Annotated in this window: 55 protein-coding genes and 3 pseudogenes (1 of these 58 running past the window's edge); 23 read left to right on the forward strand and 35 right to left on the reverse strand. The window is 68.6% G+C overall.

Going from position 1 to position 56,642, the window contains the following annotated elements:
• Positions 1–84 precede the first annotated feature (84 nt).
• Entirely contained in the window at positions 85–1,281 is a 1,197-nt protein-coding gene (locus ACWDR4_RS37015) for a site-specific integrase (RefSeq protein WP_450415003.1), read from the reverse strand.
• A 451-nt stretch (positions 1,282–1,732) separates the two neighbouring features.
• Between ACWDR4_RS37015 and ACWDR4_RS37020 the strand changes: the two genes are divergently transcribed.
• From ACWDR4_RS37020 to ACWDR4_RS37030, 3 genes are all read left to right on the forward strand, one after another.
• Positions 1,733–2,737, forward strand: a complete 1,005-nt coding sequence (locus tag ACWDR4_RS37020) for a hypothetical protein (RefSeq protein WP_450415005.1) — start codon at positions 1,733–1,735, stop codon at positions 2,735–2,737.
• A 492-nt stretch (positions 2,738–3,229) separates the two neighbouring features.
• Entirely contained in the window at positions 3,230–4,063 is an 834-nt protein-coding gene (locus ACWDR4_RS37025; RefSeq protein ID WP_450415110.1) for a replication-relaxation family protein, read from the forward strand.
• 553 nt (positions 4,064–4,616) lie between these two features.
• Positions 4,617–5,648: a hypothetical protein gene (locus tag ACWDR4_RS37030; RefSeq protein ID WP_450415007.1), complete on the forward strand. Its 1,032-nt coding sequence runs from the start codon at positions 4,617–4,619 to the stop codon at positions 5,646–5,648.
• Positions 5,649–5,678: 30 nt separating this feature from the next.
• Here the strand turns inward: ACWDR4_RS37030 and ACWDR4_RS37035 are convergent, their stop codons facing one another.
• From ACWDR4_RS37035 to ACWDR4_RS37050, 4 genes are all read right to left on the reverse strand, one after another.
• The gene (locus ACWDR4_RS37035; RefSeq protein WP_450415112.1) at positions 5,679–5,813 is read right to left on the reverse strand and encodes a DUF6336 family protein; all 135 of its coding nucleotides are present in this window, start codon (positions 5,811–5,813) and stop codon (positions 5,679–5,681) included.
• A 277-nt stretch (positions 5,814–6,090) separates the two neighbouring features.
• Positions 6,091–6,540 (reverse strand): DUF6336 family protein, encoded by a 450-nt coding sequence (locus ACWDR4_RS37040; RefSeq protein WP_450415009.1) that lies wholly within the window; start codon positions 6,538–6,540, stop codon positions 6,091–6,093.
• 151 nt (positions 6,541–6,691) lie between these two features.
• Complete coding sequence (locus ACWDR4_RS37045; RefSeq protein ID WP_450415011.1) at positions 6,692–8,149, reverse strand: hypothetical protein; 1,458 nt, start codon at positions 8,147–8,149, stop codon at positions 6,692–6,694.
• Complete coding sequence (locus ACWDR4_RS37050; RefSeq protein ID WP_450415013.1) at positions 8,146–9,546, reverse strand: hypothetical protein; 1,401 nt, start codon at positions 9,544–9,546, stop codon at positions 8,146–8,148. Before ACWDR4_RS37050 ends, ACWDR4_RS37045 begins: the two co-directional genes overlap by 4 nt.
• Before the next feature lie 125 nt (positions 9,547–9,671).
• On the opposite strand from ACWDR4_RS37050, the gene ACWDR4_RS37055 reads away from it, so the two are divergent.
• From ACWDR4_RS37055 to ACWDR4_RS37110, 12 genes are all read left to right on the forward strand, one after another.
• Positions 9,672–9,830, forward strand: coding sequence for a hypothetical protein (locus ACWDR4_RS37055; protein WP_450415015.1), 159 nt, complete (start codon positions 9,672–9,674; stop codon positions 9,828–9,830).
• 655 nt (positions 9,831–10,485) lie between these two features.
• A complete protein-coding gene (locus ACWDR4_RS37060) occupies positions 10,486–11,415 on the forward strand; it encodes a conjugal transfer protein (protein WP_450415017.1) in 930 nt (309 codons plus the stop codon).
• Complete coding sequence (locus ACWDR4_RS37065) at positions 11,412–11,753, forward strand: hypothetical protein (protein WP_450415019.1); 342 nt, start codon at positions 11,412–11,414, stop codon at positions 11,751–11,753. Before ACWDR4_RS37060 ends, ACWDR4_RS37065 begins: the two co-directional genes overlap by 4 nt.
• Positions 11,750–12,349 carry a hypothetical protein gene (locus ACWDR4_RS37070; RefSeq protein WP_450415021.1) on the forward strand — a complete coding sequence of 200 codons (600 nt, stop codon included), beginning with the start codon at positions 11,750–11,752 and terminating at the stop codon, positions 12,347–12,349. Before ACWDR4_RS37065 ends, ACWDR4_RS37070 begins: the two co-directional genes overlap by 4 nt.
• On the forward strand, positions 12,346–15,039 hold the full coding sequence (locus ACWDR4_RS37075; RefSeq protein WP_450415022.1) for an ATP-binding protein: 2,694 nt from the start codon (positions 12,346–12,348) through the stop codon (positions 15,037–15,039). The genes ACWDR4_RS37070 and ACWDR4_RS37075 overlap by 4 nt, the downstream gene beginning before the upstream one ends.
• Positions 15,036–15,416 carry a hypothetical protein gene (locus ACWDR4_RS37080; protein WP_450415024.1) on the forward strand — a complete coding sequence of 127 codons (381 nt, stop codon included), beginning with the start codon at positions 15,036–15,038 and terminating at the stop codon, positions 15,414–15,416. Before ACWDR4_RS37075 ends, ACWDR4_RS37080 begins: the two co-directional genes overlap by 4 nt.
• On the forward strand, positions 15,417–18,170 hold the full coding sequence (locus ACWDR4_RS37085) for a hypothetical protein (protein ID WP_450415026.1): 2,754 nt from the start codon (positions 15,417–15,419) through the stop codon (positions 18,168–18,170).
• Complete coding sequence (locus ACWDR4_RS37090) at positions 18,167–19,318, forward strand: C40 family peptidase (protein WP_450415028.1); 1,152 nt, start codon at positions 18,167–18,169, stop codon at positions 19,316–19,318. Before ACWDR4_RS37085 ends, ACWDR4_RS37090 begins: the two co-directional genes overlap by 4 nt.
• Positions 19,315–19,965 (forward strand): hypothetical protein, encoded by a 651-nt coding sequence (locus tag ACWDR4_RS37095; RefSeq protein ID WP_450415029.1) that lies wholly within the window; start codon positions 19,315–19,317, stop codon positions 19,963–19,965. Before ACWDR4_RS37090 ends, ACWDR4_RS37095 begins: the two co-directional genes overlap by 4 nt.
• Entirely contained in the window at positions 19,941–22,565 is a 2,625-nt protein-coding gene (locus ACWDR4_RS37100; RefSeq protein ID WP_450415031.1) for an ATP/GTP-binding protein, read from the forward strand. The genes ACWDR4_RS37095 and ACWDR4_RS37100 overlap by 25 nt, the downstream gene beginning before the upstream one ends.
• Before the next feature lie 251 nt (positions 22,566–22,816).
• Entirely contained in the window at positions 22,817–23,362 is a 546-nt protein-coding gene (locus tag ACWDR4_RS37105) for a replication-relaxation family protein (protein ID WP_450415033.1), read from the forward strand.
• Positions 23,363–23,658: 296 nt separating this feature from the next.
• Complete coding sequence (locus ACWDR4_RS37110; protein WP_450415034.1) at positions 23,659–24,699, forward strand: phosphotransferase; 1,041 nt, start codon at positions 23,659–23,661, stop codon at positions 24,697–24,699.
• Here the strand turns inward: ACWDR4_RS37110 and ACWDR4_RS37115 are convergent.
• The 17 genes from ACWDR4_RS37115 to ACWDR4_RS37195 form a co-directional block, all read right to left on the reverse strand.
• Entirely contained in the window at positions 24,686–25,729 is a 1,044-nt protein-coding gene (locus tag ACWDR4_RS37115; RefSeq protein WP_450415036.1) for a glycosyltransferase, read from the reverse strand. The two genes, ACWDR4_RS37110 and ACWDR4_RS37115, sit on opposite strands and share 14 nt — an antisense overlap.
• Positions 25,729–26,331 (reverse strand): AAA family ATPase, encoded by a 603-nt coding sequence (locus ACWDR4_RS37120; RefSeq protein WP_450415037.1) that lies wholly within the window; start codon positions 26,329–26,331, stop codon positions 25,729–25,731. Before ACWDR4_RS37120 ends, ACWDR4_RS37115 begins: the two co-directional genes overlap by 1 nt.
• Complete coding sequence (locus ACWDR4_RS37125) at positions 26,328–27,203, reverse strand: PIG-L deacetylase family protein (protein WP_450415039.1); 876 nt, start codon at positions 27,201–27,203, stop codon at positions 26,328–26,330. Before ACWDR4_RS37125 ends, ACWDR4_RS37120 begins: the two co-directional genes overlap by 4 nt.
• A 20-nt stretch (positions 27,204–27,223) precedes the next feature.
• Positions 27,224–27,958, reverse strand: coding sequence for a glycosyltransferase (locus ACWDR4_RS37130; protein ID WP_450415041.1), 735 nt, complete (start codon positions 27,956–27,958; stop codon positions 27,224–27,226).
• The gene (locus tag ACWDR4_RS37135) at positions 27,955–28,872 is read right to left on the reverse strand and encodes a phosphotransferase (RefSeq protein WP_450415043.1); all 918 of its coding nucleotides are present in this window, start codon (positions 28,870–28,872) and stop codon (positions 27,955–27,957) included. Before ACWDR4_RS37135 ends, ACWDR4_RS37130 begins: the two co-directional genes overlap by 4 nt.
• Positions 28,869–29,765 (reverse strand): glycosyltransferase family 8 protein, encoded by an 897-nt coding sequence (locus ACWDR4_RS37140; protein ID WP_450415044.1) that lies wholly within the window; start codon positions 29,763–29,765, stop codon positions 28,869–28,871. The genes ACWDR4_RS37135 and ACWDR4_RS37140 overlap by 4 nt, the downstream gene beginning before the upstream one ends.
• A gap of 152 nt (positions 29,766–29,917) precedes the next feature.
• Positions 29,918–30,208: a helix-turn-helix domain-containing protein gene (locus ACWDR4_RS37145; protein ID WP_450415046.1), complete on the reverse strand. Its 291-nt coding sequence runs from the start codon at positions 30,206–30,208 to the stop codon at positions 29,918–29,920.
• The gene (locus tag ACWDR4_RS37150; RefSeq protein WP_450415047.1) at positions 30,205–31,215 is read right to left on the reverse strand and encodes an endonuclease/exonuclease/phosphatase family protein; all 1,011 of its coding nucleotides are present in this window, start codon (positions 31,213–31,215) and stop codon (positions 30,205–30,207) included. Before ACWDR4_RS37150 ends, ACWDR4_RS37145 begins: the two co-directional genes overlap by 4 nt.
• An 88-nt stretch (positions 31,216–31,303) precedes the next feature.
• Positions 31,304–31,480 (reverse strand): hypothetical protein, encoded by a 177-nt coding sequence (locus ACWDR4_RS37155; RefSeq protein WP_450415049.1) that lies wholly within the window; start codon positions 31,478–31,480, stop codon positions 31,304–31,306.
• Between the two features lie 80 nt (positions 31,481–31,560).
• On the reverse strand, positions 31,561–32,502 hold the full coding sequence (locus tag ACWDR4_RS37160; protein ID WP_450415051.1) for a GntR family transcriptional regulator: 942 nt from the start codon (positions 32,500–32,502) through the stop codon (positions 31,561–31,563).
• Positions 32,495–33,334 (reverse strand): zinc-dependent metalloprotease, encoded by an 840-nt coding sequence (locus ACWDR4_RS37165; RefSeq protein WP_450415053.1) that lies wholly within the window; start codon positions 33,332–33,334, stop codon positions 32,495–32,497. The genes ACWDR4_RS37160 and ACWDR4_RS37165 overlap by 8 nt, the downstream gene beginning before the upstream one ends.
• A gap of 248 nt (positions 33,335–33,582) precedes the next feature.
• On the reverse strand, positions 33,583–34,356 hold the full coding sequence (locus ACWDR4_RS37170) for a GntR family transcriptional regulator (RefSeq protein WP_450415055.1): 774 nt from the start codon (positions 34,354–34,356) through the stop codon (positions 33,583–33,585).
• Between the two features lie 76 nt (positions 34,357–34,432).
• Positions 34,433–35,827: a glutamine synthetase family protein gene (locus ACWDR4_RS37175; RefSeq protein WP_450415056.1), complete on the reverse strand. Its 1,395-nt coding sequence runs from the start codon at positions 35,825–35,827 to the stop codon at positions 34,433–34,435.
• Positions 35,827–37,347, reverse strand: coding sequence for an amino acid permease (locus tag ACWDR4_RS37180; RefSeq protein ID WP_450415058.1), 1,521 nt, complete (start codon positions 37,345–37,347; stop codon positions 35,827–35,829). The genes ACWDR4_RS37175 and ACWDR4_RS37180 overlap by 1 nt, the downstream gene beginning before the upstream one ends.
• Positions 37,348–37,416: 69 nt before the next feature.
• The gene (locus ACWDR4_RS37185) at positions 37,417–38,424 is read right to left on the reverse strand and encodes a hypothetical protein (protein WP_450415059.1); all 1,008 of its coding nucleotides are present in this window, start codon (positions 38,422–38,424) and stop codon (positions 37,417–37,419) included.
• 172 nt (positions 38,425–38,596) lie between these two features.
• Entirely contained in the window at positions 38,597–38,818 is a 222-nt protein-coding gene (locus ACWDR4_RS37190; RefSeq protein WP_450415061.1) for a hypothetical protein, read from the reverse strand.
• A 347-nt stretch (positions 38,819–39,165) separates the two neighbouring features.
• Entirely contained in the window at positions 39,166–39,636 is a 471-nt protein-coding gene (locus ACWDR4_RS37195; RefSeq protein ID WP_450415063.1) for an ATP-binding protein, read from the reverse strand.
• A 497-nt stretch (positions 39,637–40,133) separates the two neighbouring features.
• Between ACWDR4_RS37195 and ACWDR4_RS37200 the strand changes: the two genes are divergently transcribed.
• Entirely contained in the window at positions 40,134–41,009 is an 876-nt protein-coding gene (locus tag ACWDR4_RS37200; protein ID WP_450415064.1) for a helix-turn-helix domain-containing protein, read from the forward strand.
• Complete coding sequence (locus ACWDR4_RS37205) at positions 41,006–41,215, forward strand: DUF397 domain-containing protein (protein WP_450415065.1); 210 nt, start codon at positions 41,006–41,008, stop codon at positions 41,213–41,215. The genes ACWDR4_RS37200 and ACWDR4_RS37205 overlap by 4 nt, the downstream gene beginning before the upstream one ends.
• A gap of 104 nt (positions 41,216–41,319) precedes the next feature.
• On the opposite strand, the gene ACWDR4_RS37210 is transcribed toward ACWDR4_RS37205, so the two are convergent.
• Positions 41,320–42,000, reverse strand: a complete 681-nt coding sequence (locus tag ACWDR4_RS37210) for a class I SAM-dependent methyltransferase (protein WP_450415067.1) — start codon at positions 41,998–42,000, stop codon at positions 41,320–41,322.
• Positions 42,001–42,128: 128 nt separating this feature from the next.
• Positions 42,129–42,485, reverse strand: a complete 357-nt coding sequence (locus ACWDR4_RS37215) for a glycine-rich domain-containing protein (RefSeq protein ID WP_450415114.1) — start codon at positions 42,483–42,485, stop codon at positions 42,129–42,131.
• Positions 42,486–42,793: 308 nt separating this feature from the next.
• Between ACWDR4_RS37215 and ACWDR4_RS37220 the strand changes: the two genes are divergently transcribed.
• From ACWDR4_RS37220 to ACWDR4_RS37230, 3 genes and pseudogenes are all read left to right on the forward strand, one after another.
• On the forward strand, positions 42,794–44,104 hold the full coding sequence (locus tag ACWDR4_RS37220; RefSeq protein ID WP_450415069.1) for a helix-turn-helix transcriptional regulator: 1,311 nt from the start codon (positions 42,794–42,796) through the stop codon (positions 44,102–44,104).
• Positions 44,105–44,129: 25 nt separating this feature from the next.
• Positions 44,130–44,222: pseudogene (locus tag ACWDR4_RS37225) on the forward strand (integrase core domain-containing protein); the annotation flags it as partial.
• Positions 44,223–45,182 carry a helix-turn-helix domain-containing protein gene (locus ACWDR4_RS37230; protein WP_450415116.1) on the forward strand — a complete coding sequence of 320 codons (960 nt, stop codon included), beginning with the start codon at positions 44,223–44,225 and terminating at the stop codon, positions 45,180–45,182.
• Positions 45,183–45,397: 215 nt separating this feature from the next.
• On the opposite strand, the gene ACWDR4_RS37235 is transcribed toward ACWDR4_RS37230, so the two are convergent.
• The 11 genes and pseudogenes from ACWDR4_RS37235 to ACWDR4_RS37285 all read right to left on the reverse strand — a co-directional run bounded on the left by ACWDR4_RS37235 (position 45,398) and on the right by ACWDR4_RS37285 (position 54,485).
• Positions 45,398–46,981: an ISL3 family transposase gene (locus ACWDR4_RS37235; RefSeq protein WP_450415071.1), complete on the reverse strand. Its 1,584-nt coding sequence runs from the start codon at positions 46,979–46,981 to the stop codon at positions 45,398–45,400.
• Between the two features lie 126 nt (positions 46,982–47,107).
• Positions 47,108–47,596: a hypothetical protein gene (locus ACWDR4_RS37240; protein WP_450415072.1), complete on the reverse strand. Its 489-nt coding sequence runs from the start codon at positions 47,594–47,596 to the stop codon at positions 47,108–47,110.
• Positions 47,593–47,886 (reverse strand): annotated as a pseudogene (locus tag ACWDR4_RS37245) (integrase core domain-containing protein); the annotation flags it as partial. The pseudogene ACWDR4_RS37245 and the gene ACWDR4_RS37240, both read right to left, overlap by 4 nt.
• A gap of 4 nt (positions 47,887–47,890) precedes the next feature.
• Positions 47,891–48,223: pseudogene (locus tag ACWDR4_RS37250) on the reverse strand (IS30 family transposase); the annotation flags it as partial.
• 345 nt (positions 48,224–48,568) lie between these two features.
• Positions 48,569–48,877, reverse strand: a complete 309-nt coding sequence (locus ACWDR4_RS37255) for a transposase (protein ID WP_450415074.1) — start codon at positions 48,875–48,877, stop codon at positions 48,569–48,571.
• A gap of 39 nt (positions 48,878–48,916) precedes the next feature.
• The gene (locus ACWDR4_RS37260) at positions 48,917–49,168 is read right to left on the reverse strand and encodes a hypothetical protein (protein WP_450415076.1); all 252 of its coding nucleotides are present in this window, start codon (positions 49,166–49,168) and stop codon (positions 48,917–48,919) included.
• A 1,063-nt stretch (positions 49,169–50,231) separates the two neighbouring features.
• Complete coding sequence (locus ACWDR4_RS37265) at positions 50,232–50,486, reverse strand: hypothetical protein (RefSeq protein WP_450415078.1); 255 nt, start codon at positions 50,484–50,486, stop codon at positions 50,232–50,234.
• A gap of 253 nt (positions 50,487–50,739) precedes the next feature.
• Positions 50,740–52,140 (reverse strand): FAD-dependent oxidoreductase, encoded by a 1,401-nt coding sequence (locus ACWDR4_RS37270; protein WP_450415080.1) that lies wholly within the window; start codon positions 52,138–52,140, stop codon positions 50,740–50,742.
• Positions 52,133–53,326, reverse strand: coding sequence for an MAB_1171c family putative transporter (locus tag ACWDR4_RS37275; RefSeq protein WP_450415082.1), 1,194 nt, complete (start codon positions 53,324–53,326; stop codon positions 52,133–52,135). Before ACWDR4_RS37275 ends, ACWDR4_RS37270 begins: the two co-directional genes overlap by 8 nt.
• Positions 53,323–53,934, reverse strand: coding sequence for a toxin (locus tag ACWDR4_RS37280; protein ID WP_450415084.1), 612 nt, complete (start codon positions 53,932–53,934; stop codon positions 53,323–53,325). Before ACWDR4_RS37280 ends, ACWDR4_RS37275 begins: the two co-directional genes overlap by 4 nt.
• On the reverse strand, positions 53,931–54,485 hold the full coding sequence (locus ACWDR4_RS37285) for a hypothetical protein (protein ID WP_450415086.1): 555 nt from the start codon (positions 54,483–54,485) through the stop codon (positions 53,931–53,933). The genes ACWDR4_RS37280 and ACWDR4_RS37285 overlap by 4 nt, the downstream gene beginning before the upstream one ends.
• A gap of 779 nt (positions 54,486–55,264) precedes the next feature.
• On the opposite strand from ACWDR4_RS37285, the gene ACWDR4_RS37290 reads away from it, so the two are divergent.
• The 3 genes in view from ACWDR4_RS37290 to ACWDR4_RS37300 are tightly spaced (at most 32 nt apart) and all read left to right on the forward strand, a layout consistent with a single transcriptional unit that may run on beyond the window.
• A complete protein-coding gene (locus ACWDR4_RS37290) occupies positions 55,265–55,669 on the forward strand; it encodes a hypothetical protein (RefSeq protein ID WP_450415087.1) in 405 nt (134 codons plus the stop codon).
• The gene (locus tag ACWDR4_RS37295) at positions 55,663–56,511 is read left to right on the forward strand and encodes an ATP/GTP-binding protein (protein ID WP_450415088.1); all 849 of its coding nucleotides are present in this window, start codon (positions 55,663–55,665) and stop codon (positions 56,509–56,511) included. The genes ACWDR4_RS37290 and ACWDR4_RS37295 overlap by 7 nt, the downstream gene beginning before the upstream one ends.
• A gap of 32 nt (positions 56,512–56,543) precedes the next feature.
• Positions 56,544–56,642, forward strand: the 5' end (the start) of a protein-coding gene (locus ACWDR4_RS37300; RefSeq protein ID WP_450415090.1) for an SAF domain-containing protein. 594 nt of this gene lie beyond the right edge of the window; only the first 99 of its 693 coding nucleotides appear in the window; it begins with the start codon at positions 56,544–56,546; the stop codon falls past the right edge of the window.

Consider the following 56,642-nt stretch of genomic DNA (forward strand, 5'->3'; position numbering starts at 1 on the left):
AAGTGGAGTCAGAACTCACCGACATCAACTGCCCACCGACATCACTGGAGTCAGAACCCACCCACAACTGGCCTCAAGACTCACCTACAAAGCCAGCCCGAGCCGACGGTCCAGCGCGTTGTGCAGCGCGATCAGCATCCGCAGGGCCATGGAGTGCCGGAGCATCTTCGGGGTCGCGAAGACCTCAAGCCCCGCGTCCGCGCAGCGCTCGTTCGCCCGCTCGAAAACCTTCGTCCAGCTCGCATACTCCATCGGCAGACCGCTCTCCGTCAGCCACAGCATCGCCGGCTCCAGACCGTCCTCGCCGTCGACGAACAGCCGCGTCCGCTCGGGGGCCGTCAGCCGCCCCAGCGCGCTCTGGCCCGACCCACCGTCCCGGCTCGTCCAGTACACCCGTCCCGCCCGGGTGACCTCGCGGACGATCCGCAGACCCGGCAACCGGTCGTAGACGCCCCGCGCCCGGGCGCGGGCCACCGCCAGGGCCCGCGTGCTCATCCGGTAGCCCTCGATCCGCTGGAGCGCCGGATGGCCGACGTAGAAGGTGTAGCCGGCCCGCTTGGCAACGGCCTGGCCGACCTTGCCCGCGTAGTAGTTCCGGTACCCCAGGGCGGGGAGTTCACAGGTCAGCAGGGTGCCACCCTCGCGGCGCCGCAGCCCGCTGGAGTACAGCAGGTCAGCGAAAGCCGTGTCCCTGCCGGAGCACCGGCCACGCCATGCCTCATCCTCCAGCCCGCTCGGCAGCATCCCGCCGAGCCCGACGCTGCGCCACAGCCGAAAGGCCCGAGGCGACAGCCACTTCACATCCGAGGTCTTCACGTCCGACGGCACGGGCAGCGTCACCGGGTTCGCCGGCACAAAGCCGTGCCCGGCCGCGATGTCGTACAGCAGCTTCAGCGCAGCCAGTTCCTTCGCCCAGGTCCCGCCGCCGACCGGCGCCGGGTTCTCCGCTCCCCGCCGGCGCCACGCCTCCCAGTCCTCTACGTCATCCTCCGACGCCTCGTCCCAGTCCAGCCCGCGCTGCCACAGGAAAGTGAAGAACAACCGGTAGATCGGCGCGTAGGTGAGCTGCGTGCCCTGCGCCTTCGCCGAGAACGCCGACCGCCGGAAGCACTCGCTCAGCCGGGGATCGACCCGCCCCTCCGGCGAGACCAGGATCGGCTGCTGCTCACGCAGCCCCAGCGCGCGCTCGCGCGCCTGCAGGTCTTCCCACCCAGCCACCGGCCAGTCGGCAGCAGGCGCCCCGCCACCACCAACCCAGAACAGCCGCCACTCGTAAGCCACTTCGCTCCCTCAGCCGCAACACGACATGAGGCAACACAGCGTATGTCTACAGAACACCGCTATGTGTTCCGGCTCGGCCACACTCGCCGCGAGCGAGAGCAGATCAAGCTCGGCCTTCCTGCTCGAAGGCCGTATCCCAAAGGTCCCGACCCCGAGCCGCCGGCGACCTGAGGGTCTCACCGCCCTGTACTACTTCCCCCGGAGAAGCCGTACTGGCTCGTTCTACCCACCACCCGCCCAGTACACCTGTCCTGACCTCGTACGATCTGCTCGGATCGCAGGTGTCTGGCGGGGCGGGCAGCACCCACACCCGCGTTCCACACTCCCAGAGGGAGAAAATCTCGGATCCGCAGCTTGCCAACCACAGCAATCTATATCTAGTATCGAACTATCGGCGCCGGCGCAGTTCACAGCGGCCCACCGAGATCGCATCCGAAAGGAGGTCACCATCATGCAGGCCGACAGCATCCGCCAGATACAGACACCCACCGCTGCCGGCGGCGGCGACCTCCCCGCCCTCCGCGCATCCAGCTCGCGCGGCCCTTTGCCCCTCACCACGCCTTCCTGGAGGAAGACGATGACCGGCACCGACGAGAACGAGCTCCTGGACTCCAAGCAGATCCACGACGAGTTCGGCCTCAGCCCCTCGCGCCTGAGCGAGCTGTACCGGGACCGCACCACCACCGGATGCCCGGAGCCGGACGCGATCGAGGGCCGGCGCCGCCGGTGGAAGCGCGGCACCATCGGCGCCTTCCTGACGGCCTACCGCGCGGCAAAGGCGCCGCAGTCCTCCGTCCGCCACAGCCTGCTCACCGGCCCCCGCGACCGGTTGATGTCGACATCAGAGGTGGCCAAGGTGCTCGGCCACAAGCGGACCGTGACCCTGCTCGGCTGGCTCGCGGACCGGCCCGGGTATTTCCCCGAGCCCGATGTCGCGGAGACCACCGACGGCGGCCGTCTTCGCCGCTCCTGGTACCTGGGCACCGTCGCCGACTGGATCGACCAGCGCCCCGGCCCGGGCAACACCCAGAGCAAATCCCGCACGCAGCCGGCCGCTCCGGCCGAGGACGGAGACCCCGAGGAGTTGCTCGACACCAAGCAGGCCGCGCCGATGCTCGGCTACAGCAGCCACCTGGAGCTCAACCGGGCCATCTCCCGCGGCATCCTGCCCGAGCTCGCCAGGCCGGACGACGTCCTCCGCAACGACCGGGGACTGACCAGCAACCGCTACAAGCGCCGGCGGGTCGTCGCTCTCGCACATGCCCGCCAGCAGGTCCCCACCAGTTCCGAACTCGCCGAGCGCCGCATGGAGGCCGCCATGCATGCCCTGCGCACGGCCGCCGACCCGGGCGCGGTCACCATCGAGGTCCTGGCCGAGTCCCATCCCGGCCACGGCAGCGCCGTCGCGTGGAAGAAGACGATCGATGAGGCCCGCGGCACCCTGCAGACGGACTGACAAACAAGAACACAGCTAGCGCCACGCGGTCGCTATCCTGACGATGTACGGCACCCGGCTGTGGGTTCCCTTCGTGTGACCCCGGCGGGCCGGGTGTGTCGGCCGATGGCCGGGGGAGGCTGTCAACCTCCCACCGGGATCCCCGGATCCCGGGCCGGCCATCGCTCTCTTCGACGCCCTTTCGCTCACCCCCCGGACAGGTCAACTGACCAGCGCTGTCAAGGGCGCACCGCGCAGCGGCGTCCAGGCCGTGGTCGGGCCGATTACAGGGCCGACCACGGCCTTTGTGTCCCCATCGTGACCGTGGTTGGGGCGTCGTGGTCGGTGGTCGGGTCGGGGGCAGCGGGTTTCCTCAAGGTCAGTAACAGTCCGTTCTGACCTGGGAGTTCGTCCATGTCTCTCGCCGAGAGAGGGATACGAGTGACCGCTACCTCTGCCGGGACCGCTGCGTCGTACACTCCCAGGCCCGCCGAGCCGCTGCCCCATCAGCTTCTGTCCGCGCTCGCCCAGCACCGGATGGCTACCACCAGCCAACTCCACGTTCTGCTTCGGCCGGACGTCGCCCGCCAGACCGTCTCCACCCCGCTGAACAAGCTGCGGCAGAAGGGTCTCGTCGACTACACGGTGCTGCCCCAGTCCAGCCGCACCCGCGCCTGGTACCTCACCGGCGAGGGTGCCCGCCTGACACGGGACTTCCCAGCACTGCGGGGCCGCCCTCCGTATCCGATCAACTCCGCAACAGCCGCCTCGCTGAAGACACCGCACACGCTCACCGTCGTGCGCGCCCACCTGGCCTTTGCCGCAGACGCCCAGCGTCTCGGGCACGAGCACGGCCCGTGGGACTGGACCCCTGAGGTATCTCATCCCCTGGGTGAGGGGGAACGGCTTGTGGCCGACGCGGTCATGCACTACACCGTCGTCGACGGCGAACACCGGCGGAAGCTGCGCGCGTTCGTGGAGATCGACCGCACCACCATGAGCAGCGAGCGCCTGGCCGTGAAACTGATCGAATACGCCCGGCTCTTCCAGTACGAAGCCCAGCCCGTCGGCCGCCGCCGACCCGTCTCCACCGGCCCGGCGTGGCTGCGCTGGTACCCGGTCTTCCCCCGGGTGCTCTTCGTGCTCACCGGCGCCTCCCCAGCCCGGCTGGGCAGCCGGATCAGCGATCTGCAGGCGATGGTCTCTCAGCACCCGCTCGTCGCAGCCCTCGCCCGCGAAGTCCAGCTGGGAGCCGCCGTTCTGGAGGACATCGAGGAACACGGCCCATCCGGGTCGGTATGGACGCCGCTGACCGGGGGCGAACCCCACCCATGGACCGACCTGTGACAGCTGCGCCGACCAGGACGCGCAGGTGATCACGCGGGAAGCGGCCAAGCTCCTGGGCTACACGTACCTCCGCCATCGGCACCTGCACCCCCGACAGACCCGGGTACTCCCCCGAGCCCGATGAGGACGCCGACAACCCGATGTAGTGCCACGGCACGATCGCCGCCTGGGTCACCAGCCGCCCCGGCAAGGGCCGACACCGTCTTCCGCCCCACCGCCGCACTGCCCTCGGTCCCCGTCGACGGGGACCCCAACGAGCTGCTCGGCACGGCCGAAGCCGCGAGCCTGTCCGACTACAGCAGCATCCTTCTCCAGCACCCTCTACCAAGGGCAAATCCCCGAACTACCGGAGCCAGAGACCCTCCAGAAGGACAAGGGCAACCGCGGCGGAGCCCCAAGAAGTGGCGCCGGATCGCCATCGCCGCCGCCCGCGAGCGCAGCGTGCTGCCAGCCGACGACCAGGACTCGAACGGGTTCTGACAGCGCCAGTGCTGGGGTGTATCTGCCGGGGGTGTTCGGTGACCTGGGCTGTCAGGCGTCTAAGGTCGCGTCCATGACGAGGACCACACCCCCGCGCCTTCTCGATGTCGAGGCGCTCTTCCCGGAACTGGTGGCCTTTCGGGGGACGACAACTCGGCTCCATCCGCGGCCGGGCAGACCGGACCATTCGGTCAGTTCTGTGGGCGGACCCATGCTGTGGCCGAAGGACGAGCCGTGGCCGGTGTGCGGCGAGGCCCACGGCCGTGGGCGTGGTCAACGCCCGGCCGACATCCACCGCTATCGGCAGGTTCTGGCTTCCGCGTGGGCCCGCGAGCAAGCCGCCGGCCCGACAGACGAGGAACGGGAGCTCCTGGGTGAGCTGCGCCGGAACCACCGGATCCCCGGAGTGTCCGAGACCGACCCACTGCCGATGATCGGCCTCGCGCAGCTGTACCGGCGGGATGTGCCCGACCTGCCGGCGGGGCCGGGCGACTGCGATCTGCTGCAAGTGTTCTGGTGTCCCTTCAACGCGCACGGCCCGGGCCGGTATGACCTGGAGCTGCACCTGCGCTGGCGGCGGTCGTGGGAGGTCGGCGAGGTGCTGATCGCGCCGCCGCAGCCGCTGGTCGTCGAGTCCGACGGCTTCGTACCCGAGCCCTGTGTGCTGCACCCGGAGCAGGTGGTCACCTACCCGTTCGCCGGCCTGCTGCCCGAGGAACTGTGCGCCCGGATCGACGCCTGGGAGGAAACCCTTGAAGAGGAAGCCGAACAGTCGGCGGACGAAGGCACGACAGAGCCGCACGGCTACCAGTACGACCTGTCCATCCCGCCCGGCTGGCGCGTGGGCGGCTTCGCCTCCTGGCACGCGACAGACCCCTATCCCATGGACTGCCTGACCTGCACGACACCAATGCACCTGCTGCTGACCATCGACAGCTCAGAATGGGACGGCGGCAGCGGCAGCTGGAAGCCGCTGGAGGACCAGAACCAGCCCACTCACCCTTGCGCCACACCCACGGAGGTCACTGTGGGCCGCTGGGGTGAACTCAACATCTTCGCCTGTCCCAACGAGCCCGAGCATCCGCACCGCCGGAGCATCCAGTAGCTTGTCGAGCCCCCGGTGAAGCGCGGCTGGCTATGTAGGTAACTGCGGGAGCGGGACGCCCGCCCGTACGAGCACCGGAGCCATGATCATCACGCCGCCCGTCTGGCCGGTGATCATGCGCCAGTCACGCCAGCGCCGGAGATCACCCGCACAAGTCGACCTCAGCGGACGAGACCGGCAAGGGCAACGCCAGTCGGTCGAAGGTCGCTCAGCTCCGCCTCAGCCAGCGTTCGTTGTGCGCAACGGCCCAGGCTGTCAGCGCCTGACCTTCGCGGTGGTGGTCGCCGAGCTCACGGAAGACGGTGGCGGCCTGAGTGTGGGCGTTGATGGCTTCCTCGAACCGCCGCATCTGCCGCAGGGCGAGGCCGAGGTTGTCCAGCGCCTGGCCTTCGCGGTGGTGGTCGCCGACGTCCAGTTGCCCGGGGCGCCTTGGGATTCTGGCTCAACTCCCGTACAGCCAGCTGCCGTAGGCGGCGTTGTCCACCAGGTGATAAAGCCCGAGGGCACCGGGGAAGAGCACCAGGGCGAGGACGCCCGCCCGTACGAGTACCGGAGCCATGATCATGACGCCGCCGGTCTGGCCGGTGATCGTGCGCCAGTCACGCCAACGCCTCAGGTCACCCGCACAGGCCGTCCAGAAGAAAGCCCCGACCACGATCCCCACCCCCGCACACACCATGGAGCACCCTCCCACCACGGCGAGGAACGTCTCACGGTCACGATGACCGGCGACGAACGGTGTACCCGCGCAGAGCAAGGCGACAGCGGCGATCCCCTGGACCGCGCCTCGCACCACCACGTCCTTCAAACGCAGTCGCGGCAGACGTACGCCGTCCGCGTCGGTGGCCCGTTGGACGGCTGGCTTGGATTCGGTGCGCTGCGTACCCGTCATGGACGGCACACTATCCGGACGCGGAGTACGTCCCACCGCGCTGGCCTGCAACGGGATGCGGTTGGGGGAAGGGCGCGGCAGTCCACGAAAGACTGCGGCGTCCGCGGGGCCGGTTGCCCGGAAGCCCGTCATCATCTCGGTCGCCGACCGTTCAGGAGGGTCGGGCGATCGGTGCGAGCAGGCCGTCGCCGGGCCAGAATCCCTGTTCGGCGACGAGATCGGCGAGGGCCGCGTCGACCTCGGCCAGCACGGTGGCACGCTCGGCGGGACCGTAGTCGATGAAGTCCCGGGCTGCAGCGTCGTAGACGCGCACCCGGATGTACGGACCGGCACACACGAGGGCGCGCGCGACCCCGGACAGGCCAAGACTGAGAGCATCGCAGTACCCAAGGCGCACAAGGTCCAGCAGGTCGGTGGTGACACGCTCCCCGTCACCGACAGCCGGCCAGTCGGCTCCCCCGCGCAGCTCATGGGTGAGAGTGGCCAGCGGAACGATCTCACCCGGCTCCCGTCCGTAGGTGAGGAGGTCGTGGATCCGGGCGCCGTCGGGCTGGCACACCCGCGAGTGAAGCAGCGAATCCGCAGCCACGACAGTGGTGTTGATCTCCTCGGCTCCGGGGCCGGGGTAGTACGCCTCATGAGCGAAAATCAGGTACACATCCGGATTACGGACAACCGGACGAGGTATGAGCCCGGGCACAGGAAGGTTCCCCCTCACGAGCGATGTGCCGGGGGCAGGGTGCGACGCCGGTGACATCATCGGCTGGGGACGTGGCGGGTACGAGCCCATCGGCCCCCGCGGTACGCGAGTCTGAACCGCGTCGTCTGCACCGTCCTCGGAAGCCGAGCACTCGATGATCCGGGCGGCCTCGTGGGCGAGCTGGAGCATCAGCCGCTCGCGGGCGATGAGGTCGCCCGACACCGTGCGGGTGTCCTGGGTCCGCAGCAGACCGGCGGCGTCCCACAACAGGTTGCGACCGGCCTCGGCCGAGCGGCGCAGCTCGTGACGGTCGCTGCCGGCGGCAGCCCGAAGGAGACAGGTGTGCCAGGCGGCGAGGCGCTGCAGGTACCCGGTGGCGGGCACCCCTTCGGCCATCCGCACCCGCCGCCCGGCACGAGCATCGAGCCAGCCGGGCAGCCGGTCGGCGAGCAGCGGGGCCAGCAGCCCTGCGGGCACAGCGATACCGAGGGGTACGCCGTGGGCGATCGCGTGGAAGGCGGCGATGCAGGCGATGACGGCCACCACGGTGGCGCAGTAGCTCAGCGAGCCGGGAATCCGGGTGTGCAGGGCGAAACGGCCAGCCTGACGCCGGGCGAGCCATCGCATCGCAAGGCGGTCGGCCCGAGTCGCGGAGGGCGGGAGAATCCCGATCCGGTGCGGTTGCTCGGGCGTACCGCCGTCGTCGGGGACTGTCCAGGCAATCCAGCCCCACTCGGTGCGCTCATGCACCAGGTACGGTTCGCCGGCCTCGATGGGGGCTCCGGTCTCGTGCGCGATCTGCTCGGCGTGCAGGGCGCGGGAGCGTTCCCTGTCCCAGCGGGCCGGGTCATGGGCGAAGGGCCGCAGACGCGGCGCGGCCGGGAGCGGTGTACGGAACGAGTCCGTCATCGGGTGCTTCCTTCCAACTGGTGGTCGGTCAGGGCGGAGGAGCAGGTCGTGCAGCGGCCGTCGCCGCCGGGGCGGGCGCGCCGGGGCGTGGGACCGGGGCAGGTACGGCACAGCGGCCAGCCGAGACAGGCCGGGCACAGGTCCTCACCGGGAGCGGTGCCGGGAACACCGCAGCCGGCGCACTCGACGAGGGCCCGGTAGGACAGGGCCTCGCCGACCGTGCGAGCGGCTGCGGCGGAGTGGGCCCATCGCGGCGGCGGGTCGTCCCCAGCGGGCATGTCGAAGGGATCTGCCACGGTGGCGGGAGGCGGGTAGCTCTGCGCGGAGCGCAGCCGGGCGGCGACGATCGCGTCGACAGAGGTCCGAATACTGCCCGGCAGCGGGCGACTGGTGATGACGTGGCGCAGCTGCTCGGAGTTCCAGCCGGCCTCCAGCATCGCGGTCATGATCCGGCCCTGGTCGTACAAGGCCTTCTCCTGCAGCAGCAGTTCGGGATGGGCCGACCCGATCGACAGCAGCAGCCGGGTACCCGGATCCAGGTCCTGCGGCGTCGGCGCGGCCGTCCGCTGCCCAGGCGCAGCCGGACGGCCGCTCGTGCGCTCGCCGTCGGCGCACGGAGGGAGGGAACTGGTCTTCTGCTTGTTGGTCTTCTTACTGATGGTGTTCTTTGTCGGGCGGTCAGCCAACGTAGGGTTATCCAGTCCTGGATTTCCCGACTCTGGTTGTGACGTGGTGTTTTGCAGGGCAGGCAGGTCGGTGATGAAGTACGTGGCCGAGCCGAGGGTGCCGTCGGGATGACGGTCGCGGTCCCGCTGCAGGAAGCCGTAGGACTCGAGTTCCTCCAGCCCGGTCGTCACCGCGTCGACGCCCTCGCGCGCCCGCCTGGTCAGGTCCGCGACCGTCATGTGCCAGCCCTCGCGATGGGTGCTGATCAGTCCGAACAGACCCTTCGACTTGAAGGACATGCGGTTGTCGCGGAACAGGCCGTTGGCGATCTGCGTGAACTGGTCACCGGCCATCACGCCACGGCGGATGCCCATGCCGTAATCGCCCCGGCCGTCGCCAGGTGCCGAGGGCGCGTGGAGTGCTGCGGCGGCGTCCGCCATGAGGGCATCGACGAAGGCGGAGTGGTCGGTGATGGAGTAGACGATCTCGCCGAGGGTGCCGTCCGTACGCCGGAGGCGTTCGCGGATCAGGTAGCCGTGGGTCTCCAGTTCTTTCAGCCCGGCACGGACCGCGTCCCGTCCGTCGGGCCCAGAGCGGACGAGCCCGGCGACGGTTACGTGCCAGCCGTCGCGGTGGGTGCTGATGTATCCGAAGATTCCTTTCGCCTTGTAGGTGAGGCGGCTGTCTCGGAAGAAGGCGTTGGCGATCTGGGTGAACTGATCGCCAGCCATCGGGCCACCGCGGATCCGTGCTCCGGTCATCGCGTGTCCGTGAGTCCGCCGCTGTCTGCGCGGCAGCCAGGGCAGCCCACGCCGCCCACGCAAGCGAGAGGCCTGGCGCCTACGGCTGAGGAGACGTGCGTGAGATCCATGCAGGCAGCACACCCGACGGCGCCGACCAGCACGGCAGCCACCAGCCCCGACCACCGATCACGATCCAGCAACACGCGTGCTGGGCCGCCATGGCCGGGGGCATGGTCGGACCCAACCATGCACCGGCCGCGTCCGACGCGTGAGGCGCAGGGCGTTCGAAGTCGGAGGATGCCGGCTGTTCAGCGCGGGTGCGTCAGATGGCGGTTCTCCACGCCCGGATGGCGGCGGTCATCGGGAGGGTTGACGGAGGCGTCGGAGATTCCGGCACGGATTGAGGCTGCCCGCTTCGACGGTCCGGCTGCCGTCTGTGCCCCCCGCGGCCCGGATGGAAACGGCGGCCGGCTCGGGCTGCGCAATCGGTGCGCACCACCGACTGCGCAGCCGGGTACGGGCCGTTGCGCACGCGCTGCGCACCGGGTCCGGATCGTGCGCAATCGACGTGCGCATGTGAGTGCGCAGCCCTCGCCCGAGGTTCTCGGGAGCCTGCTGCGCATCCGCCCGCCGCTGCGCACTCCCCCGGCGCGGGAGTCCGGGGGACTGCTCGCCCGAGGGCTTCACCACACTTTGCACATCGGCTCCAGCCGCCCCGATCACCGCGTGCTGTGGCGCATCGGAGCGGGACTCCGCCGGGGTGCGAAATATCGTGGCCGGGGTCATGGTCGGGGCGACCATAGCCCCGACCACGGGTTTGTGTCCCTTTCGTGATCGTGGTCGGGCCTTCGTGGTCGGTGGTCGGGTCGGGAGCGACCGATTGTCTCGGGTCACAAGCAACAACCCGCTCTGACCCGGGAGTTCGGAATGTCTCGTGCCAAGCAGTCACGGGAGGAACAGGCCGCTCCCCCGACGGCCACAGACGCCCGGCTGCAGCAGATACGGCGCCGCGTCCACCTGGGCCGCATGGGCGCGTGGGCCGCGGTGGCCGCCGGCCCCATCGCGCTCGCCATCGCCGTGGCCTCGCCCTCGACCGTGGTCCCGGCTGCCCCCACGGCCAAACCGGCCACCGTGAAAACGGCCGCGGCCTCCAGCCCGGCCGGATACGCCACCGTGTTCCTCAACGCGTGGCTGCACAGCCACGCGGCCGGTGAGAGCAGTGCGCAGGCCCAGCTTGCGCAGTCGATGGGACCGAGCGTTGATCTTCCCGAGGCGTCGGGTGCGCAGCCCCGGCCGGAGTCGGTCGTGGCGGTACGCAGTGCGCAACGGACCGGCACGTCGTGGTCGGTGACGCTGGCTACGCAGTACGCCGACGGCTCGGTGCGCTACTTCGCGGTACCGGTCGTCACCGACCCGGGCGGCGCCTCGTTCACCGTGACCGGTGCCCCCTCGGCGGTGGCGGGCCCGGCACGCGCTGCACAGGAGCAGTCGCCGTACACGATGACCGTCCCGAACGGCGGCGATCTGTCGTCCGCCACCGGGGAGTTCCTCGCCGCATATCTGGCGGGCGCCGGGGAAGTCGGCCGCTACCTCGCTCCCGGGGTGAAGCTGTCGCCCATCTCCCCCGCCCCCTACGAGACGGTCACGGTCGAGCAGCTACTCGCCGCCGACCAGCAGGCGGCTCCCGAAGCTGTCCCTTCGGACGGGACCCGGGTGCGGGTGATGGCCGAGGTAGAGGCCCAGGACAGCACGGGGCGGTGGCCGCTGGCCTACGAGCTGACGTTCACGGCCCGCTCAGGCCGGTGGGAACTTTCAGCGCTTGAGTCCGGCACCGCCCGGACCGGGGGCGCCCGGTGAACACCGTCAACAGCCTGATACTCGCTGGGCAGTTGGACGACCTCGGCGACAACTGGATCACCATGTTCCAGGACTGGGCCACCAAAGGCCTGACCGCCGGACTGCTCGTCCTCGTCGTCATCACCATGATCCGAGCGTTCTCGCTGAAGGCAGGAATCGGCGCCTTGCTGCTGATGATCATCGCGCTGGGGCTGTACAACTCCCGCGAGGAACTGGCCGACATGTTCACCGACGAGGTCAACAACCCCACCCAAGGCACGCCCGCTGTCCCCGGCATAGTGCCGGGTGAGCCCCCGGCCACCCGTGAACACTCCGCCGGTGCCGGGGGCCGGCTGTGAGCGCCGCCAACACCCCCGCGCGAACGAGCCGTTTCTACACCTCCGCCCGCCGCCATCCCTGGGTACTGGGGAAGGTCGCGGACTGGAAGATCCCCCTCGGCCCATACACACCTGCGCAGATCGCGGTCGCCATCGGCGGCGGCTTCCTTCTCGTCAAGACCATCAGCTGGTGGTCGTGGACGGGGCCGCTCCCGATCGCTGCCTGGCTGCTGGCGATCTGGGCGGTCCGCCGCCCCAAGGTCCGGGGCCGTGCCCCGATGCAGGCGGCACTGGGCTGGGTGCTGTTGGGATGGCAGCCCCGCGGCGGGCGGATCGGCGGACGGGCCGCCCGCGACCGAGCCCCCCACTTGCTCCTCGGCAGCTTCACCATCGAGGACACGCCCGGCTCCGAACTGGCGGCTCCGCCGTCCCGTGCCGCTCAGCGGCGCACCGGTCCGGCGCGCGTCCCTCGCCCGGCCGCGGTCCGCCCGTCCACGCGCCGCCGCACGAAGCCGGCTGCTCCTGCGGCGGCGGTGGGGCCGGGGCCGGGTGTGCAGCAGTTGCTCGCGCTCGCCGAGCAGGGCAGGAGTACGCGGCAGGGCGGGGGTGCGCGGTGAGGGTTCCGATCCGTCACATCGCCGGGCACCTGGCGTGGTCGACGCAGGGCAGCGTGTGGGCCCTCTACCGTCTCCACCCGGACCCGGACGCCCGAGGACAGTTAGAGGAGACCGTCCAGGGCACCTACGTGCCCGCCCCGGTCCGGGACGAACAACTCGCAAAGATCACACATCTGGTGCGGTCGCTGTCCGGAGCGCCGCGGCTGTTCGGACTGTGCGCGCAGGTCGATCCCGGCGAGATCGCCCTGCGCATGATCGAAGGCATCGAGCCGGCCGGCACGACACCGGATGACGGCCCGCACCCATGGGTGGAGAACCTCGAGGCGACCCTGGATCTGCTGGACAGCCAGGAGATGCACCGCCGCACCCTGTGGCTGGCCATCCCGCTGCAGACCGAACAGGCCGGTCTGCAGATGTCCGCCTCCCTCGGCGCCGCCTGGGCGGAGCTGTCTCCGATGCTGGGCATGCGCCCGGCACCCGTGGCCCGGCGCGAGGTGACCGCCTACCGTGAGCAAGCCTCCCGGGTGGAGGCCTCGCTCGCCGGCGGGATCGCCTTCCGCCCGGCCCGCCCGGCGGAGATCGTATGGATGATCCAGCACGCCCTCCACCGCGGCCTTGCCGAGCCGCTGCTGACGGAAGCCGAAACCAGCGACCTGTACAGCGGGCACCTGCGGGACGGTGTGTTGCGCTCGCCCAGCTACGCCGATCTCGGACAGGTCCGCCTACAGGAAGGCGGCATCGATCCCGTCCTCGACGATGTCAGCGAGCTCAAGAGTGCGGGCCGGATCACGCGGTCAGGCCGCACGGCCTGGTGGCGGCTGAACACCGGCTCACCGATCGGACGGCGCTGGCTACAGATCGAGTCCGACGCCGGCACCGGCTACCAGGCGCAGCTGGCACTGGCAGAATGCCCGCCCTCCATCCACCAGGACGCCGCCGATCTGTTCGCCCAGCTGGAGACCCTCGACTTTCCCGTCGACTACACCGTCGACCTCACGCTGGTGCCCGCGGAAAAGGCCCGCGACCAAGTGCGGCGCAAAAAGAACGAGTTAATCGACCAGGCCGACCAATACGACGCCCGCCCCACCGGCATGCCCGCCTCACTGTCCGAGGCGGCCCGTGACCTGGGCGAGCTGGACGCCCGCCTGTCGCGGACCTCGGTCGAGGTCGAGGTGCAGTCCGTCACCGTGCTGACGGTGTGGGGGCCGACCGCCGCAATCTGCGACGCCCGCGCCCGGGCCCTCGCCTCACTGCTCGCTGGCGCCGACTACCGGGCCGTGCGCCCAGCCGGCCTACAGGAAGCGCTGTTCACCCTGGGCCTGCCCGGCACCGTACGGCCCGGGGCTGTCCGGGAGTTCACCCAGCACCAGGTCAGCGAGGACTGGGCGCTGGGCGGAGCCTTCACCACTGCGGAGGTCGGAGACCCGAACGGGATGTTCCTCGGCATCGACCTGGACTGCGGCACCACCCGCCCCGTCATGATCAACGTCGCGGACGCACCCAAGCAGGACGCGTCCGCCTCAATGGGCATCGTCGGCGACCTGGGCGCGGGCAAGAGCGTCCTGCAGAAGCTGATCGCCGAGGCAGTGTGGGCGCGCGGCGGCTGCGCGATCTGCATCGACCGCACCCCCGTACGCGAGTGGGCCACCTTCGCCCGCACCGCAGCCAAGGGCCGCGTACAGATCATCGACGCCGCCCGCGCCGAAGTGTCCATCGACCCGCTGCGCATGGTCAACGGCCCCGAAGGCCGCCACTACGCCCTGTCCTACCTGACCCTTCAGCTCGGCATCGGCCCGATGAGCACCAACGGCGAGGTCCTTCACCACGCGGTCGAGAAGGCCGCCGCCAACGAGCAGCCGTCCATGCGCCGCGTGCTGGACGTCCTGGAGGAGATGGCCACGACCGAGGTGGGCAAGCGGCAAGACGCGGCCGCCACCCTCGCCGGTCTCATCCGCGTCGTCGCCACCAACCCTCTCGCCGCTATGGTGTTCGACCCCACCCTGCCCCCGGTACGGCTGGACGCCTCCAGCACCTCCGACATGATCGTGATCACGACCGTGGGTCTGAAGCTGCCGCCCAAGGCGGCGTTCGGCAATCCGGAGGTCCTGCACCAGCAGCCGCTAGAGGCCCTGATCGGGCGCGCCGTCCTCTACCTGATCGCGGCGATCGCCCGGCAGACCGCGTTCGAGGACCCCGAGCGGTTCACCGCTGTGGTCGCGGACGAGCTGTACTGGCTCACCTCATCGGCCGAGGGCACCGCGCTGGTCCACGAAATCCTCCACGACGGCCGCAAACACGGCGCCGGCCTCATCGCCGGATCCCACGACGCCGAAGAACTCGGCCCCGACCGCGGCCTGATGGCATACCGGGCGCTCGCCCGTACCGCCGACCATGAACGCGCCCGCCGCGGCCTCGAGTTCGTCGGGCTCGACCCCAACGACCCTGCCCTGCTGCGGCTGGTGACCACCGGCCTGTCCCCCGTCGGCCGCAAGGGCCGGGAGGGCGAGTTCCTGCTGGCCTGCCCGCGGCAGAACACCGGCCGCATCAAGGTCTGCATCCCCCGCATCCCACGCATCGCCACGTCCATCACCACCACACCCGGACGCCGCACGAGCACGGCCTCCCCTTCCGTGCCTGAGCCGCTCCCCGGCAAGAGCGCGGAGACCCGTCCGAAGGAACACGTCTCATGACCACGTCTTCTTTCTCCTCATCCCACCGCCGACGCATCGCCGTCGTCGCGAGCGCCCTGGTGGTGATCGCTCTCCCGGCCGCCCTGTTCACCCTGGTGGCGGGGGCGGGTGTCCCGGAGTCGTGGTGGCCACGCACCGGACAAGCCTTCTCCGTCGACGCTCACGCCGGCTCCGCGCGCCAGGATCCGTGCAATCTGGTCGTGGGCCCGGGCACGAAGTACTGCGAGCGCGACACCGCCTCCGCCACGCCCTCAGCAGCCGGGACTCTCGATGACAGGGCCAGCGCGGTATGGATGGTCGTTCCGCCCGCTGCAGGACTGGCCGCCGGCGTCGTCGTGTGGCGGCGCCGGGGTACTGCCGGACACGGGCGGCGCTGAATGTGGCGCCCGGACCGCGGCACGCTCTGCTCGGCCGGCTTCGTCGTCCTGCTCACCGGGGTGTTCGTCCTGGTGAACAGCCAGGTCGTGTACGCGGCGAGCGGCAATACCGAGACCGGTGACCTCCTGGCACCGCTGAACATCACCTCCTCCGAGGGCGTGCCGATCAACGGATACGAGCTGAACGCCGAGGGCGGTTCCATCGTCAGTTTCAAGACGCAGTCGCTGGCCCTCGCCCTGTCCGGTCTGTTCACTGTCATCCGGCTGCTGGTCGGTTTGGCGGGCTGGGCAGTCGAGGTCGCCTTCCGGTTCCCGCTGTTGGAGATCCTCATCCGACCGGCCCAGAAGGTCGCCGACTCCTACAACAACGTGGTCGTCGACACCCTCGGGCTCAGAGGGTTGCTGCTGGCCTGGGCCTTCGTCTTCGCCGCCTTCATGATTGTGCGCGGCCGGGTCGGCCGCGGTCTCGGTGAGATCTTCCTGACGCTGCTGATCGCGGCGTTCGCCGCGTCCAGCTTCGTCCGCCCCGACTACCTACTCACGCAGGGCGGTCCGCTAGGGCAGACCCAGCAGGTGGCTGCCGAAGTCGCCCAGGAGAGCGTCAACTCCTACGACTGGGGCGGCAAGCTCGCCAGCCTGGACCCATGCGCCGACCTGGCTGGCAACGCCGAACTCCAGTGCCTGGAACGGGAGGGCCAGGCCCCCGTCGATTCGACGGATTTGGCCCGCCCGCTGCAGGACAGCATCTCCAACGCGCTGATCGTGAAGCCGTTCATGCTGCTGGAGTACGGGCGCATCCTCGACCCGGCCAAGGCCTCCGACCGCAAGGCGTACGCCGTCCATCTGAAATGGATCACCGGCGGGTACAAAGTCGGCGGGAACAAGGGGACCGGGGAACACAGCGAGGCCTGCGACCTTCTTGTCGGCCAGGCGAAGCAGGTGTGCGAGCTCGAACAAGGCGGCGGTGTACCCGGCAATGACGGCAGCCCCACCCTGCCGGAACTCACCCCCGGCGGTGCACTGCTGGACGCCTCCAACGCGATCGTCACCGATGAGGACCGCGAGTTCTACGCTTTCCTCCAGGACATGAAGAAGGCCGACGCCGTCGGTAAAGCCTGCGCCGACTACGCCGAGAAGCCCACCTGGTGGCGTGTCGGAGGCGCCGCCCTGCTGCTGGTCGCCGCCCTGTTCATCTGCGGCATGCTCCTGTCCAGCGCGATCGTGCTGCTCGGCACCCAGGGCATCTGCGTAGCGGCCGCGGCCGTCGGCGGGGTCACCCTCATCGCCGGTATGCTGCCCGGCCCGGCACGCCAATCGGTGTGGAAGTGGCTGTCGATCTGGGGCATCGCCATCCTCTCCATGGTCGGCGTGTGCGCGTTCGTGCCGTTCTTCGGCATCGCCGTGGACGCCACCATCACCAACGGACCCGACCTGATGGTCGAACGGATCCTCCTGATCGACGTCCTCGCCATCGCCAGCGCGGCCGGGCACCGCCGCCTGCTCACCGGAATCACCTCCTTCGGGCGGCGCATGGCCATGCGCATGCGGTACGCGAAGGTCGGCGGCACCCACCTGCCCGGCGACACCTCCGAACTCGGCGCCGCGCTCGCCATGAACTCCCCCGCCGCGATGGGCGGTTACGGCGGCGGGCTGCGTGCCTTCATGGGCGGAGGTGGCGGCCGGTACGGGATGCTCGGTACCCGACAGCGGCTGATGGGCGCGCTCGCCTCCCTGGTCGACGGCGCGGGCATGCCGGTGGACACCGGCGGGATCCTCGCCGACGCCACCGCCGAAGCCGGACGCGGTCTCGCCCCGCTCACTGCGGCCGCGGCCGTGGGCGGACTGGGAGTGCGGCTCGGCGGGAAGGGCGCGCACTGGCTTCTGATCGGCCGGCGCCCGGACAGGGAGCAGCTGGCCAAGTGGCGCAAGCCCACCGCCGACGGCGACCCGGACACAGGTGGCCCGGCGGACGGCCCAGGCGGTGGTTCCGGCGGCGGGGGGCCGCGCCGGCCCGGAGGCCCGCCCGACCGCTACCGCAACGAGGACGGCCAGGTCGTCGACCGCCGGACGGGTCAGGTGCTGCACGACCAGAACACCGACCGCACCCTGCTGTCGACGCGCGCACACAACCGGCTGGTCCGCTTCCGCGGCTACCGCATCCTCAATCGGGGCGGGCGAGCCGCATACGGGACAACAGTCGGGCTGCCAGCCAACGTCCAGCGTGCCCGGTCGGGAGGCTCGCGCTACTCCGAAGACGCCCGCCAGCAGGCGCGGGTGTGGGGCAACACCATCCGCGAGGACGCCCGCGCCTGGGGCGACACCGGACGGCATGTGTCCCAGACCGTCCGGGAACGTTCGGACGACAGCGGCGGGACGGGCCCCTTCGTCAGCCGCCGCCTGCCGACCCTTCCGCCACCGTCACCGGCTCCGCGGCCAGCCGGGTCCCCGGGCCGTTCGAGTCCGCCGTCCCCGCAGTCCAGCGCGCCCTCGCCTCGGACCCCGGCCAGCCGTCGGCCGGGCACCCCACCGACGTCCCCGCCACAGCGCGGAGGGGGTGGGGGCACGGCCGGGCGAGCGGGCGGCCCGGCGCCGGACAGGTCCAGGCCGATCTTTCCCGGAGGCGGCGGCGCGAGCAGCAGCACCCGTGACGCCGCGCGAGCCCGGTTCCAGGAGCTGATGCGGCGCACCGCGGCCGACGCCGAACGCCTGCGCCAGGAGCGGGCCCGGCGGCAGGAGGACGGTGAAAGCGAGTGAGGCCGGCCCGGCGCCGGATGGCGCGGTGGGTGGGTGTGGTGGTGCTGTTGCTGTTCGCCGCCGTGTGCTGTGCCGCACCGGTCGGGAACGCGATCAGCGCGTACGTCGCACTGAGGACGGGTGCGCAGGATGACGGAGGGATCGCCGAGGGCGGCAGCGTCGCAGACATCCCGCCCCGGATGCTGACCGCCTACAAGAAGGCCGTCCAGCAGATCGGGAAGCATGTGCCGAAGTGCCAGGGCATGCGCTGGCCGGTCCTCGCCGGGATCGCCAAGGCCGAGTCCAACCACGCTGCGGGCCGCAGCATCGCCGACAACGGCGACATCCGCCCGAGGATCTACGGGGTGCTCCTCAACGGTTCCGGGGCCGGCGGCAACACCACCGTGGTCCCGGACACCGACGGCGGCCGTTGGGACGGCACCGCGAGCGGCGAGCGCGCTGTCGGCCCCTTCCAGTTCCTGCCCTCCACCTGGGAAGGCGTCGGCGAGGACGCCAACGGCGACAAGACGGCCGACCCGCATAACGCCGACGACGCCGCCCTCGGCGCCGCGATCTACCTGTGCGGAGGCGGCCGTGACCTGGCCCAGCGTGCCCAGCTCAAGGCCGCGGTCCTGCAGTACAACCACTCCACCGAGTACATGGCCAACGTGCTCGGGTGGATCGACCAGTACACGGCAGCCGCCAAGGACCCGGACCTGATGAACGTGTCCGGGAAGGTCCGTACCGTCATCGAGGCAGCACTCTCCCAGCGCGGTGTCCCGTACTCGTGGGGCGGCGGAAATACGGACGGCGCCTCGTACGGCATCTGCTGCTCCCCCAGCGGCAAAAGCGGCACGACCATCAAGGGCTTCGACTGCTCAGGCCTGACCCTGTACGCCTACGCCAAGGCCGGCATCCAGCTCCCGCGCACGGCGGCCGCCCAGGCCGGGGTCGGCCAGCGGATCCCCGCGAGCCTCGGCACCGGCGCGCTCAAGCCCGGCGATCTCATCTTCTATGCCGACGCCCCCGGCCACGACGCGACGATCTATCACGTGGGGATCTACCTCGGCGGCGGACGGATGGTCGATGCCGCCCGTCCGGGCACCGTGGTCCGCCTGGACGCGGTCAACGCGATGCCGGGATACGCGGGAGGGGCCCGGCTGCTATGACCCCCTCCCCTGTGCGCTCGCCGCACCTGCTGCTGACCACCACCGTGGTCCTGGTCGTGGCCGGGCTCATCCTGCTGACGAAGCCTCCTGCGCCAAGCACACCCGCTACAACGGCCGCGCCGCGCGAGACTGACGCCACGTCGGTTCCCTCGGCAACCCCTCCCCGCAGCCGTCCTCCGCAGACCGGGGCGCCCGCCGCGCCAGCCACGGCCTCCGCCTCGACGGCGGGGCCGGTCATCGCGTCCCCGTTGCCGCCGCACGGCGAGGGCATAGGCGGCGATGCGGCGATCCAGAAGTCACTGGAAGACGCCTGGCCTTCCGACCTGTCCGCCGCCGACGAGCACACGCTCCTCGCGGCGGGACGTGGGCTGCTGCGGGCGGACGCCACCGCGATCGGACGTACCAAGTGGCCAGCGCACTTTGGCGACCCGAATCAGGCGGTCGCACAGGCGTTCCAAACTTCCCGCTTCCGCATCCAGGCTGCCGTCGCCCGCCGCGACGGCAGCTCCACCAAGGCGGTGGTGCACCTGGTGTGGGCGGGCGCGGATCGCGGCGGCACCTACACCGACCGGCGCATCACCGATCTGTTCTTCACCCGCACTTCGACGAAGGGAGTGTCCACGTGGACTCCGCAGCCCCGTATCTGATCGACCAGGCCGATGAGACGGCAGCCGGTCAGGCACTTGGCCTGCTCACCGACCTGGTCGACGCCGCCGGCTGGCTCTACGGCCACTGGTATGTGTTCGCCCTGGCCATCGCCGTGTGCTGGGGTACGGGCGAGGTGGTGGTGCGCCGTCTCGCCGCGCGCGCCTCGGCCGAGCGGATGGCCCTGGAGCTCACCCCCACCCGCCATTTCGACCCAGGCCTGGAGGAGATCTTCCGGCGCGGCGTCCAGCTCGCCCGCGCCTCCACAGCCATGCCCTGGTGGACGCCCCGCAGGGCGAAGGCCGTACAGATCCGGCTGCGCGCGGACGGCTCCAGCCCGCTGCGCTACCGCATCGAAGGCCCCGCCGGCGGCGAACGCTTGCTGTCGATCACCCCGTTCGGATCTGCCGTCACCGTCCAGCGGGCCCGGCCGATCGCCGACAAGCCGCGAGAGCATACGGTGCGGGCCGAGTTCATCCTGCGCGGCAAACCCACCGCCCCACTGCGTGACGTTCCCCTCGACCCGGACCCGCTACAGCCACTGATCGACGCCGTCTCCGACCTGCGGACCGAACTCGGCGACCTGGCCGAGATACGGCTCGACATCCAGCGCGCCCCCAAGTGGGCGCTGCGGGCGCGCCGTCTGCAGCTGATGACGGACGCCCGCCGCAAGGAACGGCGCGAGACACAGCGGGCCGCCCGATGGGTGCGCCACGACGCCCACGGAATCGAGGACTCCCTGGCCTGGCACCTGCAACAGCTGGTCAGCAGCCGCGAGGGCGGGGGCGGGCGCCGCCTGGTCATGCCACCCCTCCCCCACCGGGTGGACCCCGAGGAGGCGCTGGGCAAACTCGCCGACGACGACCACCTGGTGCGCGTCCAACTGCTCGTGATGTGCGCGTCGAACACCGAAGGACGGGCCGAGGCCCGGATCGCGCAACTGCAGGCTGCCTTCGACGTGTTCGGCGGCGGCTCACGGTGGGCGATGCGCGGGTGGCGCGTGGGCCCCTGGCGGTTCGGGGCGGACCGCTGGCCCAGCCGGCACGGCTTCGAGCGCCGCTGGAATCTGGGGCACTGCCAGCCGCCCCGCCCCAACTGGGTACGCCTGCACGAACTCACCGGCCTGCTCAAGCCGCCCACCGTGCACTGCCGGCTGCCGCTGCTCGCCGGTGACCTGCCGACCTTCGAGTGGGGGAACCCGGAGTTGCTGCTGCAGGGCATCTACCAGGCACCGGACGGCCGCCGTCGCCTGGTCGCCAGCTACGCCGAAGAGACGCTGTTCGAGGTGGGGGTGGGAAAGGCGGGCGGCGGCAAGACCGAACGCGCCCTCGCGCAAGCGATCGGCTGGGCCCATGCCGGCGGAGGGATGATGTTCGTCGACCCGCACCGCGACTCCTGGCCCCGCGCCCTGCCCTTCCTCGCCCACGACCCGCTGATGCGTCGGACCGCGCTCATCGACCTCAACGCCAACGGACCCGCCCCGCAGGTCAGTTCATGGAATCCGCTCGCCATGCACCAGGGCCAGGTGGCGCACGAGGTCGTCGAGGCCACCGCCGACGCGTTCGCGTCCGCGCTCGGCTGGGACGATGCCAGCGCACCCCGCGCGCTGACCATCCTCACCGCCGCCCTGGCGGTGCTGGTGGCGGTCAACGACACCGCGTGCCGGGCCGGGCGGCCCGAGGACCAGGCCACCATCTTCCACCTGCGGGCCCTGCTCACCGACCCGGCCTTCCGCACCGCGGCGCTCACCGGGGTGGAAGGAAGTCTCGACGACGAGACCCGCTCCTGGTGGCAGACCGTGTTCCCGACACTGCCCCTCGACGCCTTCGCCGTCGTCCTCAACCCGATCACCCGCCTCGCCGCCAACCCCGTCACCCGCGCCTTCCTCGGCCAGGGCGCCGGTGTCTACAACATCCGCTCGGCCATGGACACCCGGATGATCGTGTGGGTGTGCCCGGGCGGCAACGGACCCACCGACCGGCTCATCACCGCGCTACTCGCCCGCGACCTGCTACGGGCCGTGCGCTCCCGCCGCGACACCCCACCATCCCAGCGGGTGCCGTTCCGCCCGTACTTCGACGAACTCATCACCCTGACCGGGGCCGCCCCGGAGACGATCGCCTCGATGTTCGAGGACTTCCGCAAGTACAAGGTCCACGTCCACGGCATGACCCAGCTGCTGGCCCGCCTACCCATCCCGGTACGGCTCTCCCTCCTCCAGAACGCCTCCACCCTGGCGTCCACAGCCGGCTCACAGCCCGCCATCGCACCCATCACCGCGGAATGGGGAGAGCGCCCCGGCCCGGACATCGTCGCCACCCTGGACCGGTACGAGCACTACCTGTCGCTGACGGTCCACGGCCGTCGTGTCGGACCCTTCCGGATCACCGGCCCCCACCTCGACGAGATCTTCGCCGACTACGCCCGTCCCCGCCACGCGGCAGCGCTGGAACACTCCGCCCAGGCCATGGCCGCCACCGCGCCGCTGGGCCAGCTCACCACCCGTGCCGCCGACCAACTCGACCGTGTGAACGCCTTCCTGGCCCAGCACACCCCCACCACCCCGCCAGCCGCACGACGGCAGAAGCACGGATACCAATGACACCGAGCACTTCGCCACCCGCCGCACGGAGGAGGGCCCGCCCGTGACCGCTACCGGCCCGAAGACCCGGACCACGACGGGACACACCCCAAGTCCCGCCGAGCCGCTGCCGCATCAGCTCCTGGCCGCGGTGACACAGACCCGGTGGTGACGACCGGTCAACTCCACAACCTGCTGCGGCCCGACACGGAGCGCCAGACCGTCTCCGCGCCGCTGAGCAAACTACGCCCCGAGGTTCGGTTGGCTATGCGGTGCTGCCGCGGTCCCACCGGACCCGCGCCTGGTCCCTGACCGGCGAAGGCGCCCGGCTGGTCAGGGACTTTCCCGAACTCCGAGGCCGCCCGCCCCATCCGATCGCCTCGGCCACGGCCGCCTCGCTCAAAACTCCGCACACCCTGACCGTGATCCGCACCCACCTCGCATTCGTCACCGACGCCCGCAGACACGGCGACGAACACGGACACCTCGACTGGACACCCGAGGTCGCGCATCCACTCAGCGACGGCGACAAACTCATCACCGACGCGGTGATGCACTACACCCTTATCAGCGACGACCAGCGCACCAAGCTCAAGGCGTTCGTCGAGGTCGACCGAACCACCATGAGCAGCGAACGGCTCGCATCAAAGCTGATCGAATACACGGGCTGTGGTCGCACCAACCACAGCCCGCCGGACGCCAGCGTCCACGGCAGCCAGCCGCTCCCGATGCCATCTGGCTGCGCGGGTATCCCATCTTCCCCCGCATCCTGTCCGTCCTCACCGAAGCCACCCGCCACGTCTCGACAACCGGATTGACGACCTCCAGGCCATGACGGCACAGCACCCACTCGTCAGCACACTGGCCCGGAACGTACCCCTTGGCGCCGCCACCTCGACGATCTCGAAATGAACGGACCACCCGCGTCGGTTATGGGCGCTTTGGCCAGCGGCACACCACAAAGCTGTATCGAGCTACCGACGCACAACACGAACAATTGAAGGTGACGGTGCTCAATACATCGACGTGCGGATTCACGTCGCGACCTGCGGCATCTGGGTGGTTCTTCAAGAATATTGTTTCGTCCCGGGACGGAAGGCGTATTCTGCGGCGGGTGACCGATGCCGTAGCAGTGGACGAAGTCTCGAAGATCGTCCTCGATAAGGATCTTCCGACAGTCGCCGATGCCTTCGATCTTGGTGAGGTCACTGAGGCTCCCCGGTACCTGGCGGACGGCCTGATGAACCGCAACTGGCACATCGGCACTGGTCGGGGCCGCTTCGCGGTGAAACAGATCATCGACGTTCCGCTGGAGACCGCTCGCCGTAACCTACGGGCTCTCTCCGCGCTGGCCGCCGATGGTGTCCCGGTCTGCAAGCCGCTGACCAGTGGCAACGGGGACACGGTGGCGGAGGTCGACGACCGTGGGTACTGCGTCATCGAGTGGGTGGATGGCGTGCACGTACGCGGCACCGACCTGCCCCTTGACCAGGTGGCCGATCTCGGCCAGCGCCTGGGGCACATTCATCAGTCCCTGGCCGCGGACGCCCCCGCTCCGGTCCCGGCCAAGCCGCCGCTGGCGGAGGTCACTGATGCGAGGAAGGCTACGGAGAGCGCTGACCGTTACCTGACGGTCATCGCCGCCCAGGGTTCCCTGACTGCGTTCGATCGGGACGTCGTAGACGCGTTGGAGCAGCGCAAGAAGCTTCTCGGCAAGTACGCCGGTCTCCGCCCGGACGGCGATGTGCCGGCCGGTCCGTACGGCTGGACTCATGGTGACTTTCAGTACCGCAATATCGTGCGACGAGGCGGCGAGGTGATCGCGGTCCTGGACTGGGACCGGTTGCGGGTGCGTCCGTTTGCCGAGGAGGTCGTACGCACCGCGCAGGTGCAGTTCGGCGTCGCGGGCACCTTCGATCTGGAACGGGTGCGCGCGTTCATGGCCGGCTACCGGCGGGTTGTTGACCTGTCCAGCGCGGACCTGGCTGACGGGGTGCGGCGGCTGTGGTGGAAGCGGATGACCGATTTCTGGCAGCTCAGCTTCCACTACAAACGCGGCGACCATGGCTTCGACGACCTGTTCCTGGATGACGAGGCTCTTTTGGGGTGGTGGACGGAGCGGCTGGATGAGGTTCAGGACGCTATGACGGGATGACCCCGGACTGTGCGAGCTGGGGCAGGCACGGCCGGGTGAATGGCAGCGCGTGCTCGCGGGCTCTTTCGCCCAGCAGCGGGTCTCCCGGTGCCTGGATCGCGTCGGCCCATGTCGCCACGTCGGCGTCGCCGGACAGGACGAGGCCGCCATCGCCGATCGCCTCCGGGATGCCGCCGCGGTCGGCGCCGAGGCTCGGCAGTCCCTTGAGCGCCGCTTCGATGATGACGCGGGGAAAGGCGTCCTCGACGGCGGAGGGCACCAGCAGCAGCCGGTGGCGCTCGTACAGCGTATTCATGTCGTAAGTCCGGCGTACGTAGGTGACGTTGGGATAGCGAGCGAAGTCACCGTACGTGTCCCACCAGCCTTCGACCAGAGTGAACGGCTGGTCGGGCAGATGCTCCAAGAGCTCGTGCAGGAGGGCGGCGCCCTTCTGGACCACCGGGTTGATCATGAGGACGCCGTCGCCGGACGGGTCCGGTGACGGTTTGGGCCGGGCGAACGGCGGGTGCAGCAGCACTAAACGGGTCCCGTGCTGGGGCCGGGCGCGGGAGAGGACGAACCGGGACACGGTCAGCGCAGTATGCGGTCGGCCGTGGAGGACGTTCAGGCTGGTCGGTGAAACGGAGTGCAGCCAGGCGGCAACGTGCGTGATGCGGCGGGCCTGTGCGATGAGGCCGGCCGCGCCCTCCTGCGAGGTGATCAGCAGATCCGGTGTTAGCTGGGCGAGAGCGGCGGCGAGTGCCGAGTGAACCACGGTCTGGGGCACAGCGCGACAGTGCACGCCGTTCCACTTGTAGCGCACCTCCTGGTGTCCTTCGACGCATGGAACTCCGTGGGCGGCGAGATGTCCACGCAGGGTGGGCAGCTCGTTTTCGCCGTTCCAGGGTGCTTCGTAAGAGCCGAGGTAGGCCACGGTCCAGCCTGCGGCGGCGAACTCCTCAGCGAGGAGCTGCTGGGAGACTTCGGCTCCGCCGATCAGCAGCGGAGGCGGTGTGCGGCGCCAGGCGAACAGCACGGTCGGCATCGTCATCAGTTCCCCACTTCGACCAGTGCCCGCACAGACTGCGCGACGCTGTGCGCGGGTCCGTCGGCGGGGACCACGGTGATCTTGCCGGTGATGGGCGGTTCCAGTTTCTCGGTGAAGTAGGCGCGGGTCTGGGCGAGGAAGTCTGGGTCGTGCAGGAAGTACTCGGCCTCCTCTCCGGCCGCGGCCCGGCGTCGCCGCAGCGTCTGAGCGGACACATCCAGGTAGATCGTGTGGTCCGGCCGCAGGTGGGGTAGCTCCTCCAGCCGACTGCGGATCTGCTTGTGGACGCCGAAATCGTAGAGGCGGTCCATGGCGTACGCGTGGGCCATGAGGGTGTCCACCGACCGGTCCAGGATGACCGGGCGCCTGGGGTTGAGGGCAGCCTCCGCGGCGCGGTCGGCCTCGGCGGACATAAACGTCTCGAACGCGGCGAACTGCTCGGCCGCCGAGAGGGTACGGGGCGACGGGATCTCATGGACGGGCCGGATGTGCCGAACGTAGCAGCCGAAGAAGAGGGTGTCGGCGAGTGCTGGAGTCTCGCGGAGGTGGCGGATCACGGTGGTCTTGCCAGCGCAGGAGGGGCCTTCCAGGGCGACGATGGTCACGAGGTCGCCAGGCGGTAGAAGCGTTCGGCGAACTGGGGACTGGCCGTTTGGTCGAGGAGGTCGGCGGCGACCGTCCAAGCGTGGCGGATGGGCTTGTACATCTTGGAGATGGGCTGGATCTGGGAGCTGTGCAGGTGGAGCAGGGTGAGCTTGTCGAGGAGCACCCTGGTGATGTCCGTCAGTTCGGGCACCAGGCTGGTTCCAGTCCGGGTCCGGAACAGATGCTGGTCGCAGCCTGTGAGGGCGTAGGTGGACCAGAAGGCGAGGTCTTCGAAGAACCAGCGGCATCCCAGGCGGCGTGCGGCCTCGTGTACGAGGAGGTGATCGGGATGGCGGGTCACCGCTGCGGGGGCGAGGAGTTCGGCACCGTCGTACTGGGACAGGACTGCGGCGAGGTTGTGGGTGATGTCGTCCAGGCGGCCATTGTCGCGGGCGCGGTAGGGGCGGACGGCGTCCTGATAGCCGAGGAGGTGCCGTCGGCCACCGAAGGCCCGCAGTGTGGCGGCGCCTTCTCGTGCGCGCAGAGCGGAGACGGCTTCCGCGCTCGGGTACTTGGCCTCCAGGACGGGGTCGACGGTGGTGGACCGGGTGAAGACAGTGACCACGGTCAGCGGACGAGGTTTGGCGAGGAAGTGCCCGGAGGCGGATAGGGCGAAGTCGTCGTGGTGCGGTTCGATGACCACGACCGGGCGGCCGGCAGGGAGGCGCTCTTCGATGAGGTAACGCACGCCGCTGTGCGGGGCAGTCACGTACAGGACGGGGGCCTTGGCGGTGCGGCGAGTCAGTTGCTCCTGCCAGGCCAGATGGGCAGCTATCAGGTCGGTGGGGAAGGTGTAGATGCCCTCGGTGTCGGGAGCGGGCAGTGTCGGCACGGGGCGGGCCTCCGGGGTGGTCAGCGGACGGTGGACTGGTACCAGTGCCGCCAGAACGCGGCGGAGTGCGGGCGCAGGCGCGCAGTGACCGGGTTTTGCCACCACACCATTCGCCACGTGGACCACTGGTCGTAGCGTCGGGTGGAGGGCTTCACCCGCAATGTGTCGACAAGGGCGACGGGCCGGTGGGTAAGGTCGCCGAGCTGGCGCAGGCGGGCGAAGAACTCCATGTCCTCGCTCATGAACCAGTCGGTGCGGTAGCCGCCGAGCGCGCGGAAGGCTTCGGCAGTGCAGAACTGGTCCACGCCCTGGGCGCCGCGGTGGCGGCGTCGATAAGCGTCCCAGTAGCGGCACAGCAGCCGGGCTCCAAGCCGCCGGGGGGTGTAGAGCGGTGGGATCGCGCCGCCGACATGCCGGCCGGAGTTGAGCAGGTTCATGACGGTGGTGACGGCCTCTGCCGGGATGGATACGTCGGCGTCGATGAAGAACAGGTAGCGGCCCTGGGCGACGGCGGCTCCGGTGTTGCGGACGGTGCCGATGTTGCGCGCGCTCTCGCGTACGACGCGGGCGCCGAGATTGGTGGCAACCAAGGTGGTGGCGTCCTGGCTGTCGTTGTCCACGACGATGATCTCGCCCGCCTCGCCGCTCGTCTCCTCCCACAGGTGGAGAGACGTGAGGATGGTAGGCAGGTGGCGGGGCAGGTAGTCGGCTTCGTTGAACGCCGGGATCACGATAGACAGGGCGGGGACGGTCATCGCCTGCTGCTCTCCTTCAAGGGGGTGGCCATGCGGAAGAGGTGCGGGGTGCGCTCGACGGCGCGGATCAGACGCCTGGCCCACCGGGCACGGTCGGCTCCGTCGCTGGATCGGTCGGCGCAGACCCAGCAGCGCACCGTGTGGAAGGCGACCGATGCATCCACGAGATCGGCATCCAGCGGCCGACCGTAGGCGCCGGTGACCTGTTCCCGGTCATTGCTCTCCACGGCGCCGGTGACGGTCAGGGTCTGGGCTACGTCGAATTCCGGGACGCACGGGCCGCTCTGTGCGAAGTCGACGACGTGCAGCAGTCCGGCCGTGGGGCCGTGTTCGGGGATGACGATGTTGTCGCCGTGTAGATCGCCATGGCCCGTCACCATCAGGGACGGGTCCGCGCACCGCTCGGCCATGATGTGGAGGGCCGGTTCGAGTCGGTTCATCACGGTGCGCGGGCTACGGCGGTCGAGCCAGGCGACGTGCTCGGCGAACGGCCGGACCGCAAGCCCCGGTGTAGGAGGGATCTCGTGGAAGCGCCCCAGGAGAGTGCCGAGATGTCCAAGCCCCTGGGCTCGGGGGAGCCGGTCGGCCTTGATGGCGCCGTCCAGCGTGAGGGGGCCCAGATCCGTGGTGACGATCGCCTTCGCCTGATGGCCGGGGACGGGGCCGCAGCCCAGTACCGCGGGGACGCGGACGAACCCGGTCACCGCCTCGATCATGCGCCCCTCGGTGATCGCATTGCGGCTCGCACTGTCGGTGAACACCTTGACGACCACGCGACGCCCATCAGTCAAAGACACCCGGTAGACGGCCGACCTCGACCCCAGCTTCAGGCGCCTGGCCCCCGCCGCCCCTGTCGAGAGCAGTGCCGAGCAGGCACGGGCAACCACGGGCTCCACGCCTAACCGCCCCGTCATCTCACTCCTCCACCGACGACCTCGATACCCAGTTCGCCCATGCAGTTGAGGTGACGGACGGTCGCCCGCAGATGGATCCGGTACTCGGCGACGTCCTCCGTAGCCGGGCAGCCGGACAGCCAGGGCTTCTCGGGGCCGACGAAATGCACCAGCACCGCGTCCGGGTCCGCCCGCACCGGCCGGTCGACCACCCGCCGCACCCAGTTGCCGCGCTCGCCGAACCGCCCCAGTTCGAACCGGTTGAACACTGCGTCGACTGGCTGCACCGCCCGCGAGGAAAGCAGCCACAAGTTCAGCGCGTCCTGGTCGTTGTGCAGGATGTGCTGGCGGCCCCTAACGAGCGCCCTCTGTACTCCGGCGCGGAGAGAAGACAGCATCGTCACCGGCATCCACAGCACCCCGGCGTTGAAGTAGGCCCGCTCCCGCAGGTGTGGCCACCGCTGTTCCACTCCGGGCAGTGCATGGCCCGTTCCGCCGACGCGCGGGTTGAACTCGTCCTGCACGGCGCCCAGCCGGCCAGGGGCCAGTGCATCGAGCGGGGCCGAGAGATCACCGCGCACCAGGACGTCCGCGTCCAGATAGATCAGGTAGGGACGTTGGACGAAACCGGCGGTGAAGTGGAACCGCAAGTAGGTGGTGATGCTGATGTACTCGGCGTCAGCCATCCGGGAGGCGGCCGAGGGAACGCGCCATCGGATGTCGAACGAGCCGAAGCCGAGACGGCGAGCGAAATCCGCCAGCGTCACAGCGTGGGCGGGGCTCAGGTCCAGGGCCAGGACGCGCAGGGCCACGTCCCGGCGCGCTCGCGGGGCCAGCCCGTCGGCCACGGAAGAGACCGTGGCCAGCGCGGGCAGCATGTACCGCTCGTCGACACATAGGCCGATCGCGTACACCGAAGTCCTCCAGAAATGAAGTGGGAGACGGGCCACCTGAAGGAGGCTCGCCGTCACGCTGTTCAGGCGGGTGGCGGGACGGCAGGCGTGACGCCCTCGCCGGGTAGCGGGTGCGACGTCTCCCTTCCGGGTGTCGTACACGACGGTCGGGCCTACGCCGGGTTGTGTGCTCCGCCGCGCCCGCGCAACTTCACGCCGTCGTTCAGAAGGCTGCGGCGGACAGCTCCGAACGAGCGGCCCGTGTGCTCTTCGATGTCGCGGATAGATGCACCCAGGCCGTACGCGTTCACCACACGCCGCGTGAATTGAACGGCCGCATCACCCGTGAGGTACGTACGGGACTGGTACGGGATGGGCAGGTGGTTCAACTCCTGCTTCCACGGAGGTTCCTGCGCCTGATCGGCCGTCGCAGGAACGCTGCTGGGCGTCGTGAACGCCGTCATGAGGCAATGCCCTCTTCCGCTCCTCCTGTGGTGGAGTACGCGTAGCCGTCGGCGGGGCCTGCCGGTGCAGAACTCTGGTGAACCCGAGCGCCGGCCGCCTCGGGGGACAGGACACGCTGTAGTGCGGAGAGGCTGAACGTGGCGAGCACCGGGGGGTGGTCGGAGGCCGCGATCACGTCGTCGTTGACCACGACCTTCAGGCTGATCAGGCACCCCGCGACCTGCGGGGTCGCAAGAACCCAGTCGATCCGTTGTCGTGATCCCTGGTTGGTTTTCCACAGCGACGCCGTCGGGTCGAGGGCTGTCTCCTGACCAAGCGGGCCGGTCGCGGCGTGGTGGGCCAGGTCGACGAAGACGGGCGGGTGTCCCGCGTGCTCGCCGCAGAGGATCTCGTGCGCAACGGTGTCGGAGACCCGCTTGCCGTCCCGGACGATCGTGCGGTGCTCGAAGTGGCTGCGGTCCTCGACCTCGGACCAATCAGGCAGCGGAGTACGGTCGTTCAGACGGTGCGGATAGGAGTTCCCGTCGCCTCCGATGATCGCTGCCATGCCCGGTTTCCCCAGCGTGGTCAGCCGCTTCGCCTCCCGCGCGCGTGTTGCCGGGTCCCACGAGCACAGGTGGAACGATCCGAGGCTCAGTGCCTGCGTGGTGCCCTTGATGAGGACCACCGGGTTGCACACCGGGTGCCACAGATTGGTGCCGTGCTCGTAGTGGTTGGTCGGCTGGCACACCTCGTAGTCCACGTACACGCCGGTCGGGTTGGCGGATTCCGAGGTGGCGGTGGCAAGGAACGGGAAGTGGTGGCCGAGCCGACGTGCCTCGTTCCAGACCATGCTCTGGCCGTCCCGGTCGGCGCGTGTCAGTTCCTGCCGGAGCAGTACATGCGGCTGGACGGCGTCCAGGACGTCCATGGCCAGGTCCCAGCGCGCGGTGGAGCCGTCCTTGTCCACCCCGTTGTGCTCGATATTCCACGAGAGGACACGAAACTCATCCTTGGGACTGCTCAAGTTTTCTCCCTGATCAGTTCGGGCCCCTTTCTGCCCCCGGCACCGTCATGCTGAGGAGAGAAAGGGTGTTTGTGTGATGGGTGCAGGCTCAGTGGTGCGTTTGGTCGGTGGTGGTAAACGGAGCGAAGGCCTCGACGTCGTAGCTGGGGAGCTGGCCCCAGGGACAGATATGTGTGTTGAATCGGGCGGCCAACTGGGTCAACCCGAACAACAACTCCAGGACGACCTGGTCGATGCGCTCTTCTCTGGCGGGGAGGCTGTTCATACGGCCTCTTCCCTTCTGTTTTGCGGCCCTGTTCCCCCGCGCGAGGCGTTGGACTTCCGCGGGGCTGCCGCGCGCGGAAGTCAGGCGGAGGCCCGGTCGGGAAGCACTCCCGAGGAAGGCTTCTGTTCGGGCGCGGGAGCCGCAAACAGACCCTTTTGGGAAACGTGATTAAGGAGGAGTTGCTTTCTCTTGAGTTGCCCGAGTGCCTTCTGAACGACGACATTACTGACGCCGAATTCGTCAGCGAGTACCTTCAGGGTGGGCAGTCTCGCTCCGGGCGGGTATGTGCCGTCGGTGAGTCTCTTCGTCACGACGGCCCGGATGTGCGCAGCATTTGTGACACCAGGCTGGAGAATGGTCCAGGTCTCTTGCCCACCGCCCCCGACGCTCACGCGATGTGCGGACTCGGCTGACGGAGCGCGTGGGTCCGTCACGACGGTGCCCAGTCCCATCAAGGTCACCATCAGTCCGGCATCGGCCAGACGTCTGACGGCCTGCCGGACTTTCCACAGGGGGATGCCGAGTTCCTCGCTGAGCCGCGCGAAGGGGGGAATCTTCGTGCACACCGTGTAGGTGCCGTCAGCTATCCGGGCCCGCAATATCCCCTCGGCCCGATCTTGGTCAGTCCGGTCCGGACTCCTTCCGGCTGGTAGGCCGGCAGGGACAGCCGCGGGGGCGGCAGGATCGAGGACGTATGTACCCACAGAGGAGAACGAGGCGATGAGTTTGTCCGCGATCATACGGGCGGCCACGGTCTGTACCACCGCGCCCGAGACGCCGAACTCGGCCATCAGCGCCCGCTGGCTCGGCAACCATGTCCTCACGGGGTAGGTACCGTCGGCCAGCCGCGTACGCAGAGCCTGCTCCACGCGCGCGACGCCATCGGCGTACCGCGTTCCGCCGTTGTCAGGGGCAGGACGGGCAGGGGCGCAGCGCGTTGGTCGCGATGCGGTCCGTCTGTCCGGGACGGAACCGTCGGGAGCTGCCGTCGGATCTCGGCGGGGCGAGAGGAGGTCAGGCATGGAGGGAGCCCTGCTCGATGCGGCGGGTCCAGGCTTCAGGGGCGGCGATCTCTTCTGCTGTGGGCAGGAGCGACAGGTCGTTCCAGACGTGGTTGACAACGCCGGTGCCGTGGGCCGCGACAGCATGTCCGATGAGGTGGGCCCCCTGCTCGTAGGCATCACGGCTGGGGACGAGGCGGCGGATGATGTCACGGTTGTGCAGGCGGTAGCGCCAGGACTTCCGTGCTTGCCGATGATCGGCCGGTGTGCCGAGAAGCTGCGTGGTGGCCTGCTGGTCGGCCCACGTCGCGTGTCCCTCCAGGACGGTCGAGACACTGCATGGTGGCGCGGGGGTCCCACGTTTCTGCAGGAAGAAGCTGTCCCAGACCGTGCCGCCGTGGGCTTCCGCCTGCATCTGATGGACCAGTTCATGGGCGATGACCTGGTGGAGAGAAGGCTCGTCGGCCAGCACACCACAGTGGCGCAAGGCCCTCGGGGCGATGATCGTCTCCCACCGAGTGTCGGCGGCCTGCTGGGTCGCGGCGGGCACCAGAGGCCAGAGCAGGACAGGGACAAACGCCGCGATCTTGAGCCCGACCCGGACTGCCGTGATTTCTGCCGACGTCAGGTCGAGGTCGGCGAGGTCACGGGCGAAGGTGCGGTGCCGGTTCTGCCGGAGCTCTTCCCGCCATGCCTTGGGGGTCAGCAGGCGGACGCGGACCTCCGGGGGAAGGGGAAGGCCGGTTATCTCCTGCACCGTCGGCGCCACCCGGTGAAGGATCGCGGAGACCTGATCGGCCAGGTCGGGGTGGCCGTGGGTGTCGTCAACAACGGTGAAGCGGCAAGGGATCACTGATCGTCCTGTCGGGAGAGCTGGTCGTGGTAGTGCGCTGAGCGGCGAGATCACCAGTTGTGGGATGCGCGTCCGCTTGGCTTCATCGGCCCCTTCGCTCCCCGGCCACCGTCAAGGCCCGGGGAGCGAAGGGCGTCTGTGGTGGAGTCCTCCCCGCCGCCGGACGGGAGTTGGGGCTCCGAGCCTGGCAACGGGGAGGGGGAACCGCGCGCGGCAGTGGACTGCGACGGGGCTGCCGCGCGCGGGAGTCAGGCGGAGGCCTGGTCGGGAAGCACTTCCGAGGAAGGCTTCCGTTCGGGCGCGGGAGCCGCGAACAGGGCCTTCTGTGAAACGTGGTTGAGGATGAGGCGCTGTTCCTTGAGTTGCCTGAGTGCGTTCCGGACAGGGCTTTCGCTCACGCCGAACTCTTCAGCGAGTGCACTTCGGGTGGGCAACCTTGCTCCGGGCGGGTACGTTCCGTCGGACAACCTCTGTGTCACGACATCCCTGACGTGCGACGCAGGGGTGACACCTGGCCGGGGAATGAACCAGGTCTCCTGCCGACCCCCCACGTTTACGCGGTGTCTGGACCCGGTTGACGGAGCTCGTGGATCCGTCACGACGGTGCCCTGTCCCATCACGCTCATCATCAGTCCGGCATCGGTCAGTCTCCGAACGGCCTGACGGACTTTCCACTCATGGACACCGAGTTCCTTGCTCAGCCGTTTGAGGGCGGGGATCTTGGTGCCCACTGTGTAGGTGCCGTCCGCCATCCGGGCCCGCAGTACCTTCTCGACCCGGTCCCGCCCGGTCATATCTGGTCCGAGTCGCTCTGGCCGGCTGGCAGGGTCGGCGGGATCGAGGACGTAAGTACCCCTAGAGGGCACCGAGGCAATGAGTTTGTCAGCGATCAGTCGGCTGATCACGGCATCGACCACGAAGCCCGTGACGCCGAACTCGGACCTCAGTGCCGGCCGGGTCGGGAACAGTGTCCTCACGGGGTAGGTGCCGTCGGCCAGCCGCGTACGCAGAGCCTGCTCCACGCGCGCGACACCAGCGCGGAGCACGGTGGGAGCCGCGGTGCGCTGGGAGGTCAGTTGCTTGGACCGGGTAGCGAGATCAGGCACGGAGGAACCCCCGTTCGCGGTCGATGTCCGTGACCTGACCGCGCTCTGCGGCGATCTCGATCTCGGCGGCACGGGCGTAGTGGGCGACGACTTCGGGGCTGACCGCGTGCCGGGCGATGTGGCTCTCCCGGAAATCGGTCAGCGCCTCGTCAAGGGTGCGGGGCACCGGGAGCGAATCGACGTCGTCGTACGCGTCGCCGGTGACCGGCTCCGGCAGCTTCGGGTGCCCGGTCAGGCCGTGGTTGATTGCCGCGATCACGGCTGCGAGAACGAGGTAGGGGTTGGCGTCGGCGCCCGCCAGCCGTACTTCCAGCCGTGTGTTCTCACCGTGGCCCGCGACGCGGACGGCGCAGGTGCGGTTGTCCACCCCCCACGTGTAGTTCGTGGGGGCGAAGGAGCGGCGGGCGTAGCGTTTGTAGGAGTTGGTGGTGGGTGCGTACAGCGGTGCGAGGTGCGGCAGGGCGTCGAGCAGCCCGGCGACGGACTGGTGGAGGCGTTCGGGCAGTTCGTCGTGGGATCGCGGGGTGAAGACCGGGTCGCCGTCGCGCCAGAGGGATACGTGCAGGTGCAGGCCGGAGCCGACGCCGGTCTGTGGGGCGGCCATGAACGTGGGCGTCATGCCGTGGCGGGCGGCGATGTGGCGGGTGGCTTGCTTGTGGACGGTGTAGGTGTCGCAGGCGCGGACCGGGTCCCCGTACGGCCAGGTCACCTCGATCTGGCCGGCGGCCCCCTCGGTTTTGACCGCCTCGACCGGAGTACCGGCCTGGGCCAGGGCGTCCTGGAGGTCGTGGAAGAACGCGCGTAAGACCGTCGGGTGCTCCAGTGCGTAGTCGAGGTTGTAAGGCGAGGCGGGCGTCAGTCCCTGGTACCCGGCGTCGCGGATCTGGGCTTCGGTGCCCTGGTACAGCACGACCTCACTCTCGACACCGACCTTCACGTCCAGGTGGTGCCGAGTACGGAGGACCCTCAGCTGCTCGCGGAGCATCCGGCGCGGGGCGACGTCGACGGCAGTGCCGTCGGGATTCTCGAAGTCACCGAGCACGAGGACGGTGCCGGGCAGATAGCTCAGCCGTCGGATGGCCTTCTGGTCGGGGACGACGTGGAGGTCGCCGTACCCGGTGTGCCAGCCCGCGAGGCCGAAGCCGCCCGCTGTGTTCATGTCCACGTCCGAGGCAAGGACGTACGCGCACATCTCCGGGCCAGCTGGGAGTTGGGCCAGGAAGTGCACGGAGTCCAGGATCTTGCCCTTGAGGCGGCCCATCATGTCCGGGACGCCGACCATCACCGCAGTGATCTCCCCGCCGGTCACGAGGGTGGTGAGTTCGTCGACGGAGAGCAGTCCCACGGACTGTGCCGTCGGGTCGTGCTGGGGATTCTGGCTGGTCATCAGACCACCCGGCTGGAGAGGTCGGCCTGCTGGGAGGCGCTGCCGAGCGTGGGGATCTGGTACTTGCGCCGTCCCTGGGTGATCCAGGTCAGCCAGGCCAGGAACAGGGCCGCCAGCAGGGTCACGCCCGCGTAGTTGAAGGTCTCGGTGGTGATGGGCGAGACCTGGGGCAGGCAGAACACGAGGGTGATGGACCCGGCGTAGAGGACCGCGGCGATGCCGACCGGGCGGCGCGCCTTGTCGAGGGTCCACGGGCCGGGCTTGTAGCTGCTGCCCTTGCGCAACGCGAGGAAGACGGGGATGGCGTAGGCGGGGATCATGCCGACAGCGTTGATCGCGGTGATCGCCCCGTACGCGGCGGGCGACTTCAGGGCGGGAATCGCCAGGAGGAAGGGGACTGCGACCGACAGCCACACAGCGAAGATGGGGGTTTGGGTGCGGGGTCTGACGTATCGCCAGGTGTTCCAGCCTGGCAGGGCCTTGTCCCGGGAGAACGCGTACACCATCCGGCTGGCTGCGGCGGTCTCCGCGTTGCCGCAGAACAACATGGCGACGATGACGACGAGCAGGAGGGCTTTCGCGCCGCCGACGCCCAGGACGTCGAGGAAGATCTGCGCGGGCGCCGCACCGGTGGTCGTGTTCAGGGTGGCGTCGTAGTCCTGGATGGCGAACAGCATGCCGACGAGCAGGCCGAACCCAGCGACCCAGGAGACGATGATGGCGCGCACGATGCCCCGTGGGGCGGCCATCTGGGCCTGCTTGGTCTCTTCCGACAGGTGGGAGGAGGCGTCGTACCCGCAGAATGTGTAACCGGCCAGGAGGCAGCCGATCAGGCACACATACAGCGTGCTGTCGAAACCGGTGCCGTTGTTGAAGTGCGTGAACACGAACTCGGCCGACTGGTGCTCGACAGGGGCGAAGGCCAGCAGTCCGACGATCAGCGCGACGCCTCCGAGCTGCCACCACACGGAGATCGAGTTGAGGACGTTGACGACGTGCACGCCGAACGTGTTGAGGGCGCCGTGCAGCAGCAGGATGCACGCGAAGATCACCATGGTGGTGCCGGGCGACGGTGTGATGCCCCACTGGAGGTTCGCGAAGGCGGCGATGAACGAGGCGGCCCCGTAGTCGATACCGGCGATGGCACCCAACAGGCCGAGGAGGTTGAACCAGCCCGTCACCCAGCCCCAGCGGGGTCCGCCGAGGCGGTGGGCCATGTAGTACAGGCCACCTGAGGTGGGGTAAGCGGAGGTGACGTCGGCCAGGGACAGGCCCAGCAGGAGCGTCCCCAGACCGACAGCGGCCCAGCCGCCGAGCATGATCGCGGGGCCGCCGGTTTTCATGCCGAACCCGAACAGGCTCATGCCGCCGGCCAGGACGCAGATGACGGAGAAGGAAATCGCGAAATTCCCGAAGGGTCCCATCCTGCGGGCCAGTTCCTGCTTATAGCCGTGCTCGGCCAGGGCGGCAGCATCATCCAGCCCAGCGTGGGCTGCTTTTCTCGGAGACACCGAAGACATTCCTCTGATCGAAAGGGGTGCAAATGGGTGGTGCGGAAAGGCGTGTTGCTGCAAGGGGGGCCCGGCACTTCATCCGGCTGGGGGCTCCTGCCTGAGGGCGAAGGCACGGGCGCGGCAGAACTCGCCCTCCCAGTCCCCGCTCTCGCTGAGCTGCGCCCAGGGCGCGGCGGTGGCGTAGGCGCCGATCTGCCGGAACACCCGGCCCGCCGAACCCGTCAGCCCCGACTTGACCAGGGCGTACGCCAGATGGTTGAGATCGGCCAGCGACCAGGCCGGCCGCTGCTCAGGAGGCAGCTTCACAAGGGGGGAGAACCAGGAATCGCGTGCCCTGCGGGCCGCGTTCTGGACGGACTCGGTACCCCAGTACCCGATCAGCCCGCGCCTGTAGCGGGCGCCCGCCTGCCGCCGGTAGTCCTCCACGTACGCGTACAAGGGCAGGACCAGCAGGGGAGACCCGAACGGGGCATCGCGCGACACCCACCGGGCAAAGCCCATCGCTCCTCCCCCGCGGGCGTGCAGACACTGAAGCACCCGGTGATGGGCCTCCCGGCTGTGCGGCGGATCGAGGCGGTTCGCCCAGTCCAGCAGCGTCCACGGACCCCGCGGCAGCAGGGAGTCCGAGGACTGCTCCCAGTTGTCCCGGTAGAGCGGATAGCGCGGGTCCGCGTCCAGCTGCGCGAGCGCCAACAGGCACACCGCCCACACCGGGTCCAGTGGCAGCCTGTCCCGCGCGACGTCGCATGCCTGGCGTGCGGCATCACTGGCCCGCCGTACGTCCCGGCTGTTCGGACGCGCGGCCTGAAGGTCCAGAGCCCGCTGAGTCAGAACTCGGGCCCGCATCATGGCCGCGGTCCCGGAAGCCGGTTCCTCCGCACACCAGGCTGCAACGGCGTCGCTCTGTGCCGCGAGCGCGAGAACCTGACTGCGCGACGTACGCAGCGCCCTGTCGGGGCCGGTGGCGGCCAGCAGGTCCCGGGTCGACAGCCACCGGCCCAGCAGGAGGTCTTCCAGTGCAAGACGCAGTGCCTCGTCGGTTCCGGCCGGATGGGTGATCAGGGGCATGTCAGTGGGGGGCATCGGTACACCCCCGCATCAGGATCCGGCGAGGGGTTTCAGGCAGGAGCGAGCCCTGACCTGGCGTGTGTAAGGGGGACATGGGGCGAAGTCCTCAAAGAGCAGGGGGTGAAGGCCACCGGGTCGCGGGGCGATCCTGGGGAGGCTCGGCTGACAGCCGCGGCCCGGCGGCCGGTCAGTGGGAGTCAGCAGCCGAAGGGCCGAGCCGGACCTGAACGGTTTTCTTGTCCCCGTCGGCGGAAGGTCTCCAGCTGGTCGTGCCGCCAAGCTCCCGTACGCGGGGAAGTCCCGTGCTCTTCTGCGCGGAGACGCCCTCGATGAATCTGGGGAACTCTGGGCTCGGGTCCGTCACGGAGATCAGGAGTGTCTCGTCCTCGGCGACGGTCAGATCCAGCACGATGGCGCCTGCGGGGTGCTGCGGCCCGACGTGCTCAACGGCGTTCTCTACCAGCTCTGCGACGACATCGGTTGCGTCTTCTTGGTCTCCCGGCCAGCCCATCATCGTGAATCGCGTACGGGCGTATGTACGTGCCGCCCTTACAGCATCTGGCCGGGTGGAGAAACTGCAACTCCAGTTCTGCGGGCGTACAGGCCGGAGCGGAGCTTCGGTGGAGCGTTCGTCTACGCCTGAAGCCGCGGCGGGTTCCATGTCGTCGTCCTTCGCACAAGGGGTCGTTGGCGATGGAGTCGACGAGGAAATTGCCTCAGCCGTCCTCGTCGTTAGGGGAATCTCCGAGTAGGCGGTCATCGTGAGGACTCCGGGAGTGGTGCTGGACCAACTCGTTCCGGGGTGAGCGGCACTTCACACCAAGTGGTGGTGCCGTCCTCGGAGGAACCCCAGGTGCCGCCCAGCTCGGTGACGAACGCCTCGACCAGGAACAGGCCCCGACCGCCCTCGGCATCCAAGCCGGGAGCCTTGTTGAGCTGCGGTTCCTTCGGTGAGCCGTCCTCCACGCTCAGGCGGATGGCCTGCGAGGTAGAGGACAGACGGAGACACACGGACTCGCCCTCTCCGTACCACAGGGCGTTCGTCACCAACTCGCTCACGATGAGCAGCAAGTCGTCGACAAGGCGGTCAAGCCGCCAGAACCGCAGCCTCGCTGCAACAATCCGCCGCATCTGCCCGACCCGACGCTCATCTGCCCTCGGCAGGGAGCGTCCCTCGACACGTCTCTCCCGCTCGAAATCCACCACCAGGAAGTCAGGTTCGGTCAAGGTCGCGCCAGGCGCCAGGCGGACGGCCGTCAATGTGAGTGTCACCAGAGGTCACCCCAGGCTGAGGCTTTGGGTCGTGCTGTCGGAGGCATTACGCCGACACCTTCTCCGTATCGTCGTGAAGCAGTGGCGCGTACGGCCCCGCAGCGTGGAAGTCCTGCTCCCACGCTGCGGAAGTTCCCAGTAGGAACCGGGCCGTACGCGAGCGCGGATCTTCTTGGGGCCGCTCACCAGCCCCGCCACACGAAGGCGCTCGCCGAGCACTCCGGCCTGAACGTGACTTCCGATCCGGTGCGCCCAACTACAGTGGCGCGTACGCAGGTTCATACGCAATCGAATGTGTACTGCATACGCACTGGCGCGTGAATTGGTATATGCCGGACGATGCAGTTGGGGCTGCACAGAGGGAACTCGGAGTGCGAGACTCTGAGCTCTGGTGGCAAGATCGGCAGCTCCCGTGCGTACACAGGAGACTTGAGACGCTGGAGGATGTAGTTATGGCCAAGCCGATCGGAACGACGGCACCACGGGTTGATCTCGGCATCCAGATGCGTGAGCTTCGCAAGCGAGCCGGCTTGACCATCGAGGATGCTGCGAAGACGGTTGGCGGGCTCACCTACGACAAGCTCCGACGCATCGAACTGGGCCAGAGCACGTTTCGGATGGTCGGTGACCTTCGCAAGCTGCTGGGTGCCTACGGTGTCGGAGACGACCTCGAACTGGTGCAGTCGCTTGAGGATCTCTACAAGACCCCAGCAAGTCAGGACTGGACCACCCAGTTCGGCACGGTTCTTACCGCCACCAGGACGTTCGCGGGGATCGAGTCCGTGGCCCATGCGGTCAGCGTCTATCACCCGAACGTGATTCCAGGGCAGTTGCAGACCGAGGAGTACGCGCACGCTCAGTTCACTGAGGTGCAGCCGGTCGAGGAGACGACGAGTGAGTTCGTCGTCAGCAATGTCGCGCTTCGAATGAAACGGCGCGAGCCGTATCTCCGCGACGAGGAGCCGCGGAAGCTGTGGGCGATCCTCGGGGAGAGTGCGTTGCGGCACCCCATTGGTGGTGCTTCCGTGATGCGAGGCCAGTACGACGAGATTCTTCGCATGGCCGCTCTGCCTAACGTGACGATCCAGGTGCTCCTGACGGATGCCCCGGTCAAGCGTCTCTGGAGCAACTTCATGATCCTGGACCTTGGCAGAGACCGCCCTACCACCGTGCAGGTCGACAGCGGCCTGGGGAGCGCCGTGTCGATGTCTGACAGGCCTGCCACCGTTGCCCGGTTCACCCGTTGGTTCAACACCATGATCGCCTCGGCGCAACCGCCCGAGGAAACCCCCGGATTCGTTGAGACACTGAAGCGAGAGAAGACATGATCCATAAGCACGCCGTCTCCACCGAGCTCGCCCCCGAGGGAGCCTGGTTCAAGTCCTCCTACAGCTCCGGCGAGGGGGGTGCTTGCGTCGAGATCGCCAGCCTGGCCGGACAGGTCGGCGTCCGCGACTCGAAGGTCGAGGCGGGCCCGGCCTTCCTGGTCTCCGGCATGGCGTTCACCGCGTTCATCGGCGGCATTACGGCCTGATCTAGTGTCGGCAATACGAAGCGGTGGTCCTCCTCTGGCCAGTAGGGGAGGACCACCGCGTTTTGTGGGGCGTCGATAGCCCCTCGGTCCGTACGGGTGTGACTCTAGGCTGCCCTTCGTCGTACGGCACGGAACACTCTTGTGGCGATCGGTGGTTCGTGGGGACTGCCCGGGTCGTGGATGGCATCCGTGTGGACGGTGTCGAAGCCGTGCGCGTCGCAGAGCTTGTGCCATACCGGGATGTCGAGGACCCACCGCAGCATCGTGGCCGGCGTCCCGTCCGCCTGGCGGGTGGGGATCTCGGCGGGCCGGGGCTCCGTCTCGGGAGGGCTGCCGTTGCGGTAGTGCGCGAGGGTGGAGAAGACGAGCAGTCCCCCCGGCCGCAATGCCTCGGCGACGGCCGGCAGCAGCGTGTCGGGGTCGGTGAAGTCCAGTGCGCCGAAGACGCAGTACGCGACGTCGAACGCGCTGGGGTGCTCGGTCAGGTAGGTGGCTGCGTCGTCGTGCACCAGGTCCAGGCGGGAGATGCTCCCGAAGCGTTCACGACCGCGGGCGTGCTGCGCGGGGTCGCGGTCGACGGCGACCACGCGGGCGGGCCGATGGACGTGGGCGAGGTACGCGGCCTGTCGTCCCGAGCCGGCGCCGAGTTCCACCACTGCCCGGTCCGCGAGGTCGCCCAGGAGTTCTGCACCGGGCTCCGCTCGCTGGTACCAGTCCCAGTGGAAGCGGTTCACGATGCCGTTCGGGCTGCTTGTGGCGGCTGGTGAGGATGGGGAGAGTGTCACGGCCCCATCCTGGTGGGCTTTCCGTGATCGCCGAGGCTATCTCCCTTGATTCATTCGCGCCCGTGTTGGTCGCTGTCCGGCGGAGGTCGGGCCCGCCCCCACGGAAGCGGGCCCGACCAGGCTGCGGATCAGTGGCTGTCGCTGCCCGGGTGGCAGGGACCGCACTTGGCCGCGTCTGCCTGCCACAGCGGGAGGTCGACCCCGAAGCCGTAACCCGCGATCTCGTGCGCGGTGCGCATGACCGACCCGTCGGCCTTCATGTCGACGAGCGGCACGTGGTGCAGGAAGGCGCCGTCGTTGTACCGGTCGCACAGGTCGGCGTAGGCCACGGTGTCGAGGATGACGGTGTGGACGCCGATGTCGACGATGTGACCGGGGGTCAGTCCCAGTCCCTTGCCGCGGCTGGCCATGGCGGTGAGCAGGTAGGCGTACGCCTGGCCGAGCACGCGTGCAGCCATGACCTCGTCGTAGGGGTAGTCGCGCATCAGGAGCGCGACCTGCTTGTCCCACAACTCCGATGTGATGTAGGAGCGCGGGTCCTTGAACGGTGACGACTCCGGTCCGGCGGTCGGTGCAGGAGCGGGGATTTCCAGGGCGACAGCCATGTCTTGTCCTCCTTCTGCGAGCCCCACTGGTTGAGGGGCGCTACAGGAAGGGCACCACCTCGCAGAGCGCCAGGGTGGTCAACTCTCAAGCCGTGCAAGCGGTTTGCAGATCGTGCACACGCCCTCGACTGCCCTGGCACGCCCCCTCTACGGTGATAGCCCCCGTCTCGTGGCGCGTGGAGGGCAGCATGCCCAGCGATCCGTTATGGACGTCAGCGCAGGCCCGCACCCTCATCCAACGGCGCGAGCCCGGAGGTCTCGTCCGCATGGGCCGTGTCCAGCGCGGCTGGCGACAGGCCGACCTCGGGGGCCGGCTGGGGTGTTCGGCCGCCACCGTGTCGCGGCTGGAGACACGGGGCCGGGTCGCCGACCTCGACCTGCTCAGGCAGGCGGCTCGCACGGTGGGGATGCCGTCACACGTTCTGACGGAAGCGCTCGGCATTACCGGTACCGGGGTCCTCGCCACCACTAGAGTGGCGGCGGACACTCAGTGTGACGCCGAGGAGGACCCCATGCGCCGCCGCACTCTGCTCGCAGCAGCCGGGGCAGCAGTCCCTGCCCATCTCCTTCTCGGAGTCGACGACGCCCTGGCCGGAACACCGGAACCCAGCGGCAAGACCATCCCTTTCGACGCCCAACTCGCGCAGGCCCGCGCGCTGTTCGACGCCGGACGGCACGTCGAACTCGCCAGGAGACTTCCTGGGCTGCTCGGTGACGGTCACCTCGTCGCCCGGTCTCGTACGGACTTGGGCTACGCGAGGCTCTCCGCCTCCTACACGCTGGCCGCTCAGCTCCTCGGCAAACTGGGCCGCTACCCGCAGGCTCGGCTGACCGCCGACCGGGCCAGCACGTACGCGGACCTGTCCGGCTCCCCACTCGTCGCCGCGGCAGCCGCCCGCGAGCTCGCGATTGTCCTGCGCCACCAGGACCAGCCCGCAGCCGCCCAGCGCCTGATGCTGAAAGCCGCCACAGACGTGGAGTCCACCGGGCTGGCAACGGCGGCGCAGGCCGCCGCATACGCGCAGATGCTGTGCACTACCTCGTACACGGCAGCCGTGGCCGGAGACCGGCACCAGGCCCTCGCGATGATCCAGGAAGCACACCGTGCCGGGCGCCGACTTCCGCAGCAGGCACCGAAGGGGCGGCTGTTCCCGCTGACCAGCGCGGCCGTCGACCTGTACGCTGTGGGCGTGCACTGGGCTCTCGGAGACGCGGGCGCGGCACTCGAAGCCGGCCGCAACCTGCGGCCCGAGCAGTTCGCGACCGCCGAGCGCCAGAGCCGGATGCACACCGATCTTGCGCGCGCCTGGTGGCAGCTGGGCAAGCCGGAACAGACCGCGACGGAGCTGCTGGCCGCCGTCCGGGTCAGCCCCGGCGAAGTACGAGACCGGTCCTCGATCAGGCAGATTGTTACGGACCTCGCCGCACGCCACCCTCGCACGGCCGGTGTGCGGGAACTGAACGCAGTGGTCTCAGGCGCTCTGGCACAGAAAGTGTGACGCAGGCCGGGGGTGAGTGGACCACGTGGCACTGTTCGCGTCCGTCGCCGACGCCCAGGAAGCGATCAACGCCTGGGTCCACAGCTACAACCACGCGCGACCGCACCAGTCCCTCGACATGGCCGCCCCGGCGAGCCGCTTCCGGCCTTCCCGTGCAGACGCGGCATCCTCTCTGCTGACCGGCGAACCTGCGGCTGTGCTTCCCCAGCAGCCCACCACTCCGGTGATCGAAACGATGACGCGCCCGATCCAGCGCCCTGTTTCTCTGGGGGCGATCGAATTCGACCGGGAAGTACCTCCCTGCGGCCACTTCGCCCTGTTTCACGGTGGTCAGGACATCTGGGTCGGGCCGGCCTTCGCGGGGCGGACCATCACCGTGTGGGCGGACGACCGCAGCATCCACGTCACCATAGAGGGCTACCTGCTGAAGACCTTCGCCTCGCGGACCTCGCTGGAGGACCTGGCCAGGATCCGGGACAAGTTCTCGGGCCGACCGGCTGGACCTCCGCCGGCGGCCCCTGCGCTGCCTCGCCACCGAGGCCGCCCGCAGCTGCCGCCGGGGACGGCAGTCGAGGTCGAGCGCGCGGTCACGCGCGATGGCGTCGTCGGCCTCGGAGACCGCGACGTCATGCTGTCCCGGACCCTGGCGGGAAGCCGTGTGGTGCTGCGGATGGACGAGCACCTCCTCCACGTCATCCGTGGCGGACGCGTGGTGAAGACCATGCCGCTGCCCATCCCGCCCGGCAGGCTTCCACTGCTCAAGGGCGTCCGGGCTGCCACCGATGCGCTACCTCCCAGCGGTCCGATCGGGCCGGTCACCGTCCAACGACTTGTCAACGGCAACGGCCGCGTCATGGTCGCCGGGCAGTACATGCGGATCGGAGCCGTCCACAGCGGCAAGGTCGTGAACGTGATCGTGGAAGCCACCCACTTCAGGATCGTCTACAACGGCGAGGAACTGGCCGTTCATCCCCGCACCAGTGACAAGCCCGTCACCAGAGTCAAAGCATGGCCAAGCCGCCAGTCACGCACGCCACGTCAAACAAGTCATGAGGACGCAGCGTCAAGTAAGTCCTGAGCCCTCACACATCACTGGCGCTTTGTCATATCGGGCGCGCGAGGCACGGATACCCGCCGGGAGAACGTCGCAGGTGGTCGCGTCAGCCGTCATCAAGATCGGCTGGAAGGTCGTCGCCCGGGCGTCAGCCCGCCCGGTATGGCCGGCCGGATCGCATGTCACTTGTGAGCCCGCAGGTCTGCGCTGGTGGGGCCGTCCCTTCAAAGGAGCTAGGCTCATACAAGATTTTCGTAGCCGTTGATCGCCCAGAGGTCATCGTGGGGCGGGAGTTGGTGGCGGCGGCGTGAGTGGGCGACGAGGATGACGCGTTTGCGCAAGAGCCGGATTCCTGCTCGTCCTGCCATCTGGCGCTTGATCATTTTCAGGTCAGTGATTCGGCCTTCAGCCACGCCCGAGTTGTAGGGGAGGGTTACGGCGGCGTGCACTGCGTCGAGGTCGTCCAGCAGAGCGGTGGTGAAGCGGACGAGCGGGGCGATGCGGCTCTGGCGGGCGCTTGTGATCCAGCGGTCCATCAGGGCGGTGCGCTTCTTGGCGAAGACTTCCCGGAAGGAGCACACGAGGCCGTGGAGGGTGTGCAGTTCGGGGCAGCGTTCCAGCAGGCGCTTGACGAAGACGCGCTGGTCCGCGTCCAGTTGCTCCGGGCGGGAGGTCAGCAGCCGGGAGACCTCGAACGCGCTGCGGGCGGGGGCTGGTGGGGGCAGTCCGGCGTCCAGGGCCTCGCGGTGGGAGGTGAGGTAGAGACGGACGGTGGCCTCGCTGCCGCGAAAGCCGCGCGCGGTGATCTCGCGGGCGAGGGCTGCGATGTTGTGTTCCCCCTCGGCCCAGCGGCGGTGCAGGTGCCCCTGGTAGGGGGCGAGGATGCCGGCACGGCGGGGCCAGATCGGGGCGACCTCCTGCCAGGTGGCCGCGCGGGCGTGGCGGCGGATGACGTTGCGGTCCAGGTCCAGGTGGCGTCCGATCGCGCGCAGTGCCATTCCTTCGGCGAGTAGAGCGTGGACGGTGGTGTGGATGCGGTGGGTGCGCGCGGCCATGAGCCCGCCGGGAGTCCGGGGCGCGGTCGCCTCGTCGTCGGGTTCGGGCAGGCAGTTGCGGTGCGCGGTGACCACCTCGTAGACCTTGCGGCCGAGGTTCTGCCACAGGTGGAAGCGGTCGCTAACGTGGATGGCCTGCGGCGCACCAATGTTGATCGCACCGCGGTAGGCCGCCGAGCCGTCGCGGCAGACCACCTCGATGCCGGGGTGGGCGCGCAGCCAGGCGATCGTTGGTCCGGAGTCCCTGGTGTCCCAGGCATCGACGGGCAGGCGGGTCTCCGCGTCGACTACGAGGGTGGCGTAGCGGCGGGAGCGGCGCAGTGCGAAGTCGTCCACGGCGACCACCCGCAGCGTCGGTTCCGGCGGATCGGGGATCTTCAGCAGGCAAGTGAGCAGACTCGCCCAGCTCAGGGCGTGGTGCAGGTGGAGCAGCAGCCGCGATCCTGCCTTCCCGGCAAGTGCCGTGGCCACGGCCACCACGATCGCCTGCAGTCCCGGGGTGCGGCGTTGGTAACGCACCGTCAGTTCGTCGATCTGCTCCGCGAACGTGACCTTGGGGCAGACCGGATTCTCGCAGTACAGGCGGCGGACTGACAGATCGATCCGTACTGGACGGCAACCGACCGCCTCGCCCGCGACGTGCCGTACGTAGCGGCTGTGCTCCCAGTCGGAAGCCCGGCCGCAGCCGGTACATGCGGCCGGTCCCGCCCGGGACCGCGCGGAAATCACCACCGTGTTCCCGCACTCCTCGACCGAACCGACCTCCACTGCAGCAAGCTGCGGCAACAGCTTCAACACGTCATCACACACTGTCAGCATCCCGCCGGAACAACGGGATGTCACGACCTCAGCGGAGCTGATCAACGGCTACGAAAATCTTGTATGAGCCAGGAGCTACACCCGGCCGAGTTCGTAGGTGACCCTCCGAAGCCTTGCCTTGAGCCCACGCCGTTTGTCCTCCGGCAGCTCCCACGCCAAGTGAACGCGCAGCGGGAATTCGGCGCCGTCCTGCTCGCCGTCCTCCGGCCACTCCGGGAAGTACAGGCCTGGATCCCAAGTACGCAGCAGGACCCGGCCCTTCGCGGGATCCCAGGCCAAGGTGTAGACGGCGTCGCCCAGCAGGATCGCGGTTCGCTCGGCCTGCTGAAGGCGCAGCGGCAACAGCTCCTTCTCCGCCCAGAACCTCAGCTTGTCCTGCACCGCCAGCGCGGCAGTTGCCTCGGCGGTCGGCTCGTCGTCGGTGTGCTCCGCACCCGCCACGCTGATGACCTGCTGGGAACCAAGAAGGTAGCCGAGCGCGGTGTCGACCAGCTTGGAGGCGTCGCCGAGTTCCCTCCGTTCGATGCCGGGTCTGGTGCAGGTTTGGGTGACAGGTTCGGTCACGCGGCCTGGAGGGCCGGTGTGGTCATGACGGTCTCGAATTCGATGGGGGTCAGGCGGCCGAGTGCGGCTTGTCTGCGGCGCCGGTGGTAGGTCCTCTCGATCCAGGTCACGATCGCGATCCGCAGTTCCTCGCGAGTGGCCCACGATCGGCGGTGGAGGACGTTCTTCTGCAGCAGGCTGAAGGAGGACTCCATGGCCGCGTTGTCGCCTGCCGCCCCGACCCTCCCTATCGAGCCGGCCATCCGGTGGTGGTCGAGGGCCCGGACGAACTTCCGTGACCGGAACTGGGCGAGTTCAATTGGTCGTTGCAACGCCGGGCTGTTGCAGCGAGCGTAGCTGCTCTTCGAAGACCTCGGCGGGTGTCCGCCAACCGAGGGTCTTGCGGGGCCGGTTGTTGATCGCCATGGCGACGGCTCCGAGGTCTGCGGACGACCACCGGGAGAGATCGGTGCCCTTCGGGAAGTACTGACGCAGCAGCCCGTTCGTGTTCTCGTTCGTCGGTCGTTGCCAGGGCGAGTGGGGATCGGCGAAGAACACCTTCGTCCCGGTGTCGAGGGCGAACTGGGCATGGCCGGAGAGTTCCTTCCCGCGGTCCCAGGTGAGGGTTTTGCGCAGCTGCTCGGGCAGCTGCGGTGAAGTCACGGCGGACCAGGTCGTCGTGCACCGGCGGGCCGGCCTTCTTGGTACTGCCGCGCTTCTTGCCGAACACGCTCCACCAGTTGTTGTCCCGGCAGATCCGCCACGCGGTCCGGTCGGCCATGCCGGATCCCGCGCTGCGGGCCTCGTCGGCCAGGAACCGGTAGCCGAACTCCGGATCCTCGCGGTGAGCGTCGAACAACGCGTTCGCGCGCGTGGCCTGCTCGAACTCGGCATCGGTCACCGGCCGCTCCAGCCAGCGGTAGTAGGGCTGGCGGGCAAGTTTCAGGACCCTGCACGTGACCGTGACGGGAATTCCCCCCGTGGCCAGCTCTCTCACGAGCGGGTAGATCCTTTTCCCGGCAGATGCGCCTGCGACAGGTAGGCCGCGGCCCGGCGCAGGACCTCGTTCTCCTGCTCCAGCAGCTTGATCCGCCGACGCGCTTCCCGCAGTTCCGCGTTGTCCTGGCTGGTCGATCCGGGCTTGGTCCCGTCGTCGATGTCCGCGCGGCGCATCCACTTCCACAGCGTCATCGCATGCACTCCGAAGTCGGCGGCCACCTGCTCGACCGTCACGCCCGGGCCGCGGTTCCTCGCGACCCGTACGACGTCCTCGCGGAACTCTTCCGGATAAGGCTTGGGCACAGCGACATCCTTCCCACCCGCCCCACAGGGCAAGCCAGTTCAGATGTCACCCGATCGTGCAGCAGACCCGCCCGCCTCGTCATCGCCAGTCACGGCGGCGACTTGGCCAGCCTGGTTGGAGTCGTACGCGGCCAGGAGCCGGTAGGCGGCCAGGCGTCGCAGTTCCTCGTCGGGCACCCAGGATCGGGTGAGTTCCGCCCAAGTGTTACGGCCCGGTCGTCGTGGGTCGGCCATGGCTGGCTTGTAGTCCAGCCAGCTCCAGACGTCGGTGATCAGCTCGCGCAGGCCCACAGTGCCCCTCCAGGCAATCGGCCCCGCGCCGCAAGATCAGGTTACGGCGTCGGCGTGGTGCCGCTGGTCTCGGCCACTGCCTCGTCGTATCCGGGCAGTCCCCGGAGCCGGGAGCGAAGAGCACCCGGAGAAAGCTGCCTTGATCGCCCGCGCTCTGCTGGCGCCCGCCGAGCTGGTCCCACCGCCCTGCGCACTCCTCCTCGCTTGGGCCGGAGTAGGCGGGAGGTGCGACGTCGGCAATCTTCTGCCCACTCAAACGCCAGCCCTTCGCGGCCCCCGAGCCGGTGCTTCTGGCGCACACAGTCGAGGTGTGCGGCTCGCTGGTCCTCTTCCGTCGGTTGGCCGGTTCCGGCTGGACAGCCGATCACACAGGGAACGGCCACCATGCGCCGTACATGCCGATGCTCGCCCCCCGAGTTTTCATGATCGGAGGCTGCCAAAGGTGACTTGGCCACCACGGTAGTCGTCCACAGAAGTGTGGCCGCTACCCCCTGAGTTGAGGAAACGCGCCTCGCAACAGGGAGCCAATGCATAGGGTCGCATTGCCACGGCTGGCTGTCAGTTGCCCAACCCATCCCGCTCGCCCGCTCACACGTCCGGTGCGATCGGGCACCTCACGGTGAAGGGAGAGTGGAATGGGAGAGCACGCCAAGCCGAGGCGGCGGCTCACTGGCCGCCGAGTCTGGTTACTCGTCCAGATCGTGTTCTGGCTGAGCAGCCACTTCGGCGACCAGTAGCCCGATGGGTACCGGCCGTTCAGGACGGCAATCTTTGGCGGCCGGTGCCCGCATTCGCCTGCAAACTATGCACACCCGCATGGGGTGTTCAACGGTCACGAGCATAGCCACGCAGGACCACGTATGACACGTAAAACTTGACGCTGGTGTAGCTACGCGGTCATGTTTCCGAGTCGCTACACCGTGAGGTAGCTGCGCAGGCCGGGCAGTTTTCTGTTGGGGCCGTTTCTGTCCTCCGGAGCGATCAGCTCAACGGCGTCCGTCGAAGCGGTCATCATCCGTGTCGGTGGGCAAGGTGTCGAGCTGATCGGGGTCGGCGAGTTCGGTCAGTCCGTGCACGGCTGCATCCATGCGGTCCGGGCTGTCCATTCCTCGCCCCAGGTGGCCATCTGACCTTCCAGCTCGAGGTATTCGCCGACGTGGTGCACTAGCTGCTGTTCGTACAGCTGGGCCACCGGAGCGGCCCGCAGGCATTTGCCGACCTTGGCGGTGACCTCCAGGATCATGGGCATGAGAAGCCCCTTGGTCACACCCTCGCGGCACAGCTGCTCCCACGCCTGGGTGACGATCTGCCGCGCCATGACCCCAGTCGTTGGCGCCCATCGAGCCGGATCGGTCTGCCAGGACGTACAGCTGCCGGTCGAAGTCGCGGCCGACGCCGATGACGCCCGTCTCGCCGGCGCGGTCGACGGCGACGACCATGCGCGCCATGTCGAGGCCGGAGAACTGGACGGCGTTGATACGGGCGGGATCGATCCACTCCCGCCTCCAGACACCTCCCTCCGGCGGCCGGGGCTTGTTCGCAGCCGGAGGCTTCGGCAGGCGGGCACGTGGCTAGGACATCGCGGCACTCCGCTCCGCCTCGGTTAGGGGTGCCTCTCGCCGGTGTGGTTTCCGAGGGCCGAAGACCATGGGAAAGAGCATGTCGGGCGACAACAGACGGGTTGCCGGCTTCTCAAGGCTCATCACGTCCAGCAGGGCGCCAAGGGCGCGTGGATTGCGGGCTCCGGTAGCGACGGCCAGGTCCACGAACCTGGCGAGGAGCCGCTCCACAACAGTGGGCGGTGTTGCGGTGGCGCCTGGGTAGAACGCGTCTTGCCCGACAGCGAGGTCCCACGCTGCGGCAACTGGGCGGGCTGCGGCGTGCTGGAGGCGTCGTGCGGCGCCGTGTGCGGTGATGCTGGTGGTGGCCAGGACGTCTCGGACAGCGAGGGCGCTCTGCGCGGCCACGGTGATGCCGTGTCCGTAGACGGGGTTGTACCCGGCGATGGCGTCGCCCATGACGGTGAATCCGTCGGGCCAGCGCGGCATCTTCTCGTAGTAGCGGCGCTCGTTGGCGGTGCTGCGGGTAGTGACGACGGCGCCCAGTGGTTCGGCGTCTTTGATCAGTTCTCCGATGATGGGGTCACCGAGGCTGAGGGCGAAGTCGGCGAACGCGTCGGCGTCTCTGGTGGGTTCCCCGCCTTGGGTACCGGAGAGCGTGACGATCCACCGATTTCCCTCGATCGGCACAATGATGCCGCCACGGCCAGGAGAACGGGCGGGGTTGGCCTGCACGTTAACGAGTGGAAAGTCGATGTCACCGGTCGTGCCCGGGGCTCGGTAGACACGGGTGGCATAGGCGACCCCAGCGTTGACTTCTCGTTCGGCGACCTTCGGCAGACCCAGGTCCTGGAGCCATTGGGCGGCGTGGGAGCCGCAGCCGGAAGCATCGATGACGAGGTCGGCGGACAGGGTGAGTTCTTCTTCTCCGGTGCGGACACGGACGCCGGTGACGCGGGCTGCGTCGCCTTCGAGTAACAGTGCGGTGGTGTTCTCCCGAAGGGTGATGCGGTCGTCAGCGAGGACACGGTCACGTATCACGGAGTCGAGCAGATCGCGGGAGCAGACCAGGTTGCGGTGGTGGGTCGCGGTGAATCGCCGGAACCAGATTTCATTGGGGGCTCGGGAGACCATGTCGCCCATGATGTGGACGAGTCGGGCGCCATGGGCGACGACTTCCTCGACGATGCCGGGCAGGAGTTGATTGAAGGCCAGCACGCCGCCGCTCCACACCAGGTGGGCGTGGTGGGCCTGGGGGACACCTCGGCGCGGGTGGGGGCCCTTCGGGAGGGCGTCGCGTTCGATGATGGTGACGTCGGCGAAGCCGGTGAGCGCGGCCGCGGTGAACAGGCCGGTGAGACTGCCACCGATGACGATGGCGGTGGGTCGGCGGGCAGCAAGACGATCAGGCATGTTCGTTGAAGCTTTCTATGGGGGACATCCGCTGGCGGACGGTGTCGATGAGGTGCGGGCGGTACAGCGCGCGTGAGATGGAGACGATGTCTTCGAGGCCGCTGCTGAAGCGAGCCGGCTCCGTGCCGGAGCCCCGGGGAGTCCCGATCCGAGATGCGTCGAGCGCGGCGCGGACGGTGATGGCTCCGGCGATGCCCCGGGCGCGGTCTTCGCGGTGACCGGCGGCCTCCGCGGCTTCGTAGGCCCGGCGGTGCAGATCGTCGTCGAGGTAGGGAGCCAGCCGCAGCAGACCGTCGCGGATGCGCTGTTGACGCTGGATGAGGCGCAGGTCGAGAGGGGCGAGAGGACCGACGCGGGCTTGCGCTGCTGATGGTTCGAGGATCCTGGTTGCTCGCCACAGCGTCCGCAAGGTCCAGTAGGTGGCTTGGTCACGGGGCCATTTCTGCAGGAATGGCCCGGCCTGGGGAAGGATGAAGCCGATACCCACGAGCGTGGCGTCGAGGATCGCGAAAGGCGGTGCCACGTGGGTGCTGAGGAAATCCCAGTCCGTGCCGGTCCACCGGGCGCCGATCGCGACGAGTTTGGTCACGTCGAAGACGAGGCCGAAGGCGTAGCCCGCCTGCAGGAAGACGAGGCCGGCCTTGAGCCAGCGCGCGTGGACCTTGGAGATCCACTTCCAGATCATGTAGGCGGCCACCAGAGCCGAGACCACGTGCGCGAGCAGGTACAGCAGAATGTGCTCGCGCATCCACGGCTCGCTGGCGTAGTGCATGTCGAGGTCGTAGATCCGCTCGTCGGGCACGTCGGCCAGCGCGAAGGTGATCCACAGGGCGATGATGATGCTGGTGTAGATCAGCCAGACCCGGCGGATTCGGCGGCTGCGACGTGCGGATGGCTGTTCCCGCCAGGTGATGATCATGTTCAGGCAAGATCCGCAGAATGCGGTCAATAGCGAGTAGGTCCACGGCGCCGCGATGTTCGGCACGCCCGTCGCGGTGTTGATCTTGTGGATGCTGGCGGGCGCTACTGACAGGAAGACCATCGACGCCAGCAGCAACAACAGCGTGGTCGCTCGTACGTCGGGATCGCGCCAGGCACGTACGAAGGTCGGGAATTTGAGACCGAGCGCGAGCACCAGCAGCACGGTGGGAACGGCATAGGGGATGTGCAGATCGCTGAGGCTCATCCGAGAATGTGCCCTCTTCGGTTGCTCAGAGAAAGGTCGATGCGACCCTCCACCGTTGAGGGGCTGACGGGCCCCTCCGCGTAGGGCCCTTCTATCCAGGTGCGGACCTCTCGGCCGAAGAGCAGACCGAACGTCTCCGCGTCGGCTTCATGGTCGTCGACGGACTCGGCCCGCGCCGTGAAGGCCAGGAGCGCGTCCCGGGGGACTTCCTGTGAGACAAGGATCTGGGCCGCGGCTTTCTGGAGCACGTCTGGGGCCCGGTCAGCGGAGAGGGTGCGTGCGGCGACTGGCAGACCTGCGCCGTGGTGCCCGCAATCGCCCTGTTCCTCGTGCCATAACTCGTGCCCGAGGATGACCAGTTGGGCCTCGGGGACCATGCGCTCCTCGACGACGATGATGGAGTGGTCTCCGCAGTCCAGGCGTAAGCCCGAGACGACGACATCGTCGGGGAAGGCCCGGAACACGAGTTGAACCGGCCGGTCGCGGCGGACGCTCATGGCCTGGCAGAACTCCCGCATCACGTCTCTTGGTTCTGCCGGCCGCTCGATGGACTTGGACGCCTCCTTGCCTAAGGAGGCGATAAGTAACTTCATCTCTTTGCCACTCATCGGTGGGTGTCTCCCTTGTCTCCTTCCGAGGGCAGCACGGAGAGAATGACGCCCCTGAGGAGCCGCTCCAGCCCCTCGGGGGTCATGCTGCCGTGCCGCCGCATGTCAATTTCCCTCACGCCGAGCTGCTTCATCAGCGCTTTCATCGGGTCTGCATCGGGCTGCTCCAGCGACTGGACGACGGGCAGGAGAACGCGATTGAGCGCGTCGGCAGCCGGCGCGGTGAAGTACGCCTCTCCCCCATCGACCCTGAAGTACTCGACCAGTTCGTGCAGGAACTCGACGCTGGGCACCTTCTTGCCGTCGCAGACCTGGCGTGCCCAGTAGTCGGAGACACCCACGACTTCACGGATGTCCGCGGCCAGGTCCGACATGCGCTTGCCCGTGCGGTCCAGATGGGCGTTGGCCAGGGTGTTGATGCGTGCACACACCCGGTCGTTGACCGTGTCAATCGGCGGAGTGCCGCCTTTGAGGAGGATCCGGACCGTGCTCTCCGGCAGAGCTGTCTTGGCCGCCAGTTCCCGCGGGTTGACGACCTCTGATCGTTTCAAGCCCTGCTCTTTGATAAGCGCGACGAGACGCCGAAGAGTCTCGGGGAGTTGCGTGGATTGGTCCACCGATGTGCTCCCGGAGGGTGGGGATGGATAGCTGCGGTGCGCGTCGCAGCCTACGCCCATCACCACCAACTCTCAACGATCGTTTACTAGCCAGAAACGATCGTTGACATCCGGCAATTGCGCGAGGCAATATCCCAGACAGCGGAGACGATCTGTCCGGCTACCCAGCGCGATCAACTCCAGAGCGTCGCCCTACCTGCCGCCACCCCGCGGGAGAGTCGCACATGGACGCTCCCGCCAGCACGGCCGATGCCAACTCATGCGAGATCCGCCTAGTCCGTTCGCAGCAGTGCCCCTGAGTTCCCGGTTGCGGCCTGTCTCTGCCGCCCACAGCGCTCAAGAACCCCGACCCACCAGCGAGACCGACAAGGAAGCACGCCGATGCCATTACCCATGACGATCCCCGCTTTCCTGCCTGCAGCAACGCGCTCTCTGATACCGCGATTCTGGGCCGCCGCAGTCGGATGGCGTGGGCAGAAGCCGAACCGTGCTCCGTCATACAGGGAGACGATGTGACACCCACAAGGCAGCGCTCGTCAAGGCGCAGGCTTGTTGCCGTTCGCCCCCGGAAGCGGGCAACTGTCCTGTATCTGGCGGGCAGTCTCATGGCGTTGGCGGGCTGTAGTGACGGCGACGTAGACGCATCACCGCCCAACCCAAGTCGCGTTCAAACGGCCAGCCCGTCTCCGTCCTCCGGTTCCAACGCCGACGATGTGTACGCCGCTGTCATCGCGGCGTACACCAGCTCCTGGGATGCCAAGACCGACGCCTACCAGAAGGCTTCTTCCGCGGGCACCGACATGAGGAAGTACACGACTTTTGAGGCTCTGGCTGACATCGAGCGCAACTTGTCGGCCATGAAGAAGGCCGGGCAGGTGACAACCGGTAGTCCGGTGATCCACCCGAAGGTCGTCAACGTGACAAACGCAGAGATCCCCAAGGCCACGGTCACGGACTGTGTGGACACCACGAATTGGACGCTGATCGACAAGACCACGAAGAAGAAGGTCCCGCTTCCGTCGGAACGGCTCATCAAATACGCCTGCACCGCAACGCTTGAGAGGTGGGGAACGAAGTGGATGGTCACCGAGCTGACCGCTCAAGATCAAGCTTGCTGACCCTGGGCATCACCACACTGACAGGCGCCCTGGCTCTGGCCTCGGCCGGCATCGCGCACGCTGGCGACGACCCGGACATCGATGTCGGCGAGTGCCAGGTTGTCGAGTTCTGCGTCGGCGTCGGAGTTGATGACGGCACCGACGGCAGTGGCGGACAGGCGGGCGGCTCGCAGGGGAGCGGCAGCAGCGATCTGAACTGCGGCTATACCAAGATTGAGCCGAAGCCGGCGGCCGATCACCCGGCTTGGCAGGGCAAGGACCCGGAGAAGTACGACATGTATTTCCGGTCGTGTTCGGACGGCGGTCAGGACAACCCGGACGGCTTCGTCATCGTGCCGACGGGTGAGCCTCCGGTGCCGCAGGCGGCCCCCGAGGAGTTGGCCCAGCGCGCGGTCGATTCCATGACACTGCTGGGCCCCGACATCAACATCAACCCCAAGCCCGGCGGCAAGGGCCTGGTGGGCATGCCGGTGTGGATGGCCGTGGACCAGTCACAGACGACATGGGGTCCGAACACGGCGAGCGCATCGGCCGGCGCGGTCACCGTGACCGCGACGGCGAAAGTGACGAAGGTCGTGTGGGTGATGGGGGACGGCTCCTCGGTCACCTGCACGGGTCCTGGCACGGTCTACCAGAAGTCGTACGGCCTGAGGAAGTCGCCGAACTGCGGTCACGTCTATGCCCAGCCGTCGGCCTCTCTGCCGGGTGGCACGTACAAGGTCACCGCGACCTCGACCTGGGTCATCAACTGGCAGGGAGGCGGGGCGAACGGCCAGTTGACCGAGGTCCGCGACTCCTCGGTGGCGGTGTCCATCGTCGAGTCGCAGGCGGTCAATTCGTAAACGTCGCACGAGATTGAAGGGCCTGTTGGTCGATGGACAGTACTCAGACTTCTTTTGCGCCGCGTCGTGATGCGCAGCGGCTGCGCGATCTGCCGGTCAGTACCGGCTCGAAGAATCGATCCGGCCGCGCG

This window comes from Streptomyces sp. NPDC000878 (assembly GCF_053599695.1).

Excerpts from the sequence above, each read along its gene's own strand:
- ACWDR4_RS37220 (WP_450415069.1), top strand. The coding sequence starts at position 42,794 with ATGCCCAGCGATCCGTTATGGACGTCAGCGCAGGCCCGCACCCTCATC.
- ACWDR4_RS37155 (WP_450415049.1), bottom strand. The coding sequence starts at position 31,480 with ATGAACAGCCTCCCCGCCAGAGAAGAGCGCATCGACCAGGTCGTCCTG.
- ACWDR4_RS37185 (WP_450415059.1), bottom strand. The coding sequence starts at position 38,424 with ATGCCCCCCACTGACATGCCCCTGATCACCCATCCGGCCGGAACCGAC.
- ACWDR4_RS37130 (WP_450415041.1), bottom strand. The coding sequence starts at position 27,958 with ATGACCGTCCCCGCCCTGTCTATCGTGATCCCGGCGTTCAACGAAGCC.
- ACWDR4_RS37050 (WP_450415013.1), bottom strand. The coding sequence starts at position 9,546 with ATGGCTGGCGATCAGTTCACCCAGATCGCCAACGCCTTCTTCCGAGAC.
- ACWDR4_RS37020 (WP_450415005.1), top strand. The coding sequence starts at position 1,733 with ATGCAGGCCGACAGCATCCGCCAGATACAGACACCCACCGCTGCCGGC.
- ACWDR4_RS37145 (WP_450415046.1), bottom strand. The coding sequence starts at position 30,208 with ATGACGGCGTTCACGACGCCCAGCAGCGTTCCTGCGACGGCCGATCAG.
- ACWDR4_RS37275 (WP_450415082.1), bottom strand. The coding sequence starts at position 53,326 with ATGAGCCTCAGCGATCTGCACATCCCCTATGCCGTTCCCACCGTGCTG.
- ACWDR4_RS37045 (WP_450415011.1), bottom strand. The coding sequence starts at position 8,149 with ATGACGGACTCGTTCCGTACACCGCTCCCGGCCGCGCCGCGTCTGCGG.
- ACWDR4_RS37095 (WP_450415029.1), top strand. The coding sequence starts at position 19,315 with ATGACCCCCTCCCCTGTGCGCTCGCCGCACCTGCTGCTGACCACCACC.
- ACWDR4_RS37080 (WP_450415024.1), top strand. The coding sequence starts at position 15,036 with ATGACCACGTCTTCTTTCTCCTCATCCCACCGCCGACGCATCGCCGTC.
- ACWDR4_RS37030 (WP_450415007.1), top strand. The coding sequence starts at position 4,617 with ATGACGAGGACCACACCCCCGCGCCTTCTCGATGTCGAGGCGCTCTTC.
- ACWDR4_RS37270 (WP_450415080.1), bottom strand. The coding sequence starts at position 52,140 with ATGCCTGATCGTCTTGCTGCCCGCCGACCCACCGCCATCGTCATCGGT.
- ACWDR4_RS37265 (WP_450415078.1), bottom strand. The coding sequence starts at position 50,486 with ATGGCGCGGCAGATCGTCACCCAGGCGTGGGAGCAGCTGTGCCGCGAG.
- ACWDR4_RS37215 (WP_450415114.1), bottom strand. The coding sequence starts at position 42,485 with ATGCGCGACTACCCCTACGACGAGGTCATGGCTGCACGCGTGCTCGGC.
- ACWDR4_RS37160 (WP_450415051.1), bottom strand. The coding sequence starts at position 32,502 with ATGCCTGACCTCCTCTCGCCCCGCCGAGATCCGACGGCAGCTCCCGAC.
- ACWDR4_RS37175 (WP_450415056.1), bottom strand. The coding sequence starts at position 35,827 with ATGACCAGCCAGAATCCCCAGCACGACCCGACGGCACAGTCCGTGGGA.
- ACWDR4_RS37085 (WP_450415026.1), top strand. The coding sequence starts at position 15,417 with ATGTGGCGCCCGGACCGCGGCACGCTCTGCTCGGCCGGCTTCGTCGTC.
- ACWDR4_RS37200 (WP_450415064.1), top strand. The coding sequence starts at position 40,134 with ATGGCCAAGCCGATCGGAACGACGGCACCACGGGTTGATCTCGGCATC.
- ACWDR4_RS37135 (WP_450415043.1), bottom strand. The coding sequence starts at position 28,872 with ATGACGGGGCGGTTAGGCGTGGAGCCCGTGGTTGCCCGTGCCTGCTCG.
- ACWDR4_RS37205 (WP_450415065.1), top strand. The coding sequence starts at position 41,006 with ATGATCCATAAGCACGCCGTCTCCACCGAGCTCGCCCCCGAGGGAGCC.
- ACWDR4_RS37115 (WP_450415036.1), bottom strand. The coding sequence starts at position 25,729 with ATGACGATGCCGACCGTGCTGTTCGCCTGGCGCCGCACACCGCCTCCG.
- ACWDR4_RS37180 (WP_450415058.1), bottom strand. The coding sequence starts at position 37,347 with ATGTCTTCGGTGTCTCCGAGAAAAGCAGCCCACGCTGGGCTGGATGAT.
- ACWDR4_RS37230 (WP_450415116.1), top strand. The coding sequence starts at position 44,223 with ATGGCCGCCCCGGCGAGCCGCTTCCGGCCTTCCCGTGCAGACGCGGCA.
- ACWDR4_RS37060 (WP_450415017.1), top strand. The coding sequence starts at position 10,486 with ATGTCTCGTGCCAAGCAGTCACGGGAGGAACAGGCCGCTCCCCCGACG.
- ACWDR4_RS37040 (WP_450415009.1), bottom strand. The coding sequence starts at position 6,540 with ATGACGGGTACGCAGCGCACCGAATCCAAGCCAGCCGTCCAACGGGCC.
- ACWDR4_RS37280 (WP_450415084.1), bottom strand. The coding sequence starts at position 53,934 with ATGAGTGGCAAAGAGATGAAGTTACTTATCGCCTCCTTAGGCAAGGAG.